Below are 57,671 nucleotides of genomic sequence, written 5' to 3'. Positions count from 1 at the left end.
TCGCAATCGTTGGAAAGAAGGAGGCTATGTAAATGGAGACAGTCAAAAATCACTTTTTTAGCGATATGGGCGTTATGCTTGGACGTTCCATGCGTCATATATTTCGCAGCATGGACACCATCATTACGGTCTGCATCACACCGATTGCGATGATGCTGCTGTTTGTCTATGTGTTTGGTGGAGCAATTCACACCGGAACGGAAAACTATGTGAACTACCTGCTGCCCGGCATCCTGCTGATTGCGATTGCGAGCGGGATATCCTATACGGCTTACCGCCTGTTTATGGATAAGCAGCGGGGCATCATTGAGCGGTTCCACTCCATGCCGATTTCGCGTTCCGCCGTGCTGTGGGGGCATGTGCTGACCTCGCTGGTATCCAATATGATTTCTCTTGTCGTCATCATACTCGTAGCGCTCATCATGGGCTTTCGTTCCTCGGCAGGGGTTCTGCCATGGCTCGCTGTAACCGGTATACTCGTGCTATTTACACTGGCTTTGACATGGGTCGCAGCGATTGCCGGATTGTCCGGAAAATCGGTCGAAGGGGCCAGCGCATTTTCCTATCCGCTGATCTTCCTGCCATTTATCAGCTCGGCCTTTGTGCCGACCGATTCGATGCCGAAGGTCGTTCGCGCTTTTGCCGAAAACCAGCCGGTCACCTCTATTGTTGAAACCATCCGTGCACTATTGACCAATCAACCGGTAGGCAATGATATCTGGATCGCTCTGGCGTGGTGCGTCGGCATTATGCTCGTCGCTTATGTCTTTGCGATGAGGGCGTATAAAAAGCGGGCGTAAATTAGTAATCACCATCCTTTTCTCCGTCGCGAATTTCAGCAAAACCCTCCATTGAGACGGAACATTGCATACATTTTTATTCACGACTTCTGGGCATGCGGTCTGCCAGGCAATCATAGATTACACAGATGGCACTGAAGCGGGCTTTTAGTAAAACAGCAGCAGTCTGGACTATTGTTTTCTCGTCCCTGGCTGCTGCTTATTTATTTGGTGACAATAGGGGGATTTTTGCTTGCGCCCAGGCACCACTGCCGGACCCCACTTATCGAATACGGAAGAAAACACCAATATTTTTCTGTTCCGTAATGACAAACCCGTTTTTAAGCAGACAGAGCACCGCATCTTTTACGGGTGCCCCTACTTTTAAAGTACTGAGGCAAGGGGAGGCGCTACCTATAATGCGTACTTTACCGATATTGGCAAAATTTTTTTTGCTTCGGACGATAATGACCACATCTGGAAAACGGCTCATGATATCAGCTCCTAACTTGAAGTGGATATCATAAGTTATTCCGCTTCATGCAGGAATGCTTGGACACCGTGAAGTACTCGGGATGGGGGGTGCCAATACGGTTCAGACGGTTATGGATTGACTTGATTGTAGGGGCTAATGTAAAATTTTGTTATGTTCATTGTAGTTAATGTACTTACTTACAGGTAAGGGGATGATTCATCAATGATTCATCAGCGTGAATGTCCGATTGAGACCATCATTCATGTATTAAGTGGCAAATGGAAGCCGATGATTTTATGGCTTTTGATTGATTCTACAAAGCGATTCAGCGATCTGGAAAAGCTTATCCCTGATGTCTCGCAAAAAATGCTTGCACAACATCTCCGGGATTTGGAACGAGAAGGCGTAGTCGATCGAACGGTTTACCCGACAGTCCCTCCAAGAGTAGAATATTCCCTTAGTGAATACGGCCAAACCTTGATTCCTGTTGCGGAAGTCATGTGTGCTTGGGGAGAGAATCATAATAAGCGGAAGTATGAAGAGCCGGCGTCATAAACCGGACTTAATGAACTTGTACACGAATTCAACCCACTCCAAATAAAAGCTGCTACGGGATTTCCGGGCAGCTTTTTGCTTCCCTGCAGTCACACTCCTGAAAAAAAGCATTGTATCCCTTTCCGTCATACTTACTTTTAAGTAAGTCCCCTACTTTAAAGTGGGTTCTTAACATCGTTTTGAAGCGATGCTAAGCTTGAGCTAACCAAATATTGGGACCCATGAAGAGGAGGACATAACGATGAAAATCATTGTTTTTGGAGCGACGGGGAATACAGGGAAGAGAGTGTTGGCACAAGGGATACAAATGGGGCATGAAATGACCGCATTTGTGCGAAATGCTGAGAAGCTTTACGATCAGCTGGGTGAGCATTCCGAAAAGCATGTAAAGGTGATCGTGGACGATATGATGGACCCGGTGAGCGTTCGTGAGGCACTTGTGAATCAAGACGCCGCTATTGTTGCAGCCGGCCATGCGGGGCAGGGAGAAGAGTTTGTCCGTATCGTCGATAACATTATAAGCCAGTGTGAAATGGAGCCTAGTTTCTCCGGGCGGGTATGGGTTATGGGAGGAGCCGGCCTGCTGGATATTCCATATACTGATTGGATCGGCAACAATTTACCCGGTTTTCCGCCTGAGTATAAAAACCACAACCGGAATTTCGAAAGGCTGCAGCGGACGGACCTCGATTGGACCATGATGTGTCCGGGAACCATGACAGATTCAAGAGAGCATTCAGATTCTGCTCATCTGCATGTCACAACGGAGATCTTGCCCGTTCCGATGCAGGAGACGATCAAGGACTTTTCCGAAGCAGAGGTAGCCGGTCACTTGTTCAGCAGATTTCAAGAACTGAATGTGGCTTATGACGATGTCGTCATGTGTATGTTAGACCATCTTGAACTCGACGGATCGTTTAAAAGAAAAAGGGTCGGTCTAGCCTATCAAAGCCATATTGCAGTGAGCTGAGGAGGAGGGGATGATGGGTCTATTTGGATTCCTGCTCGTTTTGCATATATTGTCTTCGATCGCTTTTATCGGCCCCGCTTTCGTAACGCCCATCATTCGGAGATCCGCCAGAACGGTCGGCCAGCTGCACTTTGTATTAGGTATAACGGCCAAACTGGCCATCATGCCTAAAATTGGCGGAACCGGACTTATTGTGACCGGGGTTGGGCTTATGATCATCACCAAGATGGGTTTATCCCAAATGTGGCTGAATGTATCCATTCTCTTAGCGCTGCTTATGGTTGGACTGATCGACGGATGGATCGAGCCGCGCATGAAAAAAATCCGAAAAACCATATCTGAGCGTCAAGACCAAGGTAATGACATACCCGCCGAATTCGGACTGCAGTTAAAAAAGATCGTGCCCATCGAGATGGCAGCCATGCTGCTGATGATTGCCGTATTGGTGCTCATGGTCGTTAAGCCATTTTAAAAGCCGCAATTATGCGGCTTTTTTTATTGACAAAATATGTGTATTCTTCTAATCCTGACCTTTCCAGGGGTAGTCCATAACGATGATCCCTTCAACATTTGGGCCAATCGTCTGCAAAAACTCTTGATGCAGGGGATGCTGAATATAGTTCTGGCAAGCCTGTTGATTCTCAAAAGATACGCGGATTCCCAGCGTATACCCCTGCATATGCTCCTTCTCCTCCGTAATGTTCATTCCAGCGGTAATTTCTGTAATACCCGGAATGTTTCCCTTAAAGTCATAAACTTGAATGACGGCTTCTTCTTTTTTTGCAGTCGAAACATCGGGCTTAAATTTCAATAGTACAATATGCTCAAACATCTTTTTCCTCCAGATTCTCGTTTATACTTGACTTTGCAGCTGCTTTAATCGGGATTGTTCTTTTGCCCATTTCACGAAATTCCCGGATACGAGATCCAGGTACTTAATCGTAGGTTCATCGGTCAACTCACCCTTCTCGTTCATTTTCTCATGCACAAGGCCGATGTATACTTCATTTCCCGGTAACAGCGGCGATGAAATGCCGGAAGAAAACAATATATCACGTAGATGGCCCTGAGCTTTCACCGATCCCAGCAGACCCATGGAAGAGCCTACGATCCAAGAGGGCTTACCGACCATCACTTGGTCAACGCGGGATAACCAGTCAATCGCATTTACCATGACACCTGGAATGGTTGAATTATACTCAGGAGTGACCCATAACACCGCGTCGGCTTCAGCGACTTTGCCCTTGAAATCGACAACCGTCTGCGGCGGAGCGGACTCCGTATCCTGATCGTAAAAGGGAAGATCCCGGATATTCAACACATCCAATTGGAAAAGATGCTTATAACGATGTTGAATATAGTAAGCTAGTTTTAAATTAAAAGATTCCTTGCGGATGCTGCCGACAATTGCGGCTACTTTCATTGTCATCACCTCAATCAGATTGGTTCGAATGGAAAAGAACAGGTTGGGGCGACCACTGTCTTATCCATTCTTGCTTTTCCTCCTATGGAGGACATAAACTGAGTTTAATGAAACCTGAAGAGGCTAGGAAGAGATCTGGTTATCGTAGGATTGGGAATCCTACGTTCATGAATATAGTAGGGGGCATGGGGATTATGTCAAAGAGATTGGACCGATACGAGGAATTATCTCGATTTTTACGCTCACGGCGAGAAAGGATAACACCTAAGCAAGCAGGATTACAGGCTTCCGGACGCAGACGTACACCTGGACTTCGCCGAGGAGAGGTGGCTCTGTTGGCAGGTGTAGGATTAGATTGGTATACCTACTTGGAACAGGGGCGTCATATTAACGTATCCGTAGAAGTCCTTGATCGGATAGCAGAAGTGCTCCGGTTAGATAAATCGGAACGCAGACATCTGTACCATCTGGCCCGTAAGCAATATCCCTTGGTTGAAACAAAGAAAACATCTCAGGTTACACCGGAACTGCAACGCTTTCTGAATAGCCAAAACCTGTCCGCGGCAAATGTCATGGATGCTCGTATGAACATCATTGCCTGGAATGAAGCTTATTGCGCGTTGAATGGGGAGCTGGCCGCTGTGTCAGATCGGGAGCGGAATTTCGTATGGATGACGTTTACGTCACCCCGCTTCCGTTACGCTAAAGGAGAACAATGGGAACTGCATGCCAGGCGGATTGTCGCTAATTTTCATGCCGGTTATGCGCGTCACGGTGACGACCCCTGGTGGTCTGAACAGTTCGAGGCTTTGTCTCAAGTTAGCAGGGAGTTTCGGGAGTTTTGGGACGATCATGAAGTACTCGATGCCATAGATGCTCCAAAGACGCTGCACTGTCCGAATCTCGGGAAGTTGAATTTTGATCTTGTTTCGTTTCAGTATTTACATGATCCGAATTTGACCGTCTCCATTCATGTTCCTCATCAAGATGGGACGATGGAAAAAATGCAGCGTTTATTAAGTGATTATCAGAGCAGCAGGCATGCTGAGGCACTTGAAACTTCACGAAGAGTTTAGTTGTGAGGCAAAAAGTCTTCGAACATGGAACAACTGATGAGGAGAAAAGCATGGTCCCATGTAAAGTCGCTGAGATGGCGGCTTTTTTTTATCAGTACAAGCTCTTGTCCTGAGCTAAAGAGAGGAGCTTGAACCGATTAGCGGTTTTGGACATGAATATGTTCCGAAATCCGACTCAATGATTTTTATATACAGAAACCGTTCAAATGCTGGCCAACCCACGAGATTATCAGTAAAAACTGACAAAAAAGTATCCGATCATTATAATTGTTATATATCCAAAGCTGTACTGACCGGGAGGGCGGTATGCAATTTCAACCAATCTATGATGATGGGAAGCTACTTCTGCCGAAGATCGAATTGAAAATGACATCGAACCAATCGATTGGCATTATAACGGACTTGAAGCGAAAGCAGCTTTTAATGAATCAATTAGTGAATCGTTCCCAATATTATTTATTTCGAGCTGGGCAAAACGAGTATATTCGTTTAACGGTGGAAGAGCTGATCACTTTTCTAATTAAAGTAACGGAGAGGAACGAGCGTGTCGTCCCGTTAATGGATTATTTTGCTATAAAAGCAGAACGGAAGGTAAAGATTAAGGATCTGAGCTCATCGAAAAGGATGTATGTGACGTTACTGCGTGTCTTTTTTGCTCATCAGCCTACACTTGTATTGGAGGAACCCTATTTTTACTTGGAAGAAGAGGATCGTCGTCAATTTAAACGGATTTTAGATGATCTTGCGAAAGAAAAGCAGATTTTAATGTTAACTTCGAATTTAGAGGATGCCATAATTTCCTGTGATGCCATTTATCGATTGGACGAATTCGGTTTTCATCCATTGGATATTCGGGAATCCGAAGAGGATAATCAGAAAGTGCAGAAACAAGATGTTGCCAGTATCACCTTGCAGAAGATATCCACAAAAAGAAATGACAAAGTGATTTTATTTGATCCGCCTGAAGTCGATTACATAGAAAGTATGGATGGTATGATTCTTGTTCATGTAGGTGGAGAAAATTATGTCTGTGCTTTGACGCTAACCGAGCTCGAGCAGAGATTGTTAAATTTCGGATTTTTTAGGTGTCATCGATCCTACATCGTTAATCTACAAAAAGTTAGAGAGATTATTACTTGGACGAAGAATAGCTACAGCTTGCGATTAAATACGGGTAAAGATGCCGTGGTTCCATTATCCCGTTCAAAACTGCATGAATTAAAATCGCTACTTAACATTTGAAATGTTTCCGAAGCAAACATAACTTCGTAAGCGTATACCATTTCCGAGGCAATATCGAACAGATCAAGCATTCTATGGTACCATTCAGGCGCTTATAGCTACATTTCGGCGGGTCTTGATGGCTAAAGGCATACAATCTTTATATATTTAAGCCATCAACGCAAAGGATGTGGTGAGGGTTCATTGATCGATTAGAAACAAAAGAGCCAAGTTAGGGTGATATTTTCATTAAAATGACAGGAAGTGAGTTACGATGAGTATCTCCTTAAAACGCGCCGGGGCGATATTTGTGAAGGATTACAAAGAGTTTTCACGCAATTATGGGCTCTCTATTAGTTTGATGTTTCCATTGATATTGGCGCTTCTTTTTCGAAGCGCAGGCCCTTCTTTGAATGGAGCTTTCGCTTTCAGTCTTGTTCTTAATCCCTCATTTGTAATACTAACGTGTTTAGTACAAGCATGCTTAATTGCGGAAGAAAAGGAGCGGAATACGTTACGTTCATTAATGTTGACACCGGCCACGTCTATGGATGTTTTAATCGGTAAAAGTTGTTTGGTCTTTGTCATGCCTGCTGCGGCTCTGGCTGCTGCAACGTATTTAATTGGTTATGAGCCAGCTAGTATATGGGCGTTCGTGGCAGCTATCATTTTTTCGATTATTCTATACATAGCAGCCGGTACGATCTGTGGTTTATTCTCCAAGACGCTGCTTGATGCGTCATTATCCATACTTCCTGTGGCGTTCGTATTCACCATGGCACCATGGGGGGCTTTTCTAGTGGATGATTATCCGATCCTCAACGTGCTGGATTACGCACCAAGCAGTCAACTTGTGCATTTGCTAGGTATTCCCCATATAGGTTTTACGGCGGGAGACTTATTAGAACCCTTGCTCATTATTTTGGCATGGACGGTTGTATTAACGATGGTGTCTGTTGTTTTGTATCAACGGCGTTTAAAGGACGAATAGGGAGGAGGGATCAAATTTCGATGAATTTAGCCGTCAAGTTGCTCCGAGAATTCAAAGACCGCGATGCCCGGCAAAAGCTGAAAGGTTATCGGGACAAAACGCAGCTCATCAGAAAACGGAATCTGGAAGCTTGGGACGATCGGCAGCTGCAGGCGGAATCCCTCCGGCTGAAAAAGGAAGCACAATCGGGTACGCCTTTGGACGAGCTGCTGGTCGATGCCTATGCGTTAGTTTGCGAGGCAGCGAAGAGAACGATTGGATTACAGCCTTACGATGTCCAAGTCATGGCTGCCATCGCACTGCACGAGAGATTTTTAATCGAACAGCATACCGGCGAAGGGAAGACGCTCTCTGCGGTGATGCCTGCTTATCTAAATGCACTGACGGGGAAAAGCGTTCATGTGCTGACTTTTAACGATTATTTGGCAAATCGGGATGCGAAGTGGATGGGCCCAATCTACAGATTCCTCGGGTTAACGGTAGACTCGGTTCAAGCGGGTATGAGCCTGCCAGAGAAACGGGAAGCGTACGCCATGGATATAACCTATGTTACGGCTAAAGAGGCGGGATTCGATTATTTGCGCGACACGATCGCACTGGATGAAGCCGACACTGTGCATCGTCCTTTCCACTACGTCATTGTCGACGAAGCGGACTCACTGCTTCTTGACGAAGCACGGGTGCCGCTAGTTATCGCCGGCGAGCCGGACTTTTCAAGGAACGACGGCGTTCGTTTCGCAGAAGTGGCAAGGCAGCTCCAGCAAGATGAGCATTACGTATTCGACGAGTTCCAGCGAAATGTTTATTTGAATGAAGCGGGCTCTGCAAAAGCCGAAAAGCTGCTGGGATGCGGCAATTTGTATGATAGCCATAACAGTCATTTGTTATCGTCGTTAAATTGCGCACTGCATGCAGAATCGTTATTAAAAAAAGACGTCGATTATATCGTCCGAGACGGCAAAATCGAGCTGGTCGACGAATATACCGGCCGCGTGGCAGAGAATAGGCATTTACCGGACGGGCTGCAAGCCGCGCTTGCGGCCAAAGAAGGGCTGCTGACATTAGCCGGTGGGAATATTCTTGGTACGATCACTTTTCAACACTTCCTTAGTCTATATCCGAAAATTTGCGGGATGACGGCTACCGCACAAGCTTCGGCAATGGAATTCGAGGAAATATATGCGCTGCAGGTTGTGCAAATTCCGCCGAACCGGTCTAACATACGGATCGACCATGCGCATCGAATTTATACCCATAAAGAAGCCAAACTTAAGGCGCTTGTACAAGAAATTTCGTCCGTCCATAGAACGGGACGTCCGATTCTCATCGGTACGTCAAGCGTCGGGGAGTCTGACAAGCTAGCGGAAGCGCTAGCTGCTGCGGGCGTACCTTGTCATGTTCTGAATGCGAAAAACGACGCGGAAGAAGCCGAGATCATCGCCAAAGCAGGAGAAATCGGCGCTGTGACGGTGTCCACAAATATGGCGGGCCGCGGCGTCGACATTCGGCTCGGCGGCGGTAATCCCTCACAGGCAGAAGTTATCGCCAATCTGGGCGGATTATACGTGATTGGTACGCATGTGCACGAAAGCGTGCGGATCGACAACCAACTGCGCGGGCGTTCTGGTCGCCAAGGTGACCCGGGATCTTCCGTATTTTTCGTAAGCTTGGAGGACGAGTTATTCCTTCAGTTCGGCATTGATAAAGTGATCCCGCCTATGTATCGCGATCTCATGCAGGATGAAGTTCTCGGAGAGTCTGTGCTTTACAGCAAAATTGAGCATATTCAGAAGGTTATAATGGGCCAAAATTTCCATATCCGTCAGGAACTGAACCGTTATTCGGATATGGTAGAGGAACAGCGGCGTATTTTATATGAGGAGCGGCTCGGCATTTTGAAAGGCGAGACGAAGCTGAGTCCTTCGGAACAGCGGGTGCGGCTTTATTATATCGACAAGTTCTGGGCTGATCATCTGGCATATGTTTCTTACATTCGCGAAAGCATCCATTTGATGAGCCTTGCTAACCGCAATCCGATCGACGAATTTCATGAGCAAATCATCCAAGCCTATGAGCAAATTCAGGACAAGATAGATAGAGCGTCGGCAAATATGCTCGTAAAGCTCGGAGGTTCGAATGATCCGGCGAAGTGGGAAAAGTTCGGACTGAAGAGCCCGACTTCCACTTGGACTTATATTATCAACGATCAATATATGGAGTACTTGCAGAATCCCGGTTCATGGAATCCGGGGACGATCATCGCTTATTGGATGCGCAAAATTTTGAGGCCGATATTTGGCTGGTCAAAATTTTGACCGGGTTGAAGCAAAGCCAGACAAATTACAACGTAGGTGACTAATTGCGCACTTATTTTATTTTGTTTGTTGGCTGGCCAAGTTCATAATATTTTGATTGCCGCTGGCCCATACCGCGGTCATGACCAATTCGGTAATCTTCCACTGATCGTGTTCTTTTACGAAGCGGAACAAATACTTTCCGCCCAAAGTCCACTGACTCCCTCCGAAGGAGTTTGGAAAATCATGCTGCGCTTGGAAGTAGGCACGGCATACGGCCCGATCTTCATTTTCGAAATCCACGATATGGTTGGAGATCAAATGCTGTGTCGCTTTTAAAGGCGTTAATGACTGTTTCCAGTTGTCCATCAGCATGCTGGCCGGTATGGTAATAGGTTCGCCACCTGCCAAGGACGTATAATCGACTGTCACTTCTTCCGTAAATAGCTGCTGAAGTGATTCCCACTCCCGGCTGTCGGCATAATAAGCAAATTTGGATACCGTTTCGATTACAGCCATTTTGCTCATCCAGATCAAGAGCTCTTGATTGTTGTTCATCTTATTTCCTCCTCTTTTGTACATACGTTTATTTTACAGTGCATCGCTTTTGTATTCTTGTAAGTTCTGCTCATCACTTGGCATAAAAGACTCAAAGATCCGATTTGACCGAAACGGTGATGGTTGGCTTTTGCCCATGATTTCCACTCGGTCCCGTTCGTTTTGTCCGGACTGCGGTGACGACACCCAATATGACGAGGAAGGTACCGACTACTTGAACCCAACCTACCGGCTGCCCCATCAGTACCGAAATCATCAGCGTTACGACAGGAACTAGGTTGAAGAATACGGAGGTACGGTTTGCACCTACCTTCTGTATGCCTTGATTCCACCAAAGAAAAGTCAAAACAGCGCCAAATGTCCCCATAAAGAAAATGCAAATCCATGCTGTTGTGAGTGTCGTTTGCGATATACCCGAAGAGGGGAAATCCAGAAAAGGAAAGCAAATGGTAGCCATTGCCATGGTGATGGCTGAGGTGGCGAGCGGGGTGCTGTTGGTCAGAAACTTTCGTCCCAGTACACCATAGAGTGCCCAGGTGATATTCGCTCCCAGTGCTATACAATCTCCAAGTGATATGTTAGTGAGTTGCCAAAAAGCCCCGTTAGTAATGACCATAAGAACACCGGCAATCGAGCACAACATCCCGATCATTTGGCCCTTACGGATGTTTTCTTTCAGCAAAGGCACCGCCAAAAATGCCGTTACGAATTCATTGAATATCCTCCATCGATTTGGAATAGAACCTCGTTAGCATTAGTGTAAGGCATTGCTGTAGAACGAACTTGAACAATGTGCTCTTTATTTTGTACAAAAGAACCACAGTTAAAGTTGAGATGGACCTGCCTGCAAATGCGGAAGCAATCGAAAAGGGGGATGAAATGGATCAAGATCACGGATATAATAAAAGACGTAGATGAATGTGACGAATTTCACTTATTATGCAAAGGTGGGGAACTCTGATGAAAAGTCGATATTTGTTAAGCATGGCGCTATTAGCCAGTATAGCTTTTGTTTTATTATCAGCTTGTACTTTCTCACCTAAAAACCATAACGTCTATTTGATTCCTAAAGGCTATACCGGGTGGGTTTTTATTATCTATCACCAAAATAGTGCGTCCGAAATCATTGCGCAAGACGGTACATACCAATACAAGATTGGATCAAACGGAGTTCTTAAAACAGCTACTGAAGATGTAAGGTATGGCATTACTACAGATGATTATTTCTATATTGACGAAGAAAACAACAGGACCGCTTTAGATCCAGATGAGCTCATTCATTCGCATACAGTTACAAAGGCAAATGCTCAAGGGGGACTCCAGTATCCGGCAGTCGAATCTTTTTTTGTTGGAACTGAAGCTCAGCTAAGCAAAAACCCGAAAGTGGTTTATCCTCCAGATATAAAACCCATAAACGATTAAGATAAACGATAAAAGCCGCACACCTGCGGCTTTTTATTTTTTAACGATAGATGTTCCTGTCAAATCCGACAACAACAGCAGGTTACGCAGCCGAAAAAAACAAGGAAACCAACGCGTTTTCGTCTATATTCATTAATATGGTCGATTCAGTTTTATTTTCGCAAGTAGTCGATCTTAATAACGGCAAACCTTTTCTGATTTTGTACGATTTCGGGAGAAACCACCATCCTTTATGCTAAATATGGCAAAAGCACATCTAAATTGAGGAGGAGCTACGATTGATGCAGATGAGCAGGAAAATAATCAATAAGCTTGCACCCGTTTTATGTTTGGGGTTAGCCGCTATAGCGATAGCCGGCTGCAGCAGTGAGGAGAACGCAAAGGGGGGTACGAAATCCGCAGAGACAACCGAACCTTTGAGCCACTTATCGTATTGGAAAGAGATGCATAAGGACGCAGCGGCAATTATGAAAAGCTATGGAGAGATTACCGCTATTAAAGAAATCGAAAAGAACACCGGTGTCACCATCGATTATCAACACCCGGCCCAAGGCCAAGGTGGGGAACAATTCAACTTGATGATGGCCTCGAAATCGCTGCCGGATGTTGTGGAGTATTCGTGGAATAATTATCCGGGAGGCGCTCAAAAAGCGATTCAGGATGGTAAGATCATTCCATTAAACGACTATTTGGATGATGCGCCTAACTTCAAAAAGCTGCTGGACGAGAACCCGGAATGGAGAAGGCAAGCATCTACTGACAAAGGTGATATTATCGGCTTCCCGTTCATCCGCCCCGTTAGAAAACTGCAAACCCACGACGGTCCGGTTATACGTAAAGATTGGCTGGACAAGTTGGGGTTGCCTATTCCTAAAACGATCGACGAATGGTACACCGTTTTGAAAGCGTTTAAGGAGAAAGATCCCAACGGCAACGGAAAGGCGGATGAAATTCCGATCATGATCGGAGCAGGCGAGCTTGCTTTTACTGGTGTTTTTGGAATCCCGAACGGCTTTTATCATGAAGGAAATACGGTCAAATATGGCCCCGTTCAACCCGAATATAAGGAATACCTTACCACCATGAACCGTTGGTACAATGAGGGCTTGCTGGACAAAGACTTTGCAGCCAATGACAGCAAAATGTACGATGCCAAAATGACCGGCAATCAGGTCGGTGCGGCTGTGATGGCAGTAGGCGGTGGCTTGGGCAGATTTATGGATTTAATGGAGTCCAAGGAACCGCAATTCAAGCTTGTTGCCACACCTTATCCGGCATTGAAGGCCGGCGATAAACCGATATTCGGTCAAATGGACAATCAAATTGTAGGCATATTCACGGCTATTACCGGAAGCAACAAGCACGTAGCAGAAACTGTAAAATTCCTCGATTACTTCTATAGTGAAGAAGGACGAATGATCATGAACTTCGGTAAAGAAGGCGTATCCTATACGATGGAGAACGGTTATCCGAAGTATACGGACTCGGTCATGAACAATCCGGATGGATTGCCGCTTGCACAATCCCTTAAACAGCACGTCTTGTCCGCTGATGCCGGTCCGTTCTTGCAGGATGTACGCTACATGGAGCAATATGCGGCCAGACCGGAGCAGCAAGAGGCTTTAACCGTCTGGGCAGAACCTTCGAATGAAAAGAGAATGCCTCCGATCACTATCGCCAGGGAAGACAACAGCCGATATGCCTCGATCATGAACGATGTTGACACCTACAAAAATGAAATGATCGTTAAATTTATTATGGGCGCAGAATCGCTAAATAAGTTCGATGAGTATGTCGCTACCCTGAAAAGCATGGGGCTCGACGATGCGATCAAAATGCAGCAATCCGGATTGGAACGCTACAACAACCGCTAAAAAGCCTACTAAACTGGAGGCGGAAAGCTCGCGGCTTGCCGTTCTCCCGTGTTCAAAGAAGGAGTAAGCCATGCCTAATGTGCAGGGAAATATGGTGACGACGGCAACAGGGAACCGGGCAGACACGAAATGGAGCATCATTAAAAGGGACATGATCCGAAATCGCTACATTTATCTTATACTGCTGCCTGTCATTGCCTACTATATCGTTTTTCATTACGGACCGATGTATGGTCTGCAAATTGCTTTTAAAGATTACGGGCTTGCAGACGGCATTTGGGGAAGTCCGTGGGTTGGTTTCGACCATTTTAAAAGCTTTTTTGGAAATTACTATTTTTGGAGACTGATTCGGAACACCTTGTTGATCAATATTTATGAATTGCTGTTCGCATTTCCCGCTTCGATTATCCTTGCGTTATTGCTTAATGAAATTCGGAAGGGCTTTTTTAAACGGATCGTACAGACGATAAGTTACCTCCCGCACTTTATCTCCATCGTCGTAGTGGTAGGGATGATGATCGATTTTTTTGCCCGAGACGGTCTGGTGAATAACCTTCTCCTCATGATTGGACTTCAACCGATTGCTTTCATGCAGGAGCCGGAATGGTTTCGGTTCATGTACATTTCCTCGGGGATCTGGCAGGGAATCGGATGGGGCTCGATCATCTATCTCGCATCCATTGCCAATATCGATCCGACGCTTTATGATGCGGCCCGGATCGATGGAGCAGGACGATGGAAACAGACCTTGCATATTACCCTAACCGGAATTATGCCAACCATTGTGATCATGTTCATCCTCAATATTGGGTCCATGCTTTCCGTCGGGAGCGAGAAAATTATCCTCATGTACAATCCGATAACCTATGAGACGGCCGATGTCATCTCCACCTATGTATACAGAAAAGGTATTCTTGGAGCCGATTTCGGTTATACCGCTGCCGTGGGGCTGTTCAATTCGGTCATCAGCTTCATTCTGATCGTACTCGCCAATTCCATTAGCAAACGAGTGAGTGAACATAAATTATGGTAAAAGGAGAAACGGTATGCTTCACAAACGCAGCCTGGGTGAATGGATATTTTCCGGCGTCAACTCATGCTTCATGATTCTGCTTTGCTTCGTCACGCTTTACCCGTTCCTATACGTATTGTTCGCCTCTTTGAGCGATCCTACAGAAATGGCCCGATTTCGCGGTATGCTGTTTTACCCTAAAGGATTTAACTTGGAGGCATATAAAGCCGTAATGGATAATCCGATGATCCTGACCGGTTACCGAAACACGATTTTTTATGTCGCTGGCGGTACTGCCATCAACTTATTCATGACGACGCTTGGAGCCTATGCCCTTTCCCGCCGCAACGTCTATTTCAGCAATTCCATCATGTTCATGATCGTGATCACGATGGTATTCAATGGGGGGCTCATTCCAACGTTTCTGCTGGTGAACAGTCTCGGCATGCTGGATACGCCTTGGGCACTTCTTTTGCCTGGAGCTGTCAGTTCATTTAACTTGATCATTATGCGAACCGCATTTCAAGCGGTACCTGTGAGTCTGGAGGAATCCGCACGGATCGACGGAGCGAACGACTGGACCATTATGAGCCGGATCATTGTTCCTCTCTCGATGCCCGTGATAGCCGTCATGATTTTGTGGTATGCCGTCGGACATTGGAATTCCTACTTTAGCGCATTGATTTATTTGCGTGACCGGGAGTTATTTCCCCTACAGCTGGTTCTCCGTGAAATTCTGATCTCGAACAGTACGGACAGCATGACGACCGATGCAGCGGCCTCAGATCGGTTAGATATCGGAATCACGATCAAGTATGCGACAATTATCATTTCCACACTTCCGATATTATGTCTGTATCCGTTTCTGCAAAAGTATTTTGTGCACGGTGTCCTGATCGGTGCGTTAAAAGAATGATCGTCACACGAATCGGTCATCCAACGAAGGGAGTAAGCTTGCTCTTCCCGAATTATAGGGAGTGAGCAAGCTTTTCTATACTAGGAGGATCGCAATGTTTTCATTCATCCGAAAAAAGAATGCCGGAAGCAAAAGAAGAAGCCTATTCATCAGGATGCTCGTATCCAATTGTCTGCTGCTCCTGCTTCCCATCATCATCTGGTTTGTTTTCTATACCCAGTTTGAACATATCATGAAAGCAAATGCGGAACGTTCCAATCTTGGCATGCTGGAGCAAATGCGTCTCAATATAGACAGCAATCTTAAAGATATTGAACATTTATCCAATCAAATGATACTTAATCCTAAGCTGCGTTATTTATTGGATACACCGAGCAAAAACTTATCCGAACGATATCATCTGGTACAGTTTTCAAGAGACTATTTAAAAATGTACTCCCACATGACCAACAATTTTGTTTACGATTTCTATATTTTTTTGGACCGAAGTGATTCTGTGATCAAACCGAACCTCGTGACCGATTCGCACAGCTTTTACGATAAATATTACAGCTTTGATCATCTTACCTATGAAGAATGGCGTAAACAGATGATCAGCTACCATAGTCAAACTTACTTGCCGGCCGCAACCTTACAGCGAAACAGCAGCCTGAAGAATGACCCTATGAAAGTCATTACCTTTATGCAATCGCTGCCTGTCGAAGACACCTCCACGATTAAAGGGAGTCTTGTCGTTCTGATCGATGAAGCCAAAATTCACGAAATGACACGAAAAATCGAGTCCGCAAACGGGAGCTCCGTTTATATTGTGGACCAAAATCATGAACTTATCAGCAGTACACCCGGTGCCAGCCCTTTATCAAAATCCATATTGAACGAACTTAAGTCGAATACCGGTCTACTCAATACCAATCTGAACGGTCAAGATGTAATGGTATCCTTCACCACCTCGGAACAAGTCGGATGGTACTATATTGATGTGATGCCATTGAATTTATATTTGCATAAATTAAAACAAATGGAGCATCTTGCGCTGTGGCTTCTCTTGTTATGCATTCTTGTAGGGAGCGCAGCAGCGTATGGAATCACATATAGAAATTATTTTCCGATCAAAAGAATTGTAGAGGCGATACAGGCCGGAAAGTTCCATCCCCGGAAAGCGGCTGGTGATGAATTTGACTACATCATGGAAATGATGAAGGTATCCTGGGACGAGGAGAGAAGTATTAAGAACAAGCTTACCCAGCAGCTGCCCTTGCTTCGTTCAAATTATTTGCATCGTGTGCTTCAAGGCTATTATGAGCCTCCAGAGCAAATGAAACAATCGCTGGAATTTATGGGTATCCAGTTTCCGTTTCCTCATTTTGCCGTCATTCTCGTTCAAGTGGACGACTTGACCCAGTTCGCACCGAACCAAAGTGAAAAACAATGGGCATTGGTCCGATTTATTATCTCCAATTTGGCTGAAGATTCTATCTACGACTTGCATACGATACATACTATAGACCTGGAGAAAAACCGGCTGGCCCTGCTCGTCAATTTATTGCCGGATCAGTTGGAGCATCCGACTTGCCGTGTTAAGGACATCGTCTCTGAATTGCACCGCATTTTGGAGACCCGATTCAAGCTGGAGATCAGTATAGCCATAAGCGGAGTTCATGAGGGGCAGCATCAGATTGGAGAAGCCTATTTGGAGGCGGCTGCCGCCTTGGAGTACAGGATGGTAAATGGGCAGCTGTCGATCTTTTATTATCATGATATCCGCCAGCAAAAGCTGCAGTATTATTACCCCGTCGAAACCGAGCTGCAGTTAATCAATTGTGTTCGAAGCGGTGACAAAGAGCAGGTTGTCCTTCTGCTTAAACAGCTGTTCGATATGAATTTTAGCGACGAATCTATCACTCCTGAGCTGGGGAGATGCCTATTATTCAGTCTCGCCAGTACCCTGCTGCGTATTATGACTTCGGATACTCCGGCGTACCGCAGGCTTACAGAGGGCGACATCCATCCTGTACGTTTCCTGCTCTCCTGTAAAACAACCGATGAAATGTTTGAAAAAGCGAAGGACCTGTATTTATCGGCTGCCGAATCATTCAAATTGGAACGGAGTGACCACAGTGAACAGCTCCTTTTGCAAATACAGGCTTGCATTCAAGCGAATTACGCCGATCCCAACATGAGCCTCAATTTATTGTCTGAGCATTTGCAAATCACACCGCAATATATCTCACAATTTTTTAAAAGGGTAAGCGGGCAGAACTTAAACGACTACCTGACAGTCGTACGGATGGATCACGCAAAAAAACTGATGTCGGATCCTGGTCTGACCAACGCACAAATCGCCAAGATGGTCGGCTATACAAGTGACAGCGTTTTCATTAGAGTTTTTAAGAAAGTCGAAGGGATTACTCCTGGTAAATATAGAGAGAGTATGACGAAATGTGATAGACGAATACCCTAGACTGCTAACCGCGTATAGTTCTTTAATGTGGTCAACGATTTGAATCATTGGGAAATGAAACCGCCGAGTTGATGAAGGAGGGGGATCCTATGAATATCACGGGTATACAATCGGATTGGATCGTGGAAAAAATCGAATTCGCCAAGTTAAGGGGAGAACGTGCCAGAAGCGCCGGGGCCAATGGCAGAATCGGCATTCATGGCCAAAGCTGTACAGTCGATATCGCCAGAATTACGATCGATGGACAAACGGGTTACGGCAGCTCGATACATATGACGCCGGAGTGGGCCGAAGGCATCATTGGCCGCAGATTGCTTGACTTATTTGATGACAGGGGCAGACTGCGCGAAGCGTATCGCTTACCATTGGAATATCCGGTGTTAGATTGGTTAGGACAGAGACAAGGCAAACCAGTATATGACTTGGTATCGGGTGCCAACTTGGAAAGGGGGGGCCCATACGTTGTCCCATGTTATGACACCTCTCTATATTTCGACGATTTACATCTTTCCGATGAGCAGGCAGCCGTCGTATTGATGCAAGAAGAAGCGATACAAGGCTTTGCGAAGGGCCAGCGTCATTTTAAGATTAAGGTTGGCCGAGGCGGACGCCATATGCCGCTTTGGGAAGGGACGAAACGGGATATTGCGATCGTACGCGGGATTGCAGAAGTGGCGGGTCCCACAGGCAAAATTATGATCGATGCAAATAATGCGTATAATTTGAACCTAACCAAAGAGGTATTGGCGGCTTTGACGGATGTGAACCTGTATTGGCTGGAAGAAGCGTTTCATGAGGATGAAGCCTTGTACGAGGACCTGAAGGAATGGCTCCGGCAACGCGGGCAGAATGTTCTAATCGCAGACGGGGAAGGGCTTGCCTCACCGCATCTCGTGGAGTGGGCGATTCGCGGATGTGTCGATGTGCTGCAGTACGATATCATCTCGCCTGGTTTCACGCATTGGATGGAATTAGGCGAAAAGCTGGATGCCCATGGTTTGCGGTCCGCGCCTCATTGTTACGGCAATGCTTACGGGATTTACGCGTCGGGACATTTGTCAGCTGCGGTGCAAAACTTCGAATTTGTGGAATATGACGACATTACCATTGAAGGCATGGATGTATCAGGCTATCGAATCGAAAACGGAGAGATTCATATTCCGGCGACCCCCGGTTTCGGAATCGTCTTCGACGATGAGCTTGTCACCAACCTGATCAAGGAATCCGGATGGTCCCTTTAAAGCTTAAGAATAAGCCGAGTATATATTCAAGTTGTAAGGAGGCTGCCGCATGGCGGCCTTTTTAAGTTCTCTTGATTTCGACTAAAATGTTTACAAGTCGGATACAATTCGGAGATAGTTTGGAGATAAAGTCGCTCTATAGTTAGGTACATAAGGAACCCCAGCCTTAAACAAGATAAACGGGGATATGAAGAAGGTTTGAGTTCTACCAAGGTAAGACATCGCGTTTGCTTCGGCAATAAAACAACAAGGGAGAGAATAATTATGAAAAATCGTGTAAAAGGAACCATTATGGCTGCACTTGTCGTAGGTATGACCGTTTCCGGAGCGGCAGGCGTTTATGCCGGTGCCAACTTGCAGAAAATTTCCGCCTACCTCAATCACAACATCAGTTTCAAAATCGATGGAAAAACGTTTGTACCGACGGATGGAAAAGGGAACAAATTGGCTCCAATCGTATACAACGACTCGACTTATCTTCCGGTCCGTGCCCTGTCTGAGGCATTGAAGGCATCGGTTGATTATAATAGCCGTACCGGTGTCATCACCATTGGTACACCTTCTGCGCCTAACAATGGGAATACAGGAAACCATACAGGTACCGATCTTGTGGCTGTTACGTATTCGACTTCTCAAATTCAGGCGATTAAGAAAGAATTCGCGAAATTCGACGGCTTTACTACGGCTTATGCGCCAATGCAGGCGGTGAAAAATGATAGTTTCCAGAAAGTAGCTGCTGGTGGGGATTCGGTCAAGTTTACGTTTAATCACATGAACGTAGAGGTATCGCCGCGGGACTACGCTTTCGAATATGATGGCAAAAACGTCACGCTCTCCAATGGAGTGCAGGCTAAATGGTATACACCAAGCGATACCGCGATGCTGACTTTTAAACTCGATGACCGATTTGTTACGCTCTACTCGCAGGATCATTCCCTCTCGAACGCGCAATTGGAGAAGGTCGCCGTATCCGTCGCTAAATTGAAATAAATCATTGCTGACGATTTTGTTTAACTTAAAAAGCAGATCGATGAAGCAGCAGGCTTCCGAAATATCGGGAGCCTGCTATTTGTGTATCCAACAAAGAACGGCATGGAATAAAACGATCTCGTCATTCGTATTTTATATATTGAATATATTGATATGAAATGTGGTGATTCGGATGAACTCAGCGGACAGAATACCTTTGTATCAGATGGTTCAAGAGTATATACGTGGTTTGGTCACGTCACAGGTATTGAAGGTTGGAGACCGTATCCCTACGGAAAAGGAACTTATGGAGCGTTTCGGAGTAAGCAAAATTACTGTCGTGCATGCCTTATCCGGCTTGGTTAATGAACGAATCATTACAAGAGTTCCCGGAAAGGGGTCCTTTGTAAGCGATCCGGAATATGAAATTCCGACGGCATCTTCTAAAAGTGCAGAAAAGCAAACCATTATAACTAGCGGAGAAATGCAGACGAGGCTGATCGGTCTGATTATGCCCAGTATTTATGATTATTTTACCATTAGACTTGTCCAGGGGATACAGCAAGCACTAAATGAAAACGATTACCGTTTCGTGATCTATTTATCGGAGGGCAGCATTGAGAAGGAAAAAGAGGCGATCCAGACCTGCAGTAAAATTGGTGTGGAAGGGCTGTTGATTTTTCCGGTTGACGAGGAATTATTCAATGAAGAAATTTTAAGCATGAAATTTGCGGGATTTCCGTTTGTTCTCATCGACCGTTACCTTCCAGGGGTGGAAACTCATTATATCGCATCCGACGGTAGGCTTGGCGCTAACCTGGCCGTCAATTACTTATGGGAGCTGGGGCATCGTGAAATCGCGATATGCTCTGATTCGCCCATACAAACCGTTACCGTTCAAGAGCGGATCGACGGATATATGAATGCCTTAAAGGAAAAGGGATCCCTCATTAATCCGGCCCACATCGTAACCGGTTTTGAAATCGGAAGTCTTGAGCAAGCAGAAACACATCCTCTGTACCGATATATCCAAAATCGAATGGCAACGGCCTATATTACCCTAAACGGAAGTCTTGGCGTGAAAATCCATCAGATGGCTCGTCAAGCGGGTTTGAAGGTGCCTGAGGACATATCCATCATCAGTTTTGACGATCCGACTTCCATCATCGAAGGATACAGCACATTCACACATGTTAAACAGTTTGAACGAGATATGGGCTACCGGGCGGCAATCACGCTGCTTGAGGTCATAAACAGTGATGACGGCCAACCCGGAAAATACATTAAAACCCTTGTGGAGCCGGAATTGGTAATTGGCGAGACGACGGGAAAGTACATTTTCTCCACATCATGATATCCGCCCGTCCACGCCACGGGAACAGCACCATTTTCTGACCTGAAGATAACTTTTATGCGAATGAAGAAATTATGGAATGAATCCTACACCATATTGAATATATTTGAATCATACAAATGAAACCGCTTGCAATAAAGGAGGGGAAACCGTGCGATATGCCTTACGCAAATGTGAGACCGGAATGTGTGAAATCCATGCGATATAAAGCCTGATACGACGAAGATGTAGGAGGTGTTCGGAGAATGGTACCCAAAGGTGCTGTTATCCCTAGATATGAACGACTAAAAAAGAACAGAAAATTAGTTAAAATATGGCAATTTAGATATATATACTTATTTATTCTTCCTGCGATCCTATGGTTTCTGGTTTTCGCCTACTATCCGATGTACGGCATTCTGATCGCGTTCAAAGATTACAAATTTAATCTGGGGATCTTGGGGAGTCCGTGGGCAGGCTTTAAATATTTCGAGCAGTTTTTAAACGATTCCAGCTTTTACGATGTTCTCCGAAATACGTTGTCCATTAGTGCCCTTAAGCTTATTTTCGGATTTCCAGCTCCATTGGTCCTGGCCTTGATGCTTAATGGAATCATGCACAAAAAAATCAAAAGGGTTTTCCAAACGATTTCCTATCTGCCGCACTTCGTGTCGTGGGTCGTCGTCGTTACTTTACTTCAAAAAATCCTGTCTCCGAACGTAGGTCTCATCAATGATATTCGGTACCAGATGGGTTTGGATCCGATCTTTTTTATGGGGAAGCCGGAATTGTTCTATCCATTGGTCATCATTTCCGATATCTGGAAAGGTGTAGGCTGGGGTTCGATCATTTATTTAGCCGCGTTAACGAATATCGATCCGCACCTGTATGAGGCAGCCGAAATCGACGGGGCAGGCCGATGGAGCAAACTGTTTAAGATCACGCTTCCATCCCTTACGCCAACGATCGGCATATTGCTCATATTCTCCCTCAGCGGAATACTGAATGCGGGCTTTGACCAAATCTGGCTGATGCAGTCCCCCGCAACATTAAGCGTCTCGGAGATATTGGACACGTATGTCTTAAAAACAGGCCTGCAGCAAGGGCAATTAGCCTATTCAACGGCCATTGGTTTATTCAAATCTGCGATCTCGCTGCTTCTCATCGTAGTTGTCAACAAAGTATCCAAACGCGTGAGCGATGTATCGTTGTGGTAAACAGCTGGCGCTGAAGATTGAGGAGGTGTGTGTATGGGGGAGAGAAGGCTGACGCCGGCAGATAAAATGTATGCGACGCTGAACTATTCGGTGCTGCTTTTATTCTGCGCTACGGCACTCTATCCATTTATCTATTTTCTGGCCCTTTCTTTCAATGACGGCTACGACGCGATGAAGGGCGGAATCTATCTTTTTCCTAGAGTGTTTACATTAGAAAACTATGCGAAAGCTTTTAGCAATCCCTTAATCTTAAATTCGTTTTATATTTCCATTTCCCGAACCCTGATCGTAACGGTTGGCTCCGTATTTTTGACGGCGTTATTAGCCTACGCCTTGTCGCGGAAAGGGCTGCCCGGAAGAAAATATATTGTATTCTTCTTTTTCTTCACCACGTTGTTTAGCGGAGGCCTCATTCCGACCTTTATCCTGTACCGGGAATTGCACATCCTGAATACGTTCTGGGTGTTGGTACTGCCGTCTCTGTATAACTTTTTCAATGCGATTATTATGAAAACCTTCTTCGACGGAATCCCGGAAGGTCTGTCGGAATCGGCCCGAATCGACGGTGCAAGTGAGTTGGCGGTATTCGCAAGAATCATCCTGCCTCTTTCGATGCCGGTGCTTGCTACTATTGCCTTGTTTGTCGGGGTTGGCGTGTGGAATGACTGGTTTACCGGTCAGTTTTTCATACAGAACGAAAAACTGCAGCCTGCGGCTACGTTCCTGAACAAGATGATCAGCGAAGCGTCTTTCCAGTCGATGACGTCGTCGGGAAATAGCGGATCAGCGATCCAAAACATGACCCAGTCTCAGATGGAGCTGCGGGGTGTAACGCCGGAAGCCTTGAGGATGACCTTCGTCATTATTATCACCACCCCGATCATCTGTGTGTATCCATTCCTTCAGAAATATTTCGTCAAAGGCGTATTGGTAGGTTCGCTTAAGGAGTAGTTGGTATAAAAGGCTAGGCCTTTTATATATAAACTTCCAATGGAAGGGGATTGTAGGATGAGGAAGAACAGGCGGCGTAGGAGTGTTCTTGCGATGACACTAATCGCTTTACTGCTGTTAGTGACCATGACGGCATGTACGGGAACAGGCAAAGAAGAGGGAGCAGGCACGGTTGACCCGGGTCCGAATAAGTCAGGTTCTGAAGAAATAAAGCCGGTAACCTTGACTTTCCTTAGTGCTTGGAACGGAGGCGGAGCCGGTTTCCCGCAGGACCAGAAAAATAATCCCGTAGCCCAAAAAATCAGGGAAAAAACCGGGGTGACGCTAAACCTCGAATCCATCACGACAAGCGAAGTAGAGAAACTGAATACGATCTTCGCTTCCGGTACGGTCCCGGATATTGTTAACGCACCGTTCTGGTCTACTACAGGAGGAGAAGGGCAAGTCATCAAGAAGGCAGCCATGGAAGGACAGCTTCTGGATTTAACCCCTTATCTCGATAAATACCCGAATATTAAAAGACTGGTGACGACCGGGATTGCGAAGGATTTTGCCGAGTTCGATCTCAATAGTCCCGATTTTGAAGGCAAGACGTATCTCATTCCAACGGAGACCCCGGACGGAACCCCAGAGAGCATTCATAATTGGAATTACGGCCTTTTTGCCAGGGGAGATATCCTGAAAGCTCTAAATGTAAAAGCGGAGGATATTGATACGCAGGATGAACTGTATGATCTATTGGTCAAAATCAGAGATGGCGGTTTCAAAGATATTGGCGGGAAGCCGGTCATCCCGGCCGGAACGATGTGGAATGGATGGGATTACGGGCAGTTCCTTGCCGGATGGTCGGATTATTCGATTTCGGACTTCCGTCAAGTCGACGGAAAACTGATTCACTGGACGCAATCCAAGGATTATGAAGCCAAGTTGTTATACATGAGAAAGCTGCTAAAAGAAGGATTGTTTGATCTTGAAGCCTTCAGCAATACGAGTACCACAGCGAATGAAAAGCTCACGACGGGCAAGATGGCTGTATTCGGTGCCCAACCGATGTTAGCTGATTTACAAAAAACGCTGTATAAGACGAATCCGGAAATGCAATATGAACTACTCGGCCCGATGAAGAATAAGAACGGAGACATTCGAACGCAAGTTGAAAAACCCGGCCGTTCCGGTTTCCCTGTCCTTTTCTTGAGCGCGAACATCAAAGATCCCGATGCGGCATTGCGGTACATTGATTATGTGAACAGCGAAGAAGGGCGATTGCTTGCGTATTTTGGAATTGAAGGAACGCACTATACTATGGAAAACGGGATACCTCAATGGATTCCGGATGTGAAAAAACAATTCGATGAAAACCCGGATCTGAAGAGAGACGCAGGGCTCAATTTTCTTCCAGGAAGATTCATCGGGGCATTCTCCAATGAAGTCACTTGGCCAACGCCCGAAGATCAAAAAACGCAGTGGCAAAAGTTGGAGGAGAGCTTCTCGGCAAAAATGCCTATCAAAATCATAGACAAAGTAAGCGCCAGCTACCTTGCAAGAGAATGGCCCAAATACCAGGATTTTATCAGTAAAACCAGCAGCTTGAATTTCGATGACGAATTTAAGAAAGCGCTGTTTGCTTCGTCAGATGAAGAAGCTCTAAATCTTCTTCATAGTGTTCAAGAAAAATATAAAGCCGCAGGCGTGGATGAAATGGCGGAGTTCGTAGCTCAAAAAGCTGCGGAAAGAGATGATGTAGGGTTCTAGATCGTTCAATCTATATCGTGAACCATTTTGGGGTGGCGTTACTGCCATCCCAATTCACTTTCTAACGAATGCTCAAGCGCATACGACGAACATTAACCGATTACGGAGGGGAAAAAGATGTTGAACGTTGCGATGTTAAGCAAGTGGCATGTGCATGCAGCTGATTACGCCAGAAGGCTGCAAAATCATGGAAATGTAAAGATTACAGCCGTCTGGGACGAACAGCCTGAACGTGGAAGCGAATGGGCTGCCCAATTGGGAGCGGATTTTGAAGCGGATTTGGATACTTTGCTGAAACGGGAAGACGTCGATGGCGTCGTCGTGGACGCCCCTACAAGCATGCACGCAGACGTCATGGTAGCAGCCGCTCAGGCCGGTAAACACATTTTTACCGAAAAAGCCATGGCTCTTACCACCCAGGAATGCGATCGGATCTCTGCAGCGGTACGCAAAGCAGACGTCAAGTTTTGCATTTCATTTCCTGCTCTTACAAGACCACACCAATTGTTCGCTAAACAATTGATCGACGACCATATATTAGGGGACATTACGCTTTTACGCATTCGTAACGGCCACGACGGTGCTTTAAACAATTGGCTGCCGGAATACTGGTATGATGAGAAACAAACAGGAGGCGGAGCCATGATGGATTTGGGCTGTCATCCGATGTACATCGCAAGTATGCTGCTCGGTAAGCCCAAAAGAATCACCTCCATGTTCCATTACTTCACCCATCGTGCAGTGGAAGATAATGCGCAGTGCTCTATAGAGTTCGTAAACAATGCGGTCGCACTTGTCGAAACAAGCCTTGTGACGTACAAAACTCCTTCCGCCCTTGAGATTTACGGCACGGAAGGCACCTTGATGGTTTCAGATGATTCCGTTAGAGTCGCTTCGAAGAAGCTCGATTTGCCTTTCTCCGGATGGATTTCACCGAGCCAACTCCCTAAAGAGCACCCGCTTCCGATCATCCAATGGGCAGATGCATTGCTTCATAACAAGCCGATGCCCTTCGGTCTGGAAGAGGGGACAAAATTGACGGAGCTATTGGAGGCGGCATACACCGCTCATAAGGAAAACCGGACGGTAGAGTTCAAATAGCTTGGGGGAGGGATTCAGATGAGAACTGTAAAAGTAGGAATCATCGGCTGTGGCATGATCGCGGGCGGTAAGCATATGCCGTGTTTGTCCAAGTTAGATCATGTACAGATGGTGGCCTTCTGCGACTTGAAGCCGGAAAGGGCCGAGGAAGCGGCGCAAAAATACGGCACGCCAGATGCAAAGGTGTTTACAAATTACAAAGATCTGCTTGCGATAGAGGATATTGAGGTCGTACATGTATTGACACCGAACAGCTCTCATGCGTCGATATCCATTGATGCTCTCGAAAGCGGCAAACATGTCATGTGTGAAAAACCGATGGCAGTCACTGGTGCGGAGGCCAAAGCGATGTACGAAGCCCACTTGCGAACAGGCAAGAAGCTAACCGTAGGGTACCAGAATCGCTCCAACGCCAGAAGCCAGCTGTTAAAAAAGATGATCACCAATGGGGAACTTGGAGATATCTATTTTGCCAAAGCGGTTGCGATCCGGAGAAGAGGCGTACCTACATGGGGCGTGTTCCTGGATAAAGAGAAGCAGGGAGGCGGTCCTATGATTGATATTGGAACCCATTCCCTTGATCTGATCCTGTGGTTGATGGATAACTATGAACCGGTTAGTGTCGTCGGCAGCGTCTTCCATAAACTGAAGTATACCGAAAATGCCGCAAACGAATGGGGATCCTGGGATCCAAACGAATTCGAGGTAGAAGATTCGGCGTTCGGGTATGTGAAATTTAAAAATGGAGCTACGGTCATCATAGAAACCAGCTGGGCCCTTAACATTGCGGAAGGTGGCGGCAACCTGCTGTGCGGAACGAAGGGAGGAGCGGATTTTGCTAAAAATGAGCTGCGGATCAATGGCGAGAGGGACGGGAGCCTGTTCCTGAATAAAATCGATGTGAATCCGAATGCAAGAGAACGATTCAGCGGAGAAGAAATGACCGATTTCGAGTATGAAGCCAAGCAATGGATTGACAGTATCGTGAACGATACCGAACCTTTGGTTAAACCGAGGGAAGCGATGGTTGTATCGCAAATATTAGAAGCGGTGTATATATCCGCAGAAACGGGAAAAACCGTTTATTTTGATGAGGAATAAGGACGTGGAATGAAGATCATAGAATAAAACGAAGGTGCCCAAAAGCTAGCTTTTGAGGCACCTTCAGCATGTAATCACTTATGGAACAAATGTTGTACGCAGCTTACATCGTGCTAATATCAATGACGAATCTGTATTTCACATCCGAGGCTAATACACGTTTGTAGGCTTCGTCAATCTGGTCGGCCGAAATCACTTCAATCTTAGGAACGATGCTGTGCTGTGCGCAGAAGTCCAACATTTCCTGTGTCTCGCGGATGCCTCCAATCATGGAGCCCGCAAATGAACGCCGATGTCCGATGAGGGACATGACATTCAGCGACAACGGCTCCCCGGGGGCACCGACGTTTACCAAAGTTCCGTCAAGCGTAAGCAGTGAGAAATAAGCATCCATATTGATGCTGGCACTCACCGTGTTAATAATCAGATCAAAGCGGCCGGCGAGTTTTTCGAAGGTTTCCGGATCGCTAGTGGCGTAGTAGTGGTCTGCACCCAATTGCAGGCCATCTTCTTTTTTACTTAAGGTTTGGGACAAAACCGTGACCTCGGCACCCATCGCATGCGCAATTTGAACAGCCATATGCCCGAGGCCGCCCATACCGACTACAGCTACTTTTTTACCTGGGCCGGCCCCCCAATGATTAAGCGGGGAATAGGTTGTAATACCCGCGCAAAGCAATGGCGCCGCGGCATCAAGCTCGATGCTGTCAGGAATTCTGACTACGAAATCTTCAGTGACGACAATGTGGGTGGAATAGCCGCCTTGAGTTGGCTCGCCGTATTTGTCAACACCCGCGTAGGTCGGTACGTTTCCTTTGAGGCAGTATTGTTCTTCCCCTTTAAGGCAGTTCTCGCATTCGCCACAGGAATCAACCATACAGCCAACCCCTACACGGTCACCGACTTTGTATTTTGTGACATGAGGGCCAACAGCCGTAACAATTCCTGCAATCTCATGTCCAGGCACAAGCGGATAGTTGACAGGTCCCCATTCGCCGTGAGCCGTATGGATATCGGAATGGCATATTCCCGCAAATTTAATTTCAATTAAAATATCCTGCGAATCCAGATCGCGCCGTTTAATTTCAGCTGCTCGAAACGGTTTGTCAGGACCGTCGACAGCTCTTGCTTTAGCAGTAATCATCTCGAAATCCTCCTATCAATGATTGTTCAAATGTTGCAAAATCAATTTTATTCCCTAGAGTTAACTCTAGGTCAAGCACTGATTTTATGATAATATCAAAAAAGGTATAAACGACAGAGCCATATCGCAAAGAAAGGAAGATCCCTGTTGAAGACATTTTCAATCAGCGAAGCTGCCAAGCAATTGAACCTTACTATATATACGTTGCGTTACTACGACAAAGAGGGACTTTTGCCTTTTGTAGAACGGACAGCCAGCGGAACACGCTTGTTTAAAGAATCCGATATTGAGGCTTTAAAAGTAATCGAATGTTTGAAAACTACGGGGATGCCGATTAAGGAAATTAAAAATTTTATTAATTGGTGTTCAGAAGGGGATACGACTCTGAAACAAAGATATGATATGTTTCTGGAACGGAAAGCTGCTGTAGAGGCGCAGATGGAAGAACTTAAAAAAACGATGGAAGTCATCGAACATAAATGCTTTTATTACAAGACCGCGCTCGATGCCGGAACGGAAGATGTTCATAAGCACAACAAAATTGGGAGTAACTTCGCCTCGACTTATTAATAGAAAACCACCTGTAATCCATAGATTTCTATATGAATTACAGGTGGTTTTGTTATTCAGAGGTTATAAATTTCGATCCAGCAAGATCCCTGTCTGTTCTGCCATGACACGAGGGGGAACAGGCATACCATTCCTGAACCACCATTCCACGGCCCCCACGACGGCTGCCCCGAAAAATTGCAGGATAACTTCTTGATTTAAGCCTTGATTTTTCCCTTCGGTTACATCGACTTCAACTTTATACTCTTGAACGACTAAATCAAGGAAACGGCTGCGGAAATGAGCCGCGCTTTTGGTATTCAGCATAATTGAAAAAAACAAATGATGCTCTGCAAAATATTCGAACCAGACATAATTTCCTTCTTGGAAGCTCATTTCGGATGCAGATCGGCAAAGTTCGCTGAGATTACTGATGTGTTCTTCGATAATTTTATCCAGCAGGTCGTATTTATCCAAATAGTGCAGGTATACCGTACCTCGATTCACATTGGCCCGGTCGGAAATATCACGGATGGTAATGTTATCAAAGTTTTTTTCTGCCATCAGTTCCAGAATGGCCTTCTTGATCGCTTCTTGGGATTTGACTACCCTTCGATCCACTTTAGTCATTTTTATAACGTCCTCCATCTTAAGATAATCGGCAATTATAGATCATTTGTTGAGTAACGCACACATTGTGAGGAAATGACCATTGTAAGCATGGGGGTTCTGTATAAAATTATAAACACGAGTTGATTAAACAATCAATGTTCATTTTTACTGCTGTAGTTCATTCTATGTGCATGCTTAATATCAAGCTTTAAGGAGGATCCCATTCATGAGTACGTGGTCGAAAGAAGAATTGAACAGGATCGCTGAGTCCGATGATCTTCACATCTCACCTTTCCGGGAAGACGGCGTTACCTATGGTACCCCGACCTGGATTTGGTCTGTTGTGGTTGGCGGCTCACTCTATGTACGCGCCTATTACGGGCAGAACTCCCGTTGGTACCAGGCGGCAGTACAGAAGAAGGCGGGGCGCATCACGGTGGCTGGCATGACGAAGGAGGTTGCGTTTGAACCGGTTGAAGGGGAGATCGGCGACCTCATCGACAATGCATATCGTACGAAATATAAGGGAAGTCCTTATCTGAACTCGATGATCAGTATGCGAGCCCGTTCAGCCACAGTGAAGGTTGTGCCGCTTACCGTACATGAATCATAACGGCTTGTTTGAATTTGTCCTATGGATAGGAGGCTGCATGATGAATCGAATTGAGAAGAGCCAAGAAACGTACAAGCAGCTATTCGGCGATGGAGTGCCTGCCGCATATGCCACGGATCCCGATTTTCAGGATATTTTGAGCCGGTTTATTTTCGGGGAGGTCTTTCATCAAGGCAGCCTGGATGACAAAATGAGGGAGCTCATCACCTTAGTGGTGCTAACCACAAACCAAACCTTGCCTCAGCTCAAGGCACATGTCCATGCGGCCCTGAACGTCGGACTTACGCCGATCGAAATCAAGGAAGCCGTGTATCAATGCGCGCCTTACGTCGGTTTTCCCAAAACGCTGAATGCCATGACGGAGGTCAACGACGTTTTCAATGCAAGAAACATCGCATTGCCGCTGGAGAGTCAACAACAGGTTGAAGAAGAGACTCGGTTTGACAAGGGACTTGCCGTGCAGGTGGACATTTTCGGCGACATCATTACCAAAAACCGGGAGAATTCTCCGATCAATCAAAAGCATATTCAGGATTATCTTTCCGCCTTTTGCTTTGGCGACTTCTATACCCGTGGAGGCCTGGATTTGAAAACGCGGGAGCTGCTGACGCTCAGCATCATCAGCGCACTCGGGGGTGCGGATCATCAGGTCAAGGCACATGTGCAGGGAAATCTAAATGTCGGCAATGACAAGGAAACGATGATTACCGCCATCACGCATTGTCTTCCTTATATGGGATTCCCTAGAACGTTAAATGCTTTGAGCTGCATCAATGAAATCATTGCGGAATAGGAAAGGAGACAAAACCAATGTTTAACGAAACATTCAAATTATCGAATGGTATTGAAATTCCCAAATTAGGATTGGGTACCTGGCTTCTCGACGATGAACAGGCGGCACAGGCCGTGCGGGATGCGGTATCTCTAGGATATCGCCATATGGATACGGCTCAGGCCTATATGAATGAGGCTGGAGTAGGCGAAGCAATCCGTACCTGTGGTGTCGCGAGAGAAAAACTTTTCATTACGACAAAGGTTGCTGCAGAAGCAAAAAGCTATGATGCCGTTACGCAGTCCATCCATGAGTCCTTAGCCAAGTTGGGACTGGAATACATTGACCTTCTGATTATTCACAGTCCGCAACCCTGGACGGAGTTCCGTGAGGAGAAGCGTTACTTCGAGGAAAACAAAGAAGTATGGAAAGCGATGGAGGATGCTTATAGAACAGGTAAAGTAAAGGCCATCGGTCTGTCTAACTTTCTTAAGGATGATATTGAGAATATACTTGCAGGCTGTGAGATCAAGCCTATGGTCAATCAGATCTTGGCACATGTGAGCAACACGCCCTTGGAGCTCATTGAATTCTGCCAAAAGAATGACATCTTGGTGGAGGCATATTCACCCATTGCACACGGTGCAATCCTTGGTAATACTGAAGTTAAGTCAATAGCAGATAAGTATGGGGTATCCGTTGCCCAGCTTTGCCTGCGTTATGATATCCAGCTTGGTCTCGTCGTACTTCCGAAGACGGCAAATCCTGATCACATGAGAAACAATGCAGAGCTTGATTTTGTTATCAGTGATGCAGATATGGAGACATTGAAGAACGCGGAGCAGATCCAAGATTATGGCGAGCACAGCTTCTTTCCGGTATTTGGCGGGAAATTGAAGTAAACAGAGCCAGAGGATACGAATCCTAATAATGTTTAATGGAGGAACCCAAGTGGCCAAACATGAAGAAGTAAAAAACGGCATAATTTTCCCTGTGGGAGAGAAGAACGAAGGATTTGCCAAATATTTTGTCGGACAAAGTTACCTGCAGACGTTGGTTGCCGATCCCAGCGTTCCTGTTGGCGTTGGCAACGTAACCTTTGAACCGGGATGCCGGAATAACTGGCATATTCATCGTGATGGGTATCAGATTCTATTGGTAACCGGCGGCGAAGGCTGGTACCAGGAAGAAGGAAAGGCCGCTCAGTTCCTGAAAGCCGGTGATGTTGTTGTTACGCATGATGGTGTAAAACACTGGCATGGTGCAGCAAAAGACAGCTGGTTTGAACATATTGCCATCACCGCTGGTAAGCCGGAATGGCTGGAACCCGTTACAGATGAACATTACGATAAATTGTAATACAGGTGAAGCCTAGTACCACTTGTTCAGGTATAAAAAACGGGAACGTTCCGATTTGGACGCTCCCGTTTTTATTCATGAAGTTTTTTAAAAGCTGCGGTTACCTGCCAAAGCTCCCTGCATTTTAGTTAAGAATACAATTTGCCCAATATGATATGCGTCGTGCATTGCTAAACTCTTTAATTCGAGCCCCAATGATCTTTCTCCAGGGATCGGTCTATACAAATCTTCTTCTTCTGATTTTGCTAGAATTTTTTCAAGTTCGCGATGAACGTAAACGTATTCTTGTTTTGTTTCCTTCCAATTTTGAAGCGTTTCAGCTGGTAATCGAAATGTAGATTTATTGTCTTCGGCTTGTGGTTCATTGTCTGTCGCACCAAGAAATCGCATCAGAAGTCTCTTTTCATAGAAAAGTAAATGACAAACTAACTCCCAAATGGAATTCATTGAATCAACGGGTTTCCAAATTGCCTGTTCAAACGTAACATCCTCTAGCACTTTTTCAAGTGGTGGAAACCAGTCTTCTTGATCTAAGCAGCTTGCCCATTGCTGCAGCAAAAGCGTTTTTACATCCATTATTTCCCTCCAATACATTTTATGGTCACAATTCATTTGCGAAGTGTTGCTGATGGTTATGAAATGAGCCTTATTACGGAACAATGAACGACACATTATTTTGAAAAACTCTGTTACCAATAGATTATCACAAGTTGTGTTTACCAAGAAATAGCAACTATCTAGAGTCGTATAGGGGTGTCACACACCGGCCACGTTGGCCTATCAGTTATATGTACAATTTAGTATAATGTGGATGATTCGAAGTGAGAGGGGAGAAATAATCATCATGAAGCTTATTGACTTGAGCGTGCCGATCAGCCCGCGTATCCGCGAGCCGCTGCCGGCGAAAATCGAATATGCGACCCATGAAGATGGTGCGCGGCAAGCAGCCGAGATACTGGGACTGAAGCAGGAGGATTTTCCAGAGAGCAAGGCGTGGGCAACGGAAATGGTGACCCTGAATACGCACTCGGGTACCCATATCGACGCGCCATGGCATTACTGGCCGGTCTCGGAAGGGAAGCAAGCAAGGACGATCGACGAACTGCCGCTCGAATGGTTTTATTCTGACGGTGTGGTGCTCGATTTCAGCGCGAAGCCGCCGGGTCATGAGATTACAACGGATGACTTGATCGCTGAGCTGAAACGGATCGAGTATACGCTGAAACCTTTTGATATCGTTCTCATTCGGAGCGATGCGGACAAACGGCTGTATCACGAGCATTATGCATTTCTTCATGCCGGGGTATCGGCTGAAGCTACGCTGTGGCTTCTGGACCAAGGCATCAAGGTAGTCGGCACTGACGGCTGGGGCTGGGATATTCCGCTCAACCTGCAGGCTGAAGCGTATAAAAAGCAGCCGCGGGAAGGCGTACTGTGGGCGGCGCATTACGTCGGTAAGGACAAGGAATATTGCCAGATTGAGAAGCTGGCTAATTTGGACAAAATACCGAAGCCGTTTGGCTTCAAAGTATGCTGTTTTCCGATTAAAGTGGAAAAGGCCAGTGGCGGCTGGTCCCGACCGGTCGCCATCGTGGAAGAATGAAACAAGATGGCCGCTATCCCATCGACCTGACAGGTTTTCGCAGCCACACGCTTGTGATGCGACCCGGGATGGGGAGCTTATCCATTGGCCCGTCGTACTTAGGGAAAAAGGCGGATCTTCACGTCGAGCCCGACGCGCGTATCGATTGGACCGTATTCGATGCCTTTGCTACGCCAGCCGGCTCACCTTGGCCGCGTTATCTGCGCTATACAGGCAGTGACGCAGGATTCTTGGATTGGGCACAGAAGCGTCCTATTGAAGAAATGACGTGGGCCCCCATCCTGCCGGCAGACACGGTGGCGGATGCCAGCCTGTCCATTTTGCATGGATTGCACATCGAGTTGGGTCCGTCCGGAGGGTGTCTGAACCTAAAACTTCCGATAACGCCTTGCCGCTTGAATGTGTCCGGAAATCTATCACGCCTCTTGGCCACTGGTAACATACCGTCTTTTCTGACACTAGCGCCTCACACAAGTAGACGCAGGAATGATCCCCCCTTCTTGATGCCTGACCTAGGTGAGCTGCACCAGGTGACGAGCCTGGCGTTACAGAATACGCCGATGGGACAGCCGGTCTCGCTGGAGTGTCTGAACCGCTTTCCAAACCTGAATTCACTGAGTTTATGGGGGAATTTCTGCGATATGGACGTGTTGGCCCGTCAGGCCCGGTTAACGAATCTGGAGCTGCGTTTCATGCCGGATCTGGAAGATTTGCCCCCGTTAGACACGTGGCCGATGCTTGATAGGTTTATCGCATACAACGTGGAAGAGATGACGGGTAAACGTCTGAAGCAGCAAATGAAAGCCCGCGCGAAAATCCGGCCGTGGAGCGGTCATGCTTCAGTGAGTCAATTGCGCAAGCCCGAGTGGTGGTCGACCGAGTTCGGGCGCCCATTCTCGTCCTGGCCTAAACGTCTGGCCAAGGTGGCTAACGAGGCTTACAACGTTGCACAGGCAAGCTTATCGCAGGCCCGCAGCTTCGCCGATGCCGAGGCAGCCATTACCGCCTTCACCGTGCGCTTCAATACCCTCAAAGGTATAGAAACGACTGAGAGAGAGGACCTCGGCGAAGCAGTATGGCAGCTCAGCCAGTCCGATCACCTGATCGGCCAGCCTATCACGGAAGAAATGGCTCAACGCTGGTTCGATGCTGCACGCAATTACTGAAGCATCAACTCCGTATTTTGCTGTGCCAAGTTTATAAAAGGAGTGATGGCGCCATGACTTTAAATCAACAGCATTGTCAGGAATCGATGAGGTACTTAGCGACTGCCCCCATTCGCGAAAATGATCCGAAGTTTATCGGCGCAATAAATGAAGTAGACTATGAGTTGTTAACAGCAAATGAGGCAGATTTCATTGAGGTGCTGTATTTTAAACTGAAAAATATCGCCCTTCGCAATAGAATTCTGCATGGTTTAATCCGGTGCAAGGAATTGGAGCTGAAGGATTTTTTTCAGAAAGCCTATAAGAAGGAACGATATTTGGACATGAGACTGCTCGCCATCCATGGATTAGCGCATTATGCCACAGAAGAAGAGATCGACAAGGTCATCGATCATTTCCTTAAGATTTTGATGAAGCGGCCGGAGACTACACCCTACAACTACCAGGAATATGAGTTTTTAAGATCCGCCTTCGGGCTGCCTCTCCTCATTAAAAAATACGGGTATCCCTGTTTTGAGAAAGCACTTCAACAAGTCGAGAAACAATATGATGCTATGCCGGAAGCATTTAAGGGGCATTTTACTATTGATGAAAATGGAAAGGCAGTCCAGTTGAGGAGTCCCCACGAAACGAAACAAATGATTGAACGTTTTTTTGCGGCACAGAACGGTCGCTAATCAGCTTATTCGCGATGTCGTGAAGTGGCTTAATTTTATTTTTTCTTCATTAAAAACGGATAAGAACTTCGAACCAAGGCAAGAGAGCCCCAAAACAAGGCGAGCGCCAGAACGGGATGCAGCGCGCCTGCAATATGGAGAGCCGTAATATATTGAAGACTGATCAGGACGAACAGCCCAAGACTTCCCCAGATCATGCTCCGGTTGAGTTTCCCGACGATGCCGAGGATGAACAGGATGAGCGAGATCGATCCAAACAGGGGAACGAACGACCGATGATATTTCCAAAGTTCCGAATCCCCGAACAAAGCCATTCCGGCCAGATATACTTGCACAACGATACAGATCAAAAATACGAACGCAAGGATGGCATACGCCGAGCGGTAATATTTCACTCGGGAAGACTCCTTTTTAATCGCTTCAACGTTCAATGTTCCAGCTCCTTTCATCAGATGTAATGGTCATACGTCAATTTTTGAACTACACATAAGACGCTGAAGGGCTCTGGATTGTGACAGCGGAAACGAACAAGGAAATGAAACCGGCAAGTAGAATAAATAAGGAACATATATTTTTGGGGAGGGATGACTGAATGGCTGAACTGATTTATCATGTTGCCGTTTCATTAGATAACTTTATTGCGGATCAAGGTATGATGGATGGAGATATTCATGAGTCAAGCTTTTTATTTGAAGGGGATCATGTTCCAGACTTTTTAACAGATATTCAACAATACGATGCCGTATTGATGGGTGGAAAAACATATGAGTTTGGATTTCAATTCGGTGCTAAACCAGGTGAACCGGGTTATAAGGGCATTAAACATTACATATTTTCAAAATCCATGCAATTTGAGTCAAACGAAGAGGTCGAACTTATCCATGGTGATGCAATAGAATTTATTAAGAATCTCAAACAACAAGGGAACGGTAAAATTTGGTTATGTGGAGGCGGGGAATTAGCGGGGTCGTTGATTAAACATAAACTCATTGATCAATTAGTACTGAAGGTTAATCCAATTATTGTGGGTGAAGGTGTTCCTCTCTTTGGAAGCGTAAAGCCACGTCTTAACTTGAAATTAGTGGACATGAAACAGTACTCTAATGGTGTTACCAAACCGACGTACAACATTATTTATACATAGGATGATTCTGGAGAACCTCTTTGTTAAGCTAGTTTAGCCGGCTGTTTTTCATTTCTCAATATATACAGAGGAAAAAGTGAAGCTTACAAATGGCTGCAACCTATTTGAAGCCGCTTCCGTCTGATGGATTGTTAGCAGGTAGACGTCATCCATCTCAGGATCGGAAGGAGCTTTTTTATGAACAAGAAACGAGCTAAACTAACGGTATTATTCACTTTGGCGGGGGTACTCGGCACAACGGCCGCAGTCGAAGCTGACGCTTTAGTTGAAAAGGTTACAGGTTACCTTCAAAAAGATACAAAGGTTCTTATTAATGGACAAGACAGCATGCTTACGCCTGTATCTATTGATGGTAAACTGTATATTCCAGTCCGTGATGCTGCGGCCAAGCTTGGATATACATTAAATTACGACGAAGCGAGCAAAGAAATTGAGCTCGGCGAAGCGGTTGACCTGATGCGTGCCTCCGGTGTAATCGTAAGCGTGCAGGCCAATGAAGACGGGAAGTACCGGATCGAGCTGCTCGGCAGCACATGGGTCATATTGATCGTAGACAAATCGACGGCTATTAAAAGCCTGGACGGCAAAATGCTAACCCCAGCCGATTTGAAAGCCGGCACACAAATCGATGCAGCGTTCGGACCTGCGATGGCGACGAGCTTCCCGGGCCAAGCGCAAGCTGTGAGTGTTCAAGTTCACGCAGATCGCACGGTCAAAGAAGATACCATCAAAGCCGTGAAACACACGGATGACGGCTGGCAGGTTCAATTAGGCGACAATTTGCTTTTGAACGCAGGTAAGGAAACGCGTGTCATGACATCTCAAGGGGAGTCCTTGAATTGGGAGGACCTGAAGACAGGTACGAAAGTAACAGCGTACTACGGCCCACTCATGATGCAAAGCCTTCCTCCACAAAGCCCGCTTTTCCTCCTAGTGGTACAGGCTCAAGCACCCGTTGCAGGCGGACTGAAAATGTCGCCGGAGACAGCGCAGGAATACCGCAACTTGGCATGGGCGCAGGTGAGTTCGCAAGTTTCCCATATTACGACAAAGCAAAACGAGGCACCTGTTCAAATTGTCTCTTCTAAAGAGGTTGGTGTACTAGCTGCTACGGCCGAGCAGAAGAAATTGCTTGATGACGTCCAGGCTGCGAACGGAAGCGTTGTGACGGTGACTTACAACACCGACCAAGACGAGCTGCTTGGGCCGCTGACCGCCGTGTTCGATTTCAACACAAAAGCTTTTATCGGATTCAACGCTAGAAGATAAAATGATTTCTAAGCTGCCATGAAATTCAATCGCCTTGAATTTCATGGTTTTTTTATTTACCGGATGAAGTTGTTAAATGAGATGATCTTCTTCATATGTTACGGATATGTATAAAAAGCCTCCCGACAGGAAGGCTTTTTGGGTCAATCGATGTTAAGCATTAGCATGTATAATTAGCTTATCACAGCTTCACAGACCGTAACATGCCATAGATGCCGTTTAAATTCTGGATCGGGGAGAACTTTACTTCAACCGCTGCTTTGCCTGCGGTCATTTCAGCAGGGATTTCAAACATTTTGTCATAAAAAGCCCGTTTTCTTTCCAACGGAACCGATTCTGTAGCAAGCTGTTTTCCGTCCACCCAAATCTCGACGCCCCCGGCTCTGGACCCGTGGCTGAAAGTAACAGAGAGACCGGTTTTTACTTCCGGGTCTACCTTTAATTCATAGCTGAACCAACCGCCCGGTTCCGCTCTTCTCCCATTCAGGCCTTCCCAAGTTCCGGCATGGGTCCGTTCACCTTTAACTTGATGCTGCAGCTCATATTGGTCGTTTCCGATTTGGATACCGTCGATCGTGGCTTCCCTGATCAGCTGCTCTTGCTGAGATTTCTCCAAATGTTCGTGCAGGCTGTTCGAATCGGCTTCAACGAACCTCCAATAGATGCCGTATCTCTCGCGATGCTGCTTGAAGTGTGGGGTAAAGATTAATCGATTGTCTTCATCCGTATTTCGGAGCACAAAGGAAAGCTCGCCGTCTTTTTGGATGAAATGCCGGTCGAAGCCTGCAAACCATTCCTGAACGCTCATGCCTTGCGGGATGACGAAATCTTTCACGAGCATTCGCCGGGTAGGGATACTGACGTTAACCCCTGTTTTCGATTCAACCCAATCATCTTGGCCCAATCCGGCACTTAGAACGACCGGACCGTAACGAAATCCCACCACATTTGGTGCATCAGGCAAACTGGAGTAATCGGCTTTCATCAGGATGCGCATATGTAACGAGTCGCCATCTTTCCATAACCGGTCAATGATTGCATAACCATCCCTGACTTCCGGTTGAATGTTCGCTCCGTTCAGGGATATGGTTGGTTCGCCTGCGGTCCAATAAGGGATGCGAATACGAACGGACAAGTGTCGTTCCTTCTTGCAGGTATCGGTCAGCTCAAAAGTCAGTTGAACCGTATCGCTAAATGGAACGTCAGAGTTTTGCGTGATCTTCACCTGCTGCTCCGCCCAAGCCAGTGTACTGCTTATAAATTGATTGACATACAACCGGTCACCCGAGTGAAAATAAAGGCTGTCGTTCAATTTGGTGAAGCTCTCCATGCCGGTCCCGGTGCAGCACCAGAAGTGCTCAAACGGAGAGCTGTACACCTTGAAATAACCAGTCGCCATCGGCTGAAAATACATCGTCATTCCTGTGTCCGGGTTTTGGGAGGAAAGGATAGCGTTGATATATGTTGTCTCGTAAAAATCAGCGTATTTCACATCCTGGGTAAGCTTGAATAGCTCCCGCGTCAGCTTCAACATATTGTAGCTATTGCAGGTTTCGCATGTGATATCGGACCGTCTGGCGTCGAGCAGATCAGGCTCTCCGAAATGCTCGGATTCGCTGTTGCCTCCTGTTATGTAGCTGTGGTGGTATACGACCATGTCCCAGAATCTTTCTGCAGCTTCCCGATAAAAAACTTCGCTTTCTCCCAATGTTAAATATCGGTTCAGGGCTCCTACAAATTTGGGGATCATTGTATTGGCGTGCTTGCCCTTCAATATATCTTTGCCTTCCCAAATGGCCTGAAACAGGCTGATTTCGTCAAATTGATGGGCGGCTTCCGCATGGCGGGGATTTCCGGTCAATTGATACAAGTTGTAGAGACAATCGTTCATCCCGCCGTATTCCACAGCCAGCACGGTTTTTTGCAATTCTTTGGACCAACGGGAAGTCCGATCCGCTGCCCAATCGCCCAGTTTATTGACGAGGTCATAAGCGGCTTGTATTTGGGTCGATTGATAAACGTCGATGAGTCCGGCGATGATCTTGTGCATGGTATACCATGGCACCCAAGCCGGAATCCGATTTTCCACGTTATCGAACAGCGTTTCGGGAAATGCTGACAAATACCCGTTATGCAACTGGCAACCGGCCAATTCGGATACAAGATACTCTAAATTAGCGAGGATCTTGTCGTTCCGGCTCTTGGCATAGGCCTGCGCGCATGCTGACAGATAGTGGCCCATGGTATGGCCGCGAATCTCTGTTTTTTCCCAGCCAGGGTAAGTCTCGGCTGTGGACGGCAGTCCCGCAACTTCCCGGAATCCGGCCAGCAGGCGATTTGGATCGTAGCTTAATAAATAAGCGACCTCTTTTGTAAAGGCATTCACAAGATAATCTCCAGTCAGCACGACCTGATTCAAACCAAAATCGTGTAATCTCATTTCCCCGATCGGTCCTTTCTGTACCAAGTTTCTCCTTCAGTGGAGAGTACATCAAGTGTACCTTTTCCTCACTTTCCGTTAAATAATAGAAGGTCGGTTTTTGTGTCAAAATGTCAGCAGTTTAAGCATGCATCTGCTTCAGCATGATTTTTAAATTTACTTGAAAATATCATGGATAAACCTATCCAAGTTTGGTATCTTATTCATACGCTTAGTGTATAAAGGTTTGATCGCAAGGGAGAGACCGACGATGAATTGTTTTCGCTTCCGGGTGGATGGCCCGGTGAAAATGGTGATGACCGGGAAATTTATGTCTCCGTCTCCGGAGTGGCAGCATATGAACCGGATCTTAATGGAGTATGAGTTGTTTATCCAGACTCGCGGAACGTTGTACATTTCATGCAATGCGAAGAAATTTGCCTTGAGAGAAGGGGAATTCCTGCTGATGCCGCCTCGATCGCATCAATACGGCTATCAGGCGTCGGACTGCAGTTTTTACTGGCTGCATTTCTCGGCGCGCGGGGAAACGGAAAGCATCACTGCCGATGAACTTGAGCAAGCCTGTGATCCTGAGGTCATCGCGATTCCAGAGTACGGCACCCTGCGCAGCCCCAACAAACTGACCGTTATGCTCAAGCAATTGCAGGATTCCGTCAGGAGCTACCGAGAACCAAACTTGAACAATTATTTGACAACAGGTGTCTTGTGTGAGATTTACAATCAGATGTTTTTCGTTCAGAATCAACCCGCCAAACCGGAGAAGCAGCAGCTGTACAATGACATTGTGGATTACATCAAGTGGTATAAGGAAGAAAATTTGAAGGTTGAACATTTGGCCAAGCATTTCGGGTATAACGCCAAATACTTGACGGGCTTGTTTTCTTCCATAGCGGGCATTTCCTTGAAGCAGTACATCATGCAGGAAAAGATGGAGGCGGCCAAGTTTCTGCTAACGGATACGAATCGGAAGATTACCGAAATCGCCAACCAATTGGGATTTTCAAACAGCCATTCGTTCATGAAAGCATTCAAGAAAAAAACAGGTCTGACCCCATCGGAATACCGCAATGCTTACGCTACCCGCTTGCTTTATTATAAGTAAAAAAAATCCGCTCCAGAGCTCTGATGGCTTACTCAGCAGCAGAGGCGAATATAAATGAAACCGCAAGATATGACATTGATGTCATGCATCCTGCGGTTTCCGTAGTGGACTTATTACTTGTCTGTTTCAGCATCGCTCAACCGATTGACATGGTACATGATTGCACGGTAAAGAAAATCTGCTAAATCCTCAGTACTATATTGATTAAAGTAGCTTGCGAATCGTGTATCGAATTTATAAGTATTGGCAATGCAAGCCAGTAACTCCGCATCACAAGGCATGAATTGCAGTAAAATTTTTTTCCACTCTTCGATGAATCGCTGCACTTCTTCGGAGGAAGGATCCTGATGGATACAAGCCGCCATTTGTTTGAATATTTCCTCCATGGCTGAAAAACGTTCCTCTTTTTCTTCGGGTGAGCATGCTTCCAACGTTTCATTGTACACTTGATACGCCTCTGTCTCACCGTAAATGAATCTTGCCTCATTTGCATATTGTTCTCTCAATGGCAGAGCGGAAGTACTGTTGAAGATTTGCAAATGACTAATATCATTCCCCGACACATATTCTTCGAGAGCCGCCATGATGTTTTCCAGTCTTTGCTTTTTCGATAATAAGCTTTGTCCTTGCTTCTTTAGTATTTGTTTCTGTTCTTGCTTAGTCAACTTTAAAATGTCGGCAATTTCTTTTAAGGAAAAATCCAATTCCTTTAAGAACAAAATCGTTTGTAGTTTTTCCAAACTGCTTCGGTCGTATAGTCGGTACCCTTTTTCCGTAAGATGTGTCGGTTTAAATACATGAATTCTATCGTAATAATGCAGGGTCCGTGCTGTAATGCCTGTAATCTGAACAATATCATTAACCGTTAATAATGGTTTCTTCATCCCAAAATCCTTCGACTTCATCTAGTATTTGAGCAGCGGGCGTTATGGTTGCCTCAAAGATTGTTTTTCCTGTTTTCCTTAAATAATATTGGATTAAATAATATCCGCAAGCGTAACCAGCGCTATAAGGCATATTGACCGGTTTAAAGTTTTGAAGTTTTGCGATCTCGTCGCCGTAAAGATACGGAGCGATTTGATCAAATCCTGTTACTTGCCATTTCTCTCTAATCACAGGCTTAATGTGCCTGTTAAGGGTGTCTGCGTTTGTTTTCGTTACCCAAGGGCCGAGCCATTCTTCGCCAAACATGAACGCAGCATAGTTTTCAGCTAATCCTTCACTGACAATGAGCTCGCCTAAATGAACGGTGTGATCCCACTGAATAAATTGATATCTCACATTATGGTTGCATTCGTGCGCCAGCGCAACCTTCATGCGAGGGATGGTGTATTCATTCGGCAAGAGCGTGCCCCAGATAAACCCGGGAATGCCCCCAAAGCCGCTATATCCTTCGTTAATGGTTAGAGCACGGCTTTCCGGATTCCCTAGCTGCACGGTAAACAAATATTCGGATACGGGGAGGTCAATTCCATGCTCTGCAAATAAATCCAGGCTTTTCTTCACAGCATGCTCACATTCTAACCAAAAAGATTCGGACGAAATCTGCTCGATCTCTGCCGTTATCTGAGGGGTAATCTGATCCGGGGATCGATGCATCATGCTGTTAAACGCAATAACGTCAAACCCATTCGCCTCTTCAGCTCTAAAAGGGATCTGTTGAATTTGCCATTGTTTCATAAAGGGAGCCATCATTTCGTTTCTGAATAATTCGAGTTTGTCCTCGGGCAATGCTTGGGCAACTTTTTGATAAATACGATCTGAGCGCAGTGTTCTTATATTCATTTCTCTCACCCCAATTAATTTATAGTGAGAATTATGCACTATGACCTTACGTCATAGTCAAGTACATCGGATCAAAAATCCCCATTCAGGGGAAGTTTTTTTAAAATTACTTTTTCCCTTCATTTGTACAGGATGGCAGCCTAAACTTGAAGTACGACAAAGGGTTACCTTGTTCAAACGATTGGAGGACTTCATGATGAGCGAAATCAAAGCCGAAACGCTGACAAAAGTTCTAAGCCAAATGCTCGGTACTGAAATCATCTGTGCCGATATCCAGACCAGACCATTACATGGCGGTACAGTAGGTAATGTACAGCTAGTAACGGGCATTGCCAAAACCACAGATGGCAGAGAAATCACCTACAACATCGTTGTAAAAACGCAGAGGAAATGGGAACGTTACAGGGATCCCGATTCATGGCGCAGAGAATATGATTTTTATAAGTCCAATTTTGGCGCCTTGTTTTCTGAATCATTCCGTTGGCCCGAATGTTATCACGTGGAAATGAACGAAGAAGAGAACGAAACACAGATATGGATGGAATATACCGACGGCATATCGGGCTTGGACCTCACCGGCAATATGCATGAACGCGCAGCCGAGGAATTAGGACGGTTCCAGGGCAAGTTATTTGCCGAACAGCCAGCTTTTTTACAAAATATGTCCAATCTGAGCAGAGCGGAGTATATGAAGGATATCTATCTTCATTACCGGTCATGGAATCGAGTGTATGATTATATCCGTTCCGACGATTGCGGTATCCCGAAGCATCTATGTAAAATGCTCATCGACATAGATGAAAGCGCAGACGAAATATTCAACCGTATTGAAAAGCTGCCCATCGTGCTTTGCCATAGGGATTTTTGGGTGACAAACATCATTTATTCAGACGGTAACATTATACTCATCGACTGGGATACCACGGGGTGGGGCTATTTAGGTGAAGATTTGGCAAGCCTTATCGCGGACGAAGCCGATATTGAACACATGGTTGAATACTACCATAGATGTATCCCGGCGTATTACAAGGGCTTTTCGGAACAAGCGGATATTTCGCACATAACGGATAACTGCGTTTATGAGATGATTCTCCTTTTGTTTGGTTATAGGCTGGTAGAAGGTTATATGGATGCAGGATCGGGAGACCAACTCCAGGAAACGGATCATGAAAAAACGCTGCACATTCGTACCCTGCAAAAAATCTTTGAGATCAAAAATGAACAATAGTTTCGCAACAAAGCGGGAAAATGACCGTCTATATGATACATAAAGGGGACAGCGGCGGTTCAGCGCAACCGGCGTAAGGTTCGAATGAATGTGTTTGGAGGCGGGGATATCACAGCAACAAATCGAAAGATCCTTTGTTCTATAATCACAGATGAAGCGGAGGTTAATATGAACGGAGGATAATATGAATGGATAATACTTGGAGTGATAACAGCAATAAGGCAATGGAAATATTGGATCGAATGTTTTCAGCCGAAATGGAATTTATGCGTTCGGATGGAAATGACTTTAGCGGTATAACATCTGTTTTTTACCCCGATATCGTTGTTCATGAGCCTGCATCCCTGCCTTATCCGGGCGATTGGTGTGGTTATAAAGATCTTGGAAAACTCTTTAATACGATGCATAATACTTGGAGTTCCATGAATGTTGAGAACATCGTTGCCACATTAGATGGTGACACCCTTTTTATGGGGGGGACTTTAGTGGCAAAGGCTAGACAATCTGAGAAAGAAGTTCAATTACCTTTCGCTCAAATCTTAAAAATTAAGGACGATTTAGTCGTAGAAGCATTTCCTTATTATTTTGATACTTCTTTAATTAACGCAGCACTTGGCCATTCAGAAATTAATAAATAAGCTTTAAGCTAACGGGGGACAATAGACCATACAGCACAACAGCAGCCGGCAAATCTTAGGCTGCTTTTTTTGTTGGTATAAAAGGGCAGTATGGTTCTGATTGCTGATGAATGGGGTAACTGTATGATGACTTGACATGCTGATTGAACAGCAGTCAAACTAACGGGTGCTTTGGTGCTGCCCAAGAATACTGCGGGCACGAAAAGATGTAGTCCCTTTTATCCATGGTGATGGAGCGATACCCAGACACATGACAGTGTCAGGTTACATGGGATCATTTTGAAATTTCTCAAGAGTCTGCAGTAACCTTTTTTACATGGATTTTCCTGCTGAAAATGCTCACATTATAATGATCATTGGTGTTTTATTTTTTGGTAGATTAGAGATATTAATTCCGTTAAGGGAAATATTAGGATGAATGGAGAGGTGGAAGTGCCTGTATAATAATGTTAGACGACAAGAACATACACGCTGGGTAGCCGCGTAGCTGCGGTTTTTTTTATAACCATAAAACCATTTAGAGCCTTACTTGAACGTGTCATCCTAAGGGTTCATTGCTCCCGTTGATTAAGCCCTTATCCTATCGATTGATACCACATTAAAGTCAGATTTGTCCTATCCAGAAGGTGTAACCTGTACAATGACAGTCATGGTTGAACAGATCGTTCGTGACTACATTTACTACTATGAACTTATTGACATATCGATTAAATGGTTAGATAATAGTTCGCATGCGAAATATTTGCGAAGGGAGCTTAACGTTGCAAGAACAACGGATCCTGGAAATATTCCAAAGCTACCGTGAGGTCCATCAGGCGTTCTTCCAGCTGATGACCAAAGCGGCGAGTAAGCATAAACTCACTGCGCTGCAGCTGATCGTGTTGAGGGTGCTGCGGGAGCACCCTGAGATCCGCCTTTCGGACCTTGCCGAAAAGGTGAAGCTCGGCAACAGCACGACCAGCGGCATCGTCGATCGGATGGTCAAGGCCGGTCTCGTGGACCGGGAGAGGACTGAAACCGACAGGCGAGCGATGACGCTGACCCTTTCCGAGAAAGGGATGGCGCTCTGGCGCGAGACGGAAGCCACCCGCTTGCACATGATGCGGTCCCTGCTTGAGCTGCCTGAGGAAGACCAGCGGGAGCTGGACCGCATCCAGCAAAAAGTACTGCAACTTTTAAGAAATTATAGAGAGGAAGAAGCTTAAGCCATGACCACTATGGTATCCAATCACTTGCGCAAGGGGCCGATCATGGCCTCCTTGCTCATCGCCGCGTTTGTGGCGCTGTTAAGCCAAACGGTGCTTAACGTCGCGCTACCGAAAATGATGGCGGATCTCAATGTAACGGAAAGCACGATCCAGTGGCTGTCTAACGGTTATATGCTGGTGAACGGCGTACTCGTGCCCGTCAGTGCCTTCCTGATTAACCGGTTTACAACCCGGAAATTGTTTCTGGTGGCCTCATCCATGTTTGCACTGGGCACGGTCATCTGTGCGTTATCCGGCGATTTCAGCTGGCTGCTGGCCGGCCGTCTCGTGCAGGCTTGCGGTGCCGGCATCCTGATGCCGCTTATGACGGTCGTCACGCTGACCATCTTCCCGGTCGAGGAACGTGGTAAAGCAATGGGCCTGATGGGGGTCGCAATGATTTTCGCGCCGGCCATCGGACCAACGCTCTCCGGCTGGATCGTCGAGAATTATGACTGGCACGTGCTGTTCTACATCGTGCTGCCGCTTGCGATCATCGCCGTGATTTTCGGCGCCTTCTCGATGAAGGACGTCATCAAGACGTCCCGTCCGAAGCTCGACGTCCTGAGCGTGATCCTGTCGACACTCGGGTTCGGCGGACTGCTGTACGGCTTCAGTGAAGCCGGTACGAAAGGCTGGGACTCGGAGGAAGTCATCATCTGCCTGGCCGTCGGCGCGGTCGCGCTCATCCTGTTCATTGTGCGCTCGATCATGGTGAAGAATCCGCTGCTCGAAATGCGCGTGTTCAAATATTCCATGTTCTCGCTCACGTCCCTGATTAACGCCATCATCACCATGGCGATGTTTTCCGGCATGATCCTGCTGCCAATCTTCTTACAGAACATCCGCCACTTTTCGCCGCTTGATTCCGGTCTCCTGCTGCTGCCGGGGGCTATTCTGATGGGTATCATGTCCCCGATCACGGGCATGGTGTTCGACAAAATCGGCGCGCGCTGGCTGGCCGTCGCCGGTCTTATCATCACAACGATCACGACGTACGAGTTCAGCCATCTGGAAGCCGATTCATCATACAACCATATGATGCTCATTTATACGGCGCGGATGTTCGGGATGTCCATGCTGATGATGCCGATCCAGACAGCAGGCCTCAACCAGCTGCCGCGCCGCCTGAACGCGCACGGCTCGGCGATGTCCCAGACGCTCCGGAACGTATCAGGCGCGCTCGGAACCGCCTTGCTCGTCACGGTCATGACGAACAGAGCAGCCTCGCATGGGAAAGAGCTCGTCATCGCAGGCCATATCAACCCGAAAGACGCGGTCAAGATGGCCGAGGTCACGCAGCAGGCGACCATTTACGGCATCAACCAGTCCTTCGTCGTGGCCACCTGGCTGACTGTCGCTGCGCTTGTCCTGGCGTTCTTCATCCGCAAGGTGAAGCCGCAAGAGGATACGTTGCAGGCACCGGTTAAAGCGCCCGAGGCGAGTGAGCCGGCGGCCCAACCGGAGCCAGCTGCAGCTGTAGCCCAACCGGTAGAACAACCGGCACTCGCGGAGGTAGCGGCTCACGCGGACATGCAAAACAAGGATAGCGAATTCCGAAATGCCATTCGAGGGTTTTTAACCCCGTCTCAGCCTGAGAAAGACGAAGGGCAATTCACCGATAAAGAGTACCGGAAGGCGCTGCTGAAACTGAAGGATGCCACTAACCAGGAGGTAGCGGAACCGGATGAAGAAATGTCCCCCGACCAAGCTTACCGGGAAACGCTCAAGAAATTGAACGGGCTCTTAAAGGAAAACAAATAAAGAAGCGCGTTTGAACAGCGATCAAGAGAGGAGATCAATCGATGAAAATCTATATTGTGTATGATAGTGAAGCCGGGCATACAGAACAGCTGGCCCGTTCCATTGCCAAAGGCGCCCAAAGCGTGGAAGGCACGGAGGTGTTCATCAATCACGTAAGTAAGGCAAACGTCAAAGATCTTGCCGATATGGATGCGATTATTTGGGGATGCCCCGGACACTTCGGCACGATTAGCTCCGGCTTAAAGGAGTGGATCGATAAGCTCGGATATTTGTGGGCAAACGGGACGTTGGTTGATAAAATCGGCGCAGTATTTTGTACGACGGCAACCATTCATGGCGGGATCGAGGCGACCTTGCTAAACCTGGTTACACCGATGCTGCATCAAGGCATGATGGTTGTCGGCTTGCCGGCTAATATTCCGGAGAATGCACTGTACGGCAGTTATTATGGGGTCGGAGTGACATCCCCTGTTGAAGATACCCGCGATGACCTGATCCAATCGCTATTTACGAAGGGTCTCGGACTGGGAGAAGCCCTTGGAAAACGTGTGGCGAATACAGCAAATACCATTGCGGCAGGCAAGAAATTGCTGAGTAACCTTTAAGTGACCTAATGCAAGTACCCGCTGAGGACATCCTCAGCGGGCTCATATCAACGAGAGCGCAGTCCCATTGTTATGGACCGCGCTCTTCTTTTTGATTGAACGAGTAAACATTCATCCTCGACATTGAACCATGTTAGGCCGAAAATAAAATGATAGGCATAATTACAGATAGCTTGGGGGAATGGCAAGGTGGCTGATATCAATGACAATTTTCATCGGCATATGGGGGTTTATGGAATTTGTACAGCTGATCACTGTATCTTAGTTATTCGAAAGGTATTAGGTCCCTACACTGGGAAATATGATTTGCCTGGTGGCCGATTAGAGAAAATGGAGACTTTAGAGCAAGGGATCATAAGAGAATTCCGGGAAGAAACGGGATACACAGTTCGAAAGCTTAAAAATATTGGGGTTTGTGATTTTTCTGTGATGTGGACCTTACAAGATCATACAATAGAACATTTACATCATATTGCCATTCTATATGAAGTTGATGTTGATTCAGAAGAGATCGCTAATGCCATTGAATCGTTTGAAGGACAAGATTCAGAAGGGGCTATTTGGCTGGACTTTGATGAAGTCAATGGTAACAATTCATCGCCTTTGGTATTGCAGGCAATGAAATGGGTATGTACTGGTACCATTCCAGCTGCGGGTGGTTCTTTTGATTATAGAATCTAAGTTTAACATGAAGTACATATTTCCGAAATTTTCATTCTTAAGGGAACTGGAAGAACCAGCAGAAGCCGCGGGCAGATAATATCGTCCGCAGCTGTTACGAATTGGGGTTCTCAAGTTCCTTTCAAATAGCGTCGAAAGCCGGCTTTAGAACCGTTTCGGCCCAATGGCAGAAGCTGGTGGGTGAGGTGTTTTCAGGCGTACGGTGAAGCGCGTTGAAGATCCCGTCCGCTCCGGCTATGTCCATGTCCATCATCCTCTCGGACATGGCCTCCGTATAGCCCATGCCAAGAAATAATTGCTTGTAGCTGTCGAGTACATTTGCTCAAAGCGAATCGGCGTTCCGAGCGCCTCGGTCAGAAGCTTTGCCATATCCTCGCAGGAGAGGTCTTCCGGTCCGAGCACAGCCAGGTTGTCCTGTTTCTCCATGCCTTTTCGGTGCATAATCTTCATTAGTAATGACGGGTTACGAGGTTCTTGCTATATTGGAGTTACCGATAACTCTAGAAAGGATGGAACCCATTTGAAAGAAGCATCAGGTAGCCATGCAGTGCTGTTATTCCGCTTATTTGTGCCGTACGCCGTCATTTTATTGGCCTCGCTACTGGTTGGTTGGTTTGCTTATCACAAAACATCGGAGCTGGTTGAGAGTGAATCGCGGGAAAGGAATTCAGCAGTACTGGGCCAAGTCAGGGAATCGCTTGATCGACGGTTTGCCGAAATCGAGACGATCGCTCGGCAAATGTCCAGCGAGTCCAAAGTGCTCTCGTTTCAGTTTGTCAAATCACCTTTTTCCGATACGCATCCCTACAGGCTCTGGGAACTCGAAAAAAGCCTGTTCGATTATCAGGTCTTCAATCATTTTATCGTTGACTATTATATCGCTTACAAAAACAGCGGTATGGTCGTTTCGCCGGGAAAGGTATACACAAGCAGGCAGCTTTATGATCTGCAGCTTCATTATGAAGGGTTATCTTATGAGGATTGGTATAAGCAATTGTTCAATGAATTTCATTATAAGACCTACATGCCTGGAACTGAGGTAAAGTATGAAGGCAAAGCCTATTCAGTAGTGAGTTACATGCAGTCTTTCGGGAGCAGGGACAGCCAGGGAATGATTACGGTGTTAATCGATAATAAGCAGATTCAGGAGATGCTGGGCCACATCGATATAGAGCAAGGGGGCTTTGCTTACATTGCGGATCAGAACGGGAGGGTGATCAGCCAAATTGGAGATGTAATTCCGGATTCAAATTTGAAAGCGCTTGCAGTCAGAGAAGGGTTTTCCAGAGGCCAGTGGAAGGGCGAAGATATGCTGATCACTCAAACAACCTCCGGATACAATGGATGGACCTATGTGGCGGCACAGCCCGAGGCAGTCGTACTCAGAAAGGCACATTACATCAAAGAGCTGACGCTAAGTGTGTTCACAGCGTCGCTGGCTTTGGGGCTTGCCGCGGCCTTTGTTCTGGCTTACCGCAGCAGCACTCCTGTCATCAAGCTCCAGCGAATGCTTCCTTCGGTCGACAGAAGGGGGGCTAATCGGAATCGCTTGCTTCGGCTAAACGCGATGGAGGATATCCACCATTCGGTATCGGAGCTGATTGACAGCCGTGAAGAGTTAAGACGCAGGCTGGATGAGCAGCTCCCGCTCATGCAAAACGTGTTTTTTGACAGGCTTCTTAAGGGCGGCTTTACCTCTATGGAAGACGTTGAGAACGCTATGGATCATGCCAAGATTTCCATATGCGGCAGCTGCCATACGCTGGCGGTCATCCGGCTGGGGGGATATCAGGCACCTTATAATGAGGGGATGCTCACGGAGCTCGATATTGTAAAGCTGGCGGTCTCCGACCGGATTTCAGGGATGGAACCCGACTCGTTAAAAATTCATGATCTTGGAGAAAACCAGCTTGCCTTATTGCTAAGCAGCCATGCAGACACGGAAGAGCAGTGCCGCGAAGAAGTCAAACGCCGGTTGACCCGTATTTTTGATCAAATCCTTAGTCTGCACCAAGCCGGAATCACCATTGCGGTCGGCGGACAGCAGAGCCGGTTGACGGAAATTTACCGTTCTTTTGGGGAGGCCATATTCGTCCAGAATCATGCCTATTGGGGCGGAAGAGAACAGATTATATTTCATGATGACATGAAGTTGACGGTTCCTGCATACTACTTCCCTTCCGACGTAGAGCAGAGGCTGATTCAAATGGTGAAATCCGGGAATTACCAGGAAACTCAACAGCTGATCCAGATGATTCGGGATAAAAACAATGTAGAGTTGCAGCCATCCCTTGCTGTAGAACGCATCCTGTCACAGGAGCTCTGTGGAACCCTTTTGAAATGCCGCGAACGGGGGCAGCAGGGACCGGACGGTATGATGCCGGAGATAGATACCATTCTGAAGGCGTCCGACCCCCGCATGGATCCGGCTTCTTTGATAGAAATGGTTCAACGGGCACTGCTTGAGCTGTGCAGACAGAACGAGCAGCGTAAAAAAAGCCATAACGATAAGCTCGCCGTACAACTCGCCTCCTTTATCCACGAACATTTTCATGATCCGGACCTCAGTCTGGCTATGCTGGCGAGGGAGGCACGTACTTCCGAGGCGTACGTATCCTATTTTTTTAAAGAGCACATAGGGCTTAACTTTTCCGACTACTTGGAAGATATCCGTATGAACAGGGCCAAAGCCTTACTCGCCGGAGAAAACAGGCCTATTAGTGAAATCGCCCTCTCCGTCGGCTACCTTTCCCTTAATTCTTTTAGCCGTGCGTTTAAACGGGCCAACGGAGTAAGCGCGACCGAATACAGGCGTTTAAATCAAGCCTAATCCTTTCATCACTTGAGATTTGTATAGTCCATAAATCGGGAATAATGCCTTTTCTAAAATTTCGCATAGTGAAAGAAACGTGCAGATTTACCCGGAATTCCTCCCCGTTCTATACTTCGATCACCGGCCGGTACCACATGGCAAAGTAAGGGGGGGATGAAGCTGAAGACGTTGAAGGAGTTGAGGAAAGGCTGGCAGTTGTACGCACTTTTTTTGCTGCCGCTGCTGTATATCATCATTTTTAAATACGTGCCGATGTATGGTGCCCAAATCGCATTCAAGGAATTTAATGTGACCAAAGGGATTACGGGGAGCCCTTGGGTCGGGTTTGGGCAGTTTGAACGATTCTTCCGGTCCCATGAGTTCTGGAGGCTGCTGAAAAATACGCTTTCCATCAGTTTCTACACATTACTGGCGAGCTTCCCGTTTCCGATTGCTCTTGCACTCGGTCTGAATTACGTCAGGAACCGCCGTTTCAAAAATACGGTTCAAATGGTGACCTATGCTCCTTATTTCATTTCACTGGTTGTACTGGTAGGACTGCTGCTGCAGTTCCTCGATCCGCGGACAGGAATGATTAACACGGTGCTTGGATGGGCAGGGCTTGGGCCCTACCATTTTATGGCCAAGGCTTCCTGGTTTCAATCGATCTACGTATGGTCTAACGTATGGCAAAATACGGGTTTTTCCTGCATTATTTACTTGGCTGCGCTTTCAGGGATTGATCCCGCGCTGCATGAAGCAGCCGTGATGGACGGGGCTACCAAGGTTCAGCGCATGCGGCATATCGATCTCCCGGGGATTATGCCCATTGCGGTCATCCTGTTGATTCTGAATACAGGTCAGATGATGGAGACAGGCTTTGAGAAAATTTTGCTTATGCAAAATTCACTGAACCTCCGTTCCTCGGAAGTCATTGACACTTATGTGTATAAAGTCGGCCTGGTCTCGCAGGCCATGAACTTCTCCTATGCAACGGCGATCGGACTTTTCAAGTCTGTCATCGGCTTTATTCTGCTGCTAGTCGTGAATCAGACCGCGAAGAAACTGAAGCAAGAAAGCTTATGGTAGAAGGGGATGCAAGTTATGAAACCATCCATAATGAAGGAAGCCAGGGCCGACCGATGGTTCACCCTACTGAATTATGCCGTGTTGTCCATTATTTTGATCGTTGTCCTGTACCCGCTTATATTTGTCGTCAGTGCGTCATTTAGTTCCAGCACGGCTGTTTTATCCGGCAGGGTGTGGCTATGGCCGGTTGAGCCTACTCTAGAAGGCTATCGGGCTGTCTTCAAAAATGCCATGGTCGTTAAAGGCTTTTTGAACACGATGTTTTATACCGTTGCCGGGACCGGGATCAATTTGGTATTCAGTGTGATGGCAGCCTATCCGCTGTCCCGCAAGGATTTTCGAGGAAGAAATGGTTTTATGCTGCTCTTCGTATTCACGATGATGTTTAGCGGGGGACTCATTCCTTCGTATTTGCTTGTCAAAGATCTAGGCATGATCGACACCGTATGGGCGATGCTGCTTCCAGCTGCTCTTTCCGTTTGGAATGTGATCATTATGCGGACTTACTTTCAGACGACGATTCCGGATGAACTCCTCGAAGCATCTCAACTGGACGGGTGCAGCGATTTACGATTCCTGCTCCGCATCGTTCTCCCTTTGTCCGGACCCATACTAGCGGTTATTGCCTTGTTTTATGCAGTAGGCCACTGGAATCAATATTTTAACGCGATGATTTATTTGAAACGGGCGGAATTGTATCCGCTTCAATTGGTTCTCCGCGACATCCTGGTTCAAAACGAGGTCAATATTGACATGCTCGGAGATGCCAAAACCGCTGCTGCACGGCAGGGATTGCGGGAGCTGCTAAAATATTCGCTCATTGTGGTCACATCCTTTCCGCTGCTTGTCGTATACCCGTTTGTCCAGAAATTTTTTGTCAAAGGGGTCATGATCGGATCGTTGAAAGGCTAAATCCCCAATATGATGGAGGGCTGTTATGAGGAACTTCGTGAAAAAAACGATTGGTTTGGCTGCAGTTCTGAGCTTGCTGCTGGCAGGATGCTCTACGGAATCAGGTTCCAAGCCAGCTGAACCGGATCGCAATGCATCCGGAACGGACATTCAACTGACATCGCCAGGCACCTACCCGCTGGTCCAAGAGAAGACAACACTTAAGGTCATGGTGCGCGGCAACCCGCTGGTCGAAAATTTCGAAACGAACGAATTCACGAAATGGTATGAGGAAAAAACGAATGTGCATATAGAATGGGAAGTCGTCCCGGAGCAAAGCATGCAGGAAAAACTGAACCTTGTACTGGCGAGTGAAGATTATCCCGACGTGATTATGGGCCTGAACATTTCTCCGTCACAGCAAATGATTTATGGCTCGCAGGGCGCTTTTCTTCCTTTGAATGATCTGATTGAGAAGCAGGGGCTGCAAACGAAAAAAATGTTTCAAGATAATCCGGAAATTAAATCCATGATCACAGCTATAGACGGAAACATTTATGCACTGCCGGAAGTCAATGACTGCTATCATTGTTCCATGAGCCAAAAGATGTGGATCTACGAGCCTTGGCTCAAAAAATTGAATCTGAAGATGCCTGAAACGACGGAGGACCTGTACCAGGTACTGAAGGCGTTCAAAGAACAGGATCCGAACGGGAACGGCAAAAAAGATGAAATTCCGCTGGCTATCACACAAAAGTCGTGGAGATCCTCGATCGACGCTTTCCTCATGAACTCGTTTATCTATAACCCGATCTATGGATCAGGCTATAAGCATATGTTCGTCAAGGAGGGCAAGGTCGACGTCGGCTATAACAAGCCGGAGTGGCGTGAAGGCCTTCGGTATATTCAAAAGCTGTACCAAGAGGGGCTGATTGCTCAAGAATCTTTTACCCAGGACGAAAACCAGCTGATTCAGCTGGGCGAAAATCAGGATGCCGTCATCATGGGAGCATCCACGGGCGGACACCAAGGGGTGTTTACCCAACTGCTTGGCGACAGCGGCCGATGGCTTGAATATAAAGCAGTCCCTCCATTAAAAGGGCCGGAAGGCAAACGGTTTGCAGCCGTGGATACTACGGCATTGACTCCAGGCGCGTTTGTGATTACGAAAAAAGCAAAGAATCCCGAGTTGGCGATGCGCTGGGCGGATGGGCTATACGAAAAAGAGCAGACACTACGCAGCGTTTACGGCCGTCCTGGGCAGGAGTGGCGTGATGCGGAGAAAGGAGAGATTGGCATTAACGGCAAGCCGGCGGTATGGTCTGAGCTTAAATCGTTCGGCACCGTGCAAAATGTGAACTGGGCACAGACGGGCCCGGCGCTCCGTACCAATGACTTCCGATTGTCTGCGGTTGCAAAAGGGGACGACGATCTGGAGGTTATTTTATATCAGGAAACGAAAAATAAATATGAACCCTATAAGCCGACGGATGTGAGTACACTTCCTCCGCTCTTCTTGACCAATGAGCAGGCAACCGAGGCTGCAGATTTGGCCAAGACGATCAACGATTATGTCGACGAAATGATCGCCCGCTTCGTGATTGGCGATGCAAGTTTGGATCAGGACTGGGATAGCTATGTCAGCCAACTAGATGCTATGAATCTGAAGCGGTATCTCGAAATTTACCAGACGGCATATGATAGCCGCAGTAAATAAAACAGACGAAGAGCATGACCATCGATAAGGGGAAGTACCAAGGGTATATGAAGGTCGGTGAACAATAGCTCATTCATGACACGACGGCAGCCGGCCAAAATCATCGGCTGCCCTCGTTACGTTATCAGGCAGTAGACGTTTGCAGGCAAAGGTTGCTGCAATGGAATAGCAATCCCGAAGAAATCGAGTATGCGAATAAAGGTATAATAAGCTTTGTAACTGTCCAGCTATTCATTTGTCAGTCAATAAATTGAAGGAGTCTGTGATGAAAAACATCTTTAATCAAACGGACACTATGGAGATCTTGAGCCGAATAGACAAATTGAGTCCAAATTCACGCGCTCAATGGGGTAAGATGGATGTTGCCCAAATGCTAGCTCATTGCTCATCGTTCCATGACATTGCAATGGGCAATACCTTTCCCCCAAGAGGTTGGTTAGGCATATTCATTGGAACGTTCGTGAAACCAATGTTTTATAATGACAAGCCACCAGCCCGTAACATGTCCACGATTCCTGCAATTATGATTGTAGAAGAAAAAGAATTTGAAACAGAAAAAGTAAAATTAAAACAAAAAATTGTAACATTCCAAAGCAATGGCCCGGAAAAATGTACGTCTCACCCACATCCCTTTTTTGGAAAACTGACTCCTGAGCAATGGGGAAAAGGATTATACAAGCACCTGGACCATCACTTAAATCAATTTGGTGTTTAGTCATTAACAGAAGTATCAAGGTCTGGCAAGATAAAACCCTCACTTATCAGGTTATGGTAGGTGAGGGTTTTAACGTGTTTAGATGATAGGATCCATGCGGCATATTCCGAGTTGGGCCAGAGCGTAAGCGACGCCATCTTCTTCACAGTACGTGTCACCATGTGTACCCGTTCCTGCACGTAAGAGACTTTTAGGATCCTGATACAAAAACCAAAACTGCCAGTAAACCAGAAGATGTATAATGTATTGGATAAGTAAAACCAACTTGGATGAAGGTCGAGTCTTTTGGGTTGACTGAATATGTAAGCGGATACATATTGTAAGGCAGGTCTTAAAGGTTATTACAACTACCCGAAA

58 protein-coding genes (1 of these 58 cut by a window edge) are annotated in these 57,671 nt (G+C 46.5%); 44 read left to right on the top strand and 14 right to left on the bottom strand.

Annotated features, from left to right (window positions below; genetic code table 11):
- Positions 1-32, top strand: partial view of an ABC transporter ATP-binding protein gene (locus BCV73_RS14040; protein ID WP_076164790.1) — the final stretch only. Its footprint begins 727 nt before the window's first position; 32 of the gene's 759 nt are visible here — the last part of the coding sequence; its start codon lies off the left edge, out of view; the stop codon is at positions 30-32.
- Positions 33-800 carry an ABC transporter permease gene (locus tag BCV73_RS14035; protein WP_089547589.1) on the top strand — a complete coding sequence of 256 codons (768 nt, stop codon included), beginning with the start codon at positions 33-35 and terminating at the stop codon, positions 798-800. It abuts the gene before it with no gap.
- A gap of 262 nt (positions 801-1,062) precedes the next feature.
- On the opposite strand, the gene BCV73_RS14030 is transcribed toward BCV73_RS14035, so the two are convergent.
- Complete coding sequence (locus BCV73_RS14030) at positions 1,063-1,272, bottom strand: hypothetical protein (RefSeq protein WP_076164794.1); 210 nt, start codon at positions 1,270-1,272, stop codon at positions 1,063-1,065.
- A gap of 204 nt (positions 1,273-1,476) precedes the next feature.
- Here BCV73_RS14030 and BCV73_RS14025 point away from each other — a divergent pair, with 204 nt between their 5' ends.
- The 3 genes from BCV73_RS14025 to BCV73_RS14015 all read left to right on the top strand — a co-directional run bounded on the left by BCV73_RS14025 (position 1,477) and on the right by BCV73_RS14015 (position 3,251).
- A complete protein-coding gene (locus BCV73_RS14025) occupies positions 1,477-1,809 on the top strand; it encodes a winged helix-turn-helix transcriptional regulator (protein ID WP_089547588.1) in 333 nt (110 codons plus the stop codon).
- Between the two features lie 241 nt (positions 1,810-2,050).
- Positions 2,051-2,779 carry an NAD(P)-dependent oxidoreductase gene (locus tag BCV73_RS14020; protein WP_089547587.1) on the top strand — a complete coding sequence of 243 codons (729 nt, stop codon included), beginning with the start codon at positions 2,051-2,053 and terminating at the stop codon, positions 2,777-2,779.
- A 13-nt stretch (positions 2,780-2,792) separates the two neighbouring features.
- On the top strand, positions 2,793-3,251 hold the full coding sequence (locus BCV73_RS14015) for a DUF2269 family protein (RefSeq protein WP_089547586.1): 459 nt from the start codon (positions 2,793-2,795) through the stop codon (positions 3,249-3,251).
- A gap of 48 nt (positions 3,252-3,299) precedes the next feature.
- On the opposite strand, the gene BCV73_RS14010 is transcribed toward BCV73_RS14015, so the two are convergent.
- Both BCV73_RS14010 and BCV73_RS14005 read right to left on the bottom strand, forming a co-directional pair.
- Complete coding sequence (locus tag BCV73_RS14010; protein WP_089547585.1) at positions 3,300-3,611, bottom strand: Dabb family protein; 312 nt, start codon at positions 3,609-3,611, stop codon at positions 3,300-3,302.
- Positions 3,612-3,632: 21 nt separating this feature from the next.
- Positions 3,633-4,202, bottom strand: a complete 570-nt coding sequence (locus BCV73_RS14005) for an NADPH-dependent FMN reductase (RefSeq protein WP_089547584.1) — start codon at positions 4,200-4,202, stop codon at positions 3,633-3,635.
- A gap of 167 nt (positions 4,203-4,369) precedes the next feature.
- Here BCV73_RS14005 and BCV73_RS14000 point away from each other — a divergent pair, with 167 nt between their 5' ends.
- From BCV73_RS14000 to BCV73_RS13985, 4 genes are all read left to right on the top strand, one after another.
- On the top strand, positions 4,370-5,278 hold the full coding sequence (locus BCV73_RS14000) for a helix-turn-helix transcriptional regulator (RefSeq protein ID WP_343219897.1): 909 nt from the start codon (positions 4,370-4,372) through the stop codon (positions 5,276-5,278).
- A gap of 423 nt (positions 5,279-5,701) precedes the next feature.
- Positions 5,702-6,520, top strand: a complete 819-nt coding sequence (locus tag BCV73_RS13995) for a LytTR family transcriptional regulator DNA-binding domain-containing protein (RefSeq protein ID WP_256992855.1) — start codon at positions 5,702-5,704, stop codon at positions 6,518-6,520.
- Positions 6,521-6,773: 253 nt separating this feature from the next.
- Positions 6,774-7,490, top strand: coding sequence for an ABC transporter permease (locus tag BCV73_RS13990; protein WP_089547582.1), 717 nt, complete (start codon positions 6,774-6,776; stop codon positions 7,488-7,490).
- Between the two features lie 20 nt (positions 7,491-7,510).
- Complete coding sequence (locus BCV73_RS13985) at positions 7,511-9,805, top strand: preprotein translocase subunit SecA (protein WP_089547581.1); 2,295 nt, start codon at positions 7,511-7,513, stop codon at positions 9,803-9,805.
- A gap of 57 nt (positions 9,806-9,862) precedes the next feature.
- On the opposite strand, the gene BCV73_RS13980 is transcribed toward BCV73_RS13985, so the two are convergent.
- Both BCV73_RS13980 and BCV73_RS13975 read right to left on the bottom strand, forming a co-directional pair.
- Positions 9,863-10,342: a nuclear transport factor 2 family protein gene (locus BCV73_RS13980; protein ID WP_179231997.1), complete on the bottom strand. Its 480-nt coding sequence runs from the start codon at positions 10,340-10,342 to the stop codon at positions 9,863-9,865.
- Between the two features lie 91 nt (positions 10,343-10,433).
- Positions 10,434-11,030 (bottom strand): DMT family transporter, encoded by a 597-nt coding sequence (locus BCV73_RS13975; RefSeq protein WP_256993143.1) that lies wholly within the window; start codon positions 11,028-11,030, stop codon positions 10,434-10,436.
- A gap of 272 nt (positions 11,031-11,302) precedes the next feature.
- On the opposite strand from BCV73_RS13975, the gene BCV73_RS13970 reads away from it, so the two are divergent.
- The 13 genes from BCV73_RS13970 to BCV73_RS13910 all read left to right on the top strand — a co-directional run bounded on the left by BCV73_RS13970 (position 11,303) and on the right by BCV73_RS13910 (position 27,692).
- Positions 11,303-11,764 carry a DUF6843 domain-containing protein gene (locus BCV73_RS13970; RefSeq protein WP_089547578.1) on the top strand — a complete coding sequence of 154 codons (462 nt, stop codon included), beginning with the start codon at positions 11,303-11,305 and terminating at the stop codon, positions 11,762-11,764.
- Between the two features lie 281 nt (positions 11,765-12,045).
- The gene (locus tag BCV73_RS13965) at positions 12,046-13,638 is read left to right on the top strand and encodes an extracellular solute-binding protein (protein ID WP_089547577.1); all 1,593 of its coding nucleotides are present in this window, start codon (positions 12,046-12,048) and stop codon (positions 13,636-13,638) included.
- 70 nt (positions 13,639-13,708) lie between these two features.
- Entirely contained in the window at positions 13,709-14,671 is a 963-nt protein-coding gene (locus tag BCV73_RS13960; RefSeq protein ID WP_089547576.1) for an ABC transporter permease, read from the top strand.
- Between the two features lie 13 nt (positions 14,672-14,684).
- Complete coding sequence (locus BCV73_RS13955) at positions 14,685-15,566, top strand: carbohydrate ABC transporter permease (RefSeq protein WP_089547575.1); 882 nt, start codon at positions 14,685-14,687, stop codon at positions 15,564-15,566.
- Between the two features lie 94 nt (positions 15,567-15,660).
- Positions 15,661-18,027, top strand: a complete 2,367-nt coding sequence (locus BCV73_RS13950) for an AraC family transcriptional regulator (protein ID WP_089547574.1) — start codon at positions 15,661-15,663, stop codon at positions 18,025-18,027.
- Between the two features lie 89 nt (positions 18,028-18,116).
- Positions 18,117-19,268, top strand: coding sequence for an enolase C-terminal domain-like protein (locus BCV73_RS13945; protein WP_089547573.1), 1,152 nt, complete (start codon positions 18,117-18,119; stop codon positions 19,266-19,268).
- Positions 19,269-19,532: 264 nt separating this feature from the next.
- On the top strand, positions 19,533-20,258 hold the full coding sequence (locus tag BCV73_RS13940; RefSeq protein ID WP_089547572.1) for a stalk domain-containing protein: 726 nt from the start codon (positions 19,533-19,535) through the stop codon (positions 20,256-20,258).
- 172 nt (positions 20,259-20,430) lie between these two features.
- Positions 20,431-21,591 (top strand): GntR family transcriptional regulator, encoded by a 1,161-nt coding sequence (locus BCV73_RS13935; protein WP_089547571.1) that lies wholly within the window; start codon positions 20,431-20,433, stop codon positions 21,589-21,591.
- A 245-nt stretch (positions 21,592-21,836) separates the two neighbouring features.
- The gene (locus BCV73_RS13930; RefSeq protein WP_076164825.1) at positions 21,837-22,787 is read left to right on the top strand and encodes an ABC transporter permease; all 951 of its coding nucleotides are present in this window, start codon (positions 21,837-21,839) and stop codon (positions 22,785-22,787) included.
- A 33-nt stretch (positions 22,788-22,820) separates the two neighbouring features.
- On the top strand, positions 22,821-23,738 hold the full coding sequence (locus BCV73_RS13925; RefSeq protein WP_076164828.1) for a carbohydrate ABC transporter permease: 918 nt from the start codon (positions 22,821-22,823) through the stop codon (positions 23,736-23,738).
- Between the two features lie 93 nt (positions 23,739-23,831).
- Positions 23,832-25,490 carry an extracellular solute-binding protein gene (locus BCV73_RS13920; RefSeq protein WP_089547570.1) on the top strand — a complete coding sequence of 553 codons (1,659 nt, stop codon included), beginning with the start codon at positions 23,832-23,834 and terminating at the stop codon, positions 25,488-25,490.
- A gap of 117 nt (positions 25,491-25,607) precedes the next feature.
- The gene (locus BCV73_RS13915; protein ID WP_089547569.1) at positions 25,608-26,591 is read left to right on the top strand and encodes a Gfo/Idh/MocA family protein; all 984 of its coding nucleotides are present in this window, start codon (positions 25,608-25,610) and stop codon (positions 26,589-26,591) included.
- Between the two features lie 18 nt (positions 26,592-26,609).
- Positions 26,610-27,692 (top strand): Gfo/Idh/MocA family protein, encoded by a 1,083-nt coding sequence (locus BCV73_RS13910; protein ID WP_089547568.1) that lies wholly within the window; start codon positions 26,610-26,612, stop codon positions 27,690-27,692.
- 103 nt (positions 27,693-27,795) lie between these two features.
- Here BCV73_RS13910 and BCV73_RS13905 read toward each other — a convergent pair whose 3' ends face one another.
- Complete coding sequence (locus BCV73_RS13905; protein WP_089547567.1) at positions 27,796-28,836, bottom strand: NAD(P)-dependent alcohol dehydrogenase; 1,041 nt, start codon at positions 28,834-28,836, stop codon at positions 27,796-27,798.
- A gap of 147 nt (positions 28,837-28,983) precedes the next feature.
- Between BCV73_RS13905 and BCV73_RS13900 the strand changes: the two genes are divergently transcribed.
- Positions 28,984-29,406, top strand: a complete 423-nt coding sequence (locus BCV73_RS13900) for a MerR family transcriptional regulator (protein ID WP_076164838.1) — start codon at positions 28,984-28,986, stop codon at positions 29,404-29,406.
- 63 nt (positions 29,407-29,469) lie between these two features.
- On the opposite strand, the gene BCV73_RS13895 is transcribed toward BCV73_RS13900, so the two are convergent.
- Positions 29,470-30,015, bottom strand: coding sequence for a TetR/AcrR family transcriptional regulator (locus BCV73_RS13895; protein WP_089547566.1), 546 nt, complete (start codon positions 30,013-30,015; stop codon positions 29,470-29,472).
- A gap of 208 nt (positions 30,016-30,223) precedes the next feature.
- On the opposite strand from BCV73_RS13895, the gene BCV73_RS13890 reads away from it, so the two are divergent.
- Genes BCV73_RS13890 through BCV73_RS13875 form a run of 4 tightly spaced genes read left to right on the top strand, consistent with a single transcriptional unit; the run spans position 30,224 to position 32,741 of the window.
- Positions 30,224-30,610, top strand: a complete 387-nt coding sequence (locus BCV73_RS13890; RefSeq protein WP_089547565.1) for a DUF2255 family protein — start codon at positions 30,224-30,226, stop codon at positions 30,608-30,610.
- A 40-nt stretch (positions 30,611-30,650) separates the two neighbouring features.
- Positions 30,651-31,403 (top strand): carboxymuconolactone decarboxylase family protein, encoded by a 753-nt coding sequence (locus BCV73_RS13885; protein WP_089547564.1) that lies wholly within the window; start codon positions 30,651-30,653, stop codon positions 31,401-31,403.
- Between the two features lie 17 nt (positions 31,404-31,420).
- On the top strand, positions 31,421-32,284 hold the full coding sequence (locus BCV73_RS13880) for an aldo/keto reductase (protein WP_089547563.1): 864 nt from the start codon (positions 31,421-31,423) through the stop codon (positions 32,282-32,284).
- A 49-nt stretch (positions 32,285-32,333) separates the two neighbouring features.
- A complete protein-coding gene (locus BCV73_RS13875; protein WP_089547562.1) occupies positions 32,334-32,741 on the top strand; it encodes a cupin domain-containing protein in 408 nt (135 codons plus the stop codon).
- 87 nt (positions 32,742-32,828) lie between these two features.
- On the opposite strand, the gene BCV73_RS13870 is transcribed toward BCV73_RS13875, so the two are convergent.
- Positions 32,829-33,317, bottom strand: a complete 489-nt coding sequence (locus BCV73_RS13870) for a DinB family protein (protein WP_089547561.1) — start codon at positions 33,315-33,317, stop codon at positions 32,829-32,831.
- A 268-nt stretch (positions 33,318-33,585) separates the two neighbouring features.
- On the opposite strand from BCV73_RS13870, the gene BCV73_RS13865 reads away from it, so the two are divergent.
- Genes BCV73_RS13865 through BCV73_RS35805 form a run of 3 tightly spaced genes read left to right on the top strand, consistent with a single transcriptional unit; the run spans position 33,586 to position 36,187 of the window.
- Positions 33,586-34,344, top strand: a complete 759-nt coding sequence (locus BCV73_RS13865; protein WP_089547560.1) for a cyclase family protein — start codon at positions 33,586-33,588, stop codon at positions 34,342-34,344.
- Entirely contained in the window at positions 34,341-35,510 is a 1,170-nt protein-coding gene (locus tag BCV73_RS13860; RefSeq protein WP_089547559.1) for a hypothetical protein, read from the top strand. The genes BCV73_RS13865 and BCV73_RS13860 overlap by 4 nt, the downstream gene beginning before the upstream one ends.
- A gap of 53 nt (positions 35,511-35,563) precedes the next feature.
- Positions 35,564-36,187 carry a hypothetical protein gene (locus BCV73_RS35805; RefSeq protein WP_256992853.1) on the top strand — a complete coding sequence of 208 codons (624 nt, stop codon included), beginning with the start codon at positions 35,564-35,566 and terminating at the stop codon, positions 36,185-36,187.
- 35 nt (positions 36,188-36,222) lie between these two features.
- Here the strand turns inward: BCV73_RS35805 and BCV73_RS13850 are convergent, their stop codons facing one another.
- Positions 36,223-36,582: a DUF6220 domain-containing protein gene (locus BCV73_RS13850; protein WP_143811866.1), complete on the bottom strand. Its 360-nt coding sequence runs from the start codon at positions 36,580-36,582 to the stop codon at positions 36,223-36,225.
- A 197-nt stretch (positions 36,583-36,779) separates the two neighbouring features.
- Between BCV73_RS13850 and BCV73_RS13845 the strand changes: the two genes are divergently transcribed.
- Both BCV73_RS13845 and BCV73_RS13840 read left to right on the top strand, forming a co-directional pair.
- Positions 36,780-37,331 (top strand): dihydrofolate reductase family protein, encoded by a 552-nt coding sequence (locus tag BCV73_RS13845; RefSeq protein WP_089547557.1) that lies wholly within the window; start codon positions 36,780-36,782, stop codon positions 37,329-37,331.
- Between the two features lie 177 nt (positions 37,332-37,508).
- Positions 37,509-38,600 (top strand): hypothetical protein, encoded by a 1,092-nt coding sequence (locus tag BCV73_RS13840; protein WP_089547556.1) that lies wholly within the window; start codon positions 37,509-37,511, stop codon positions 38,598-38,600.
- A gap of 181 nt (positions 38,601-38,781) precedes the next feature.
- Here the strand turns inward: BCV73_RS13840 and BCV73_RS13835 are convergent, their stop codons facing one another.
- Positions 38,782-41,040: a beta-L-arabinofuranosidase domain-containing protein gene (locus BCV73_RS13835; RefSeq protein WP_089550245.1), complete on the bottom strand. Its 2,259-nt coding sequence runs from the start codon at positions 41,038-41,040 to the stop codon at positions 38,782-38,784.
- Between the two features lie 250 nt (positions 41,041-41,290).
- On the opposite strand from BCV73_RS13835, the gene BCV73_RS13830 reads away from it, so the two are divergent.
- Positions 41,291-42,142: an AraC family transcriptional regulator gene (locus BCV73_RS13830; protein ID WP_089547555.1), complete on the top strand. Its 852-nt coding sequence runs from the start codon at positions 41,291-41,293 to the stop codon at positions 42,140-42,142.
- 113 nt (positions 42,143-42,255) lie between these two features.
- Here the strand turns inward: BCV73_RS13830 and BCV73_RS13825 are convergent, their stop codons facing one another.
- Complete coding sequence (locus tag BCV73_RS13825) at positions 42,256-43,026, bottom strand: MerR family transcriptional regulator (protein WP_089547554.1); 771 nt, start codon at positions 43,024-43,026, stop codon at positions 42,256-42,258.
- Positions 43,001-43,927 (bottom strand): DUF2268 domain-containing putative Zn-dependent protease, encoded by a 927-nt coding sequence (locus BCV73_RS13820; RefSeq protein ID WP_089547553.1) that lies wholly within the window; start codon positions 43,925-43,927, stop codon positions 43,001-43,003. Before BCV73_RS13820 ends, BCV73_RS13825 begins: the two co-directional genes overlap by 26 nt.
- 196 nt (positions 43,928-44,123) lie before the next feature.
- Between BCV73_RS13820 and BCV73_RS13815 the strand changes: the two genes are divergently transcribed.
- From BCV73_RS13815 to BCV73_RS13790, 6 genes are all read left to right on the top strand, one after another.
- Positions 44,124-45,155 carry an aminoglycoside phosphotransferase family protein gene (locus BCV73_RS13815; protein WP_089547552.1) on the top strand — a complete coding sequence of 344 codons (1,032 nt, stop codon included), beginning with the start codon at positions 44,124-44,126 and terminating at the stop codon, positions 45,153-45,155.
- A 188-nt stretch (positions 45,156-45,343) separates the two neighbouring features.
- Positions 45,344-45,793, top strand: a complete 450-nt coding sequence (locus BCV73_RS13810; protein WP_089547551.1) for a nuclear transport factor 2 family protein — start codon at positions 45,344-45,346, stop codon at positions 45,791-45,793.
- A gap of 761 nt (positions 45,794-46,554) precedes the next feature.
- The gene (locus BCV73_RS13805; RefSeq protein WP_076164873.1) at positions 46,555-46,998 is read left to right on the top strand and encodes a MarR family winged helix-turn-helix transcriptional regulator; all 444 of its coding nucleotides are present in this window, start codon (positions 46,555-46,557) and stop codon (positions 46,996-46,998) included.
- Positions 46,999-47,001: 3 nt separating this feature from the next.
- Positions 47,002-48,804, top strand: coding sequence for a DHA2 family efflux MFS transporter permease subunit (locus BCV73_RS13800; RefSeq protein ID WP_089547550.1), 1,803 nt, complete (start codon positions 47,002-47,004; stop codon positions 48,802-48,804).
- A 41-nt stretch (positions 48,805-48,845) separates the two neighbouring features.
- On the top strand, positions 48,846-49,409 hold the full coding sequence (locus tag BCV73_RS13795) for an NAD(P)H-dependent oxidoreductase (RefSeq protein ID WP_076164879.1): 564 nt from the start codon (positions 48,846-48,848) through the stop codon (positions 49,407-49,409).
- 189 nt (positions 49,410-49,598) lie between these two features.
- A complete protein-coding gene (locus tag BCV73_RS13790; RefSeq protein ID WP_256992852.1) occupies positions 49,599-50,090 on the top strand; it encodes an NUDIX hydrolase in 492 nt (163 codons plus the stop codon).
- Positions 50,091-50,211: 121 nt separating this feature from the next.
- Here BCV73_RS13790 and BCV73_RS35800 read toward each other — a convergent pair whose 3' ends face one another.
- Together BCV73_RS35800 and BCV73_RS35430 are read right to left on the bottom strand one after the other, a co-directional pair.
- Complete coding sequence (locus tag BCV73_RS35800) at positions 50,212-50,334, bottom strand: hypothetical protein (RefSeq protein WP_256992851.1); 123 nt, start codon at positions 50,332-50,334, stop codon at positions 50,212-50,214.
- A 5-nt stretch (positions 50,335-50,339) separates the two neighbouring features.
- Positions 50,340-50,516: a hypothetical protein gene (locus BCV73_RS35430; protein ID WP_218828140.1), complete on the bottom strand. Its 177-nt coding sequence runs from the start codon at positions 50,514-50,516 to the stop codon at positions 50,340-50,342.
- A 94-nt stretch (positions 50,517-50,610) separates the two neighbouring features.
- Between BCV73_RS35430 and BCV73_RS13785 the strand changes: the two genes are divergently transcribed.
- The 5 genes from BCV73_RS13785 (at position 50,611) to BCV73_RS13765 (ending at position 57,314) form a co-directional block, all read left to right on the top strand.
- Complete coding sequence (locus tag BCV73_RS13785) at positions 50,611-52,920, top strand: helix-turn-helix domain-containing protein (protein ID WP_089547549.1); 2,310 nt, start codon at positions 50,611-50,613, stop codon at positions 52,918-52,920.
- Between the two features lie 156 nt (positions 52,921-53,076).
- Positions 53,077-53,991 carry an ABC transporter permease gene (locus BCV73_RS13780; protein WP_163875335.1) on the top strand — a complete coding sequence of 305 codons (915 nt, stop codon included), beginning with the start codon at positions 53,077-53,079 and terminating at the stop codon, positions 53,989-53,991.
- A gap of 15 nt (positions 53,992-54,006) precedes the next feature.
- A complete protein-coding gene (locus BCV73_RS13775) occupies positions 54,007-54,903 on the top strand; it encodes a carbohydrate ABC transporter permease (protein WP_089547548.1) in 897 nt (298 codons plus the stop codon).
- Positions 54,904-54,928: 25 nt separating this feature from the next.
- On the top strand, positions 54,929-56,599 hold the full coding sequence (locus tag BCV73_RS13770) for an ABC transporter substrate-binding protein (protein WP_089547547.1): 1,671 nt from the start codon (positions 54,929-54,931) through the stop codon (positions 56,597-56,599).
- 265 nt (positions 56,600-56,864) lie between these two features.
- Positions 56,865-57,314 (top strand): DUF1569 domain-containing protein, encoded by a 450-nt coding sequence (locus tag BCV73_RS13765; protein ID WP_089547546.1) that lies wholly within the window; start codon positions 56,865-56,867, stop codon positions 57,312-57,314.
- The last annotated feature ends 357 nt before the right edge of the window (positions 57,315-57,671 follow it).

This window comes from Paenibacillus sp. SSG-1 (genome assembly GCF_002224835.1).
Classification (GTDB): domain Bacteria; phylum Bacillota; class Bacilli; order Paenibacillales; family Paenibacillaceae; genus Paenibacillus_AQ; species Paenibacillus_AQ favisporus.
The sequence above is the reverse complement of the archived record's forward strand: the minus strand, read 5'-3'. Positions and strand labels throughout refer to the sequence as shown.

Coding starts and splice junctions, on each gene's coding strand:
- BCV73_RS13950 (WP_089547574.1), top strand. CDS start 15,661: ATGTTTTCATTCATCCGAAAAAAGAATGCCGGAAGCAAAAGAAGAAGC.
- BCV73_RS13780 (WP_163875335.1), top strand. CDS start 53,077: ATGAAGCTGAAGACGTTGAAGGAGTTGAGGAAAGGCTGGCAGTTGTAC.
- BCV73_RS13945 (WP_089547573.1), top strand. CDS start 18,117: ATGAATATCACGGGTATACAATCGGATTGGATCGTGGAAAAAATCGAA.
- BCV73_RS13800 (WP_089547550.1), top strand. CDS start 47,002: ATGACCACTATGGTATCCAATCACTTGCGCAAGGGGCCGATCATGGCC.
- BCV73_RS13995 (WP_256992855.1), top strand. CDS start 5,702: ATGAATCAATTAGTGAATCGTTCCCAATATTATTTATTTCGAGCTGGG.
- BCV73_RS13910 (WP_089547568.1), top strand. CDS start 26,610: ATGAGAACTGTAAAAGTAGGAATCATCGGCTGTGGCATGATCGCGGGC.
- BCV73_RS13840 (WP_089547556.1), top strand. CDS start 37,509: ATGAACAAGAAACGAGCTAAACTAACGGTATTATTCACTTTGGCGGGG.
- BCV73_RS13895 (WP_089547566.1), bottom strand. CDS start 30,015: ATGACTAAAGTGGATCGAAGGGTAGTCAAATCCCAAGAAGCGATCAAG.
- BCV73_RS13985 (WP_089547581.1), top strand. CDS start 7,511: ATGAATTTAGCCGTCAAGTTGCTCCGAGAATTCAAAGACCGCGATGCC.
- BCV73_RS13820 (WP_089547553.1), bottom strand. CDS start 43,927: ATGAATATAAGAACACTGCGCTCAGATCGTATTTATCAAAAAGTTGCC.
- BCV73_RS13990 (WP_089547582.1), top strand. CDS start 6,774: ATGAGTATCTCCTTAAAACGCGCCGGGGCGATATTTGTGAAGGATTAC.
- BCV73_RS35800 (WP_256992851.1), bottom strand. CDS start 50,334: ATGGACATAGCCGGAGCGGACGGGATCTTCAACGCGCTTCACCGTACG.
- BCV73_RS13795 (WP_076164879.1), top strand. CDS start 48,846: ATGAAAATCTATATTGTGTATGATAGTGAAGCCGGGCATACAGAACAG.
- BCV73_RS13835 (WP_089550245.1), bottom strand. CDS start 41,040: ATGAGATTACACGATTTTGGTTTGAATCAGGTCGTGCTGACTGGAGAT.
- BCV73_RS35805 (WP_256992853.1), top strand. CDS start 35,564: ATGACTTTAAATCAACAGCATTGTCAGGAATCGATGAGGTACTTAGCG.
- BCV73_RS13940 (WP_089547572.1), top strand. CDS start 19,533: ATGAAAAATCGTGTAAAAGGAACCATTATGGCTGCACTTGTCGTAGGT.
- BCV73_RS14015 (WP_089547586.1), top strand. CDS start 2,793: ATGGGTCTATTTGGATTCCTGCTCGTTTTGCATATATTGTCTTCGATC.
- BCV73_RS13775 (WP_089547548.1), top strand. CDS start 54,007: ATGAAACCATCCATAATGAAGGAAGCCAGGGCCGACCGATGGTTCACC.
- BCV73_RS13885 (WP_089547564.1), top strand. CDS start 30,651: ATGAATCGAATTGAGAAGAGCCAAGAAACGTACAAGCAGCTATTCGGC.
- BCV73_RS14035 (WP_089547589.1), top strand. CDS start 33: ATGGAGACAGTCAAAAATCACTTTTTTAGCGATATGGGCGTTATGCTT.
- BCV73_RS13935 (WP_089547571.1), top strand. CDS start 20,431: ATGAACTCAGCGGACAGAATACCTTTGTATCAGATGGTTCAAGAGTAT.
- BCV73_RS13815 (WP_089547552.1), top strand. CDS start 44,124: ATGAGCGAAATCAAAGCCGAAACGCTGACAAAAGTTCTAAGCCAAATG.
- BCV73_RS13925 (WP_076164828.1), top strand. CDS start 22,821: ATGGGGGAGAGAAGGCTGACGCCGGCAGATAAAATGTATGCGACGCTG.
- BCV73_RS13825 (WP_089547554.1), bottom strand. CDS start 43,026: ATGAAGAAACCATTATTAACGGTTAATGATATTGTTCAGATTACAGGC.
- BCV73_RS14010 (WP_089547585.1), bottom strand. CDS start 3,611: ATGTTTGAGCATATTGTACTATTGAAATTTAAGCCCGATGTTTCGACT.
- BCV73_RS35430 (WP_218828140.1), bottom strand. CDS start 50,516: ATGGAGAAACAGGACAACCTGGCTGTGCTCGGACCGGAAGACCTCTCC.
- BCV73_RS13960 (WP_089547576.1), top strand. CDS start 13,709: ATGCCTAATGTGCAGGGAAATATGGTGACGACGGCAACAGGGAACCGG.
- BCV73_RS13980 (WP_179231997.1), bottom strand. CDS start 10,342: ATGAACAACAATCAAGAGCTCTTGATCTGGATGAGCAAAATGGCTGTA.
- BCV73_RS13845 (WP_089547557.1), top strand. CDS start 36,780: ATGGCTGAACTGATTTATCATGTTGCCGTTTCATTAGATAACTTTATT.
- BCV73_RS13870 (WP_089547561.1), bottom strand. CDS start 33,317: ATGGATGTAAAAACGCTTTTGCTGCAGCAATGGGCAAGCTGCTTAGAT.
- BCV73_RS14000 (WP_343219897.1), top strand. CDS start 4,370: ATGAATATAGTAGGGGGCATGGGGATTATGTCAAAGAGATTGGACCGA.
- BCV73_RS13770 (WP_089547547.1), top strand. CDS start 54,929: ATGAGGAACTTCGTGAAAAAAACGATTGGTTTGGCTGCAGTTCTGAGC.
- BCV73_RS14020 (WP_089547587.1), top strand. CDS start 2,051: ATGAAAATCATTGTTTTTGGAGCGACGGGGAATACAGGGAAGAGAGTG.
- BCV73_RS13965 (WP_089547577.1), top strand. CDS start 12,046: ATGCAGATGAGCAGGAAAATAATCAATAAGCTTGCACCCGTTTTATGT.
- BCV73_RS13765 (WP_089547546.1), top strand. CDS start 56,865: ATGAAAAACATCTTTAATCAAACGGACACTATGGAGATCTTGAGCCGA.
- BCV73_RS13915 (WP_089547569.1), top strand. CDS start 25,608: ATGTTGAACGTTGCGATGTTAAGCAAGTGGCATGTGCATGCAGCTGAT.
- BCV73_RS13890 (WP_089547565.1), top strand. CDS start 30,224: ATGAGTACGTGGTCGAAAGAAGAATTGAACAGGATCGCTGAGTCCGAT.
- BCV73_RS13905 (WP_089547567.1), bottom strand. CDS start 28,836: ATGATTACTGCTAAAGCAAGAGCTGTCGACGGTCCTGACAAACCGTTT.
- BCV73_RS13955 (WP_089547575.1), top strand. CDS start 14,685: ATGCTTCACAAACGCAGCCTGGGTGAATGGATATTTTCCGGCGTCAAC.
- BCV73_RS13920 (WP_089547570.1), top strand. CDS start 23,832: ATGACACTAATCGCTTTACTGCTGTTAGTGACCATGACGGCATGTACG.
- BCV73_RS13930 (WP_076164825.1), top strand. CDS start 21,837: ATGGTACCCAAAGGTGCTGTTATCCCTAGATATGAACGACTAAAAAAG.
- BCV73_RS13970 (WP_089547578.1), top strand. CDS start 11,303: ATGAAAAGTCGATATTTGTTAAGCATGGCGCTATTAGCCAGTATAGCT.
- BCV73_RS13860 (WP_089547559.1), top strand. CDS start 34,341: ATGAAACAAGATGGCCGCTATCCCATCGACCTGACAGGTTTTCGCAGC.
- BCV73_RS14030 (WP_076164794.1), bottom strand. CDS start 1,272: ATGAGCCGTTTTCCAGATGTGGTCATTATCGTCCGAAGCAAAAAAAAT.
- BCV73_RS13810 (WP_089547551.1), top strand. CDS start 45,344: ATGGATAATACTTGGAGTGATAACAGCAATAAGGCAATGGAAATATTG.
- BCV73_RS14005 (WP_089547584.1), bottom strand. CDS start 4,202: ATGAAAGTAGCCGCAATTGTCGGCAGCATCCGCAAGGAATCTTTTAAT.
- BCV73_RS13880 (WP_089547563.1), top strand. CDS start 31,421: ATGTTTAACGAAACATTCAAATTATCGAATGGTATTGAAATTCCCAAA.
- BCV73_RS13865 (WP_089547560.1), top strand. CDS start 33,586: ATGAAGCTTATTGACTTGAGCGTGCCGATCAGCCCGCGTATCCGCGAG.
- BCV73_RS14025 (WP_089547588.1), top strand. CDS start 1,477: ATGATTCATCAGCGTGAATGTCCGATTGAGACCATCATTCATGTATTA.
- BCV73_RS13830 (WP_089547555.1), top strand. CDS start 41,291: ATGAATTGTTTTCGCTTCCGGGTGGATGGCCCGGTGAAAATGGTGATG.